The following is a 57671-nucleotide window of genomic DNA, read 5'->3' on the forward strand; positions in this document are numbered from 1 at the left end:
ACGAGGTCGCCGGCGACCGCCTTGGCGCTGCGCAGCGCGTGCGCCTGGATGGTGAGCGTGGGGTTCAGGCCGCCCGGGTACGGCATGAAGCCGCCGTCGACGACGTACACGTTGGGCGCCGAGTGGACCCGGCCCCAGCCGTCGACCACCGACGTCGCCGGGTCGTCGCCGGCCCGGCACGTGCCGTGCAGGTGGCAGCTCCCCTGGGCGAAGCCGCTCTCCTCGTGCGCGATCCCGGTCGCGCCCGCCTTCCGCAGCAGCCGCTCGCACACGTCCGTCATGTACGCGAGGCGGCGCAGGTCGCGGGGGTCGGGCGTGTAGTCGATGACCACGGCCGGCACGCCGTCCTCGTCGGCGTGCGAGGAGAGCCGCACCCGGTTGTCGAGGTTCGGGTGGTCGGCCAGGATCGTCTCGATGCGCAGTTCCAGCACGTCGTCGCGGATGCGCGAGGGCATGTCGTTCTTCGACTCGTAGATCATCCCGCCGACCCCGGTGGGGCAGTCGGCGTCCAGGTAGTGGTCGAGGAACGCGATCGTGGAGAACGGGCCCGCGTGCGCGCGCCAGTCGGCGAGCGTCGCGGCGGACGGCGCGTCGACCACACCGCTCACGTACTCGCTCAGCTTCATCGTCAGGCCGCGCCCGACCAGGCCGGAGTGGTTCCCCACGCCGTCCGGGGCGCGCCCGCCGCGGGAGCGCAGCAGCAGCGCGGCGCTCTGGATCGCGTTGCACGCGACGACGAACGACCGGGCGCGGACGCGGTGCGTGGTGCGGCCGAGCCGGTCCAGGCAGGTCACCGAACCGACGGCGTCCGGCCGGTCCTGGTTCAGGCGCAGGGCCCGTACACCGGTGCGCAGGGTGAAGTTGGGGTGCGCGGCGAGCGGTGCGAGGAAGACCGCGACCGCGTCGCCCTTGGCGCCCGTCGAGCACTGGTGGCTCACGCACAGCGAGTTGCGCTCGCACGCCGAACGCCCGCCGTGGGCGTGCCGGTTGATGGCCAGCGGGGTGGGGAAGGGCTCGTAGCCGAGTGCGGTGCCCGCCTCGTAGAGCACCTCGGCCGCGGCCGTCGGGGGGTGCGCGGGGCCGCGGCTGCCCTCGCCCTCCTCGCCGCCGCACACCCCCAGCCGGCGTTCCAGCACGTCGTAGTACGGCGCGAGTTCGGCCAGCCCGTACGGCCAGCGGACGTCGAGCCCGCCGGCGTCCACCAGCTCGCTCGGGTCGAAGTCGAACGGCCGGTAGCGCCAGGAGGCGCCGCCGTAGAAGACCGTGCCGCCGCCGAGGTTGGACGTCGTCCACGGCCAGCCCTCGTCGGTCCAGCCGCCCTGGCCGTCACGGGCCAGCGCCGTGCGGCACATGTCGTCCAGCTCGGGGTTGCCGAGGTCGGGGGAGAGCCGGAAGCCCTCCTCGATCATCAGGACGTCCAGGCCCTGCCGGACGAGCCGGTCCGCGGCGACGGAGCCGCTGGCGCCGCTGCCGATCACGACGACGTCCCAGACCCGGTCGTCGTCACGGGTGTCCCAGCCGTCGCGGTGCGCGGGACCCAGCGGCTCCGGGTGCCACGCGTGCCGTGCGTCCGAGGGCAGGGTGCCTCGAAGGCGCTTCATCCTGTGCCTTTCGTCGTCGTGGTCGTCGTGGTCGTCGTGGTCGTTGGGGTCGTAGGTGTCGTAGGTGTCGTAGGGGTCGTAGGGGGAGTGCCCGTGCGGGGCGACGGAGCGCGGGCCCCCGGCGTGCGCCCGGTCCGGAGCGCGGGCCCGGCGCGCCTCGCGGCGTGCGGGGCGCGGGCGTGTCCCGCCCGGCGCGCGGCGGCCCGCGTCACGCCGTCGTGGCGGCCAGCCAGCCCCGGTGCATGCCGGCGAAGCGCCCACCGCCCTCCAGCAGCCGCGTCGGGGGCCCGTCCTCCACCACCGCCCCGTCCTCGATCACCAGGACGCGGTCGGCGACGGCCACCGTGGACAGGCGGTGCGCGATGATCACCGCGGTGCGCCCGGCCAGGACCCGGGTCAGCGCCTCGTGCACGGCCCGCTCCGAGGAGGTGTCCATGCTGGACGTCGCCTCGTCGAGGATCAGCACGCGGGGCGAGGTCAGCATCACCCGTGCCATGGCGATCAGCTGCCGCTGGCCGGCCGACAGGCCCGTGCCGCGCTTGTGCACGTCGGTGTCGTAGCCGTCCGGCAGCGCGCTGACGAACCCGTGCGCGCCCACCGCCTCCGCGGCGGCCCGGATCTCCGCCCGCGACGCGTCCGGCCGGCCCAGGGCGATGTTGTCGGCCACCGACCCGGAGAACAGGAACGCCTCCTGCGTGATCATCGAGACGGCGCCGCGCAGCTCCGCGTCGGCCAGCTCCCGCAGGTCGACCCCGTCCAGCGTGACCCGCCCCGCCGTGGGGTCGTAGAGCCGGGCCACCAGCTTGGCGATGGTGGACTTCCCGGCGCCGGTCGTACCCACGAGGGCGACCGTGCGGCCCGGTTCGAGCGCCAGGTCGACGCCCGAGAGGACCGGCCGGGCCGCCTGGCCGTAGCCGAAGTGGACGCCCTCGAACCGCACGGCGCCCCGGCCGCCCGGCGGGTCGGCCGGCAGCGCCGCCGGGCGCTCCGGCTCGGCCACCGCCGGATGGCGCACGAACAGCGCGCCGATCTTCTCCAGCCCGGCCGAGGCCGCCGAGAACGCGTTGGCGAAGCTCGCCAGCTCGTCGATCGGGTCGTACAGCCGGTGCACGTACAGCAGGAACGCCGTGAGCGTGCCCAGCGCCAGGTGCCCCTGGTCGATGCGGAGCACCCCCAGCGTCAGCAGCCCCACCAGCGACAGGTTGCCGATGAGCTTCACACCGCCGCTGAACACGGCGCTCACCAGCCCGGCGTCGGCCCGCGCCACCGCGTACCGGGCGTCCAGCCCGTCCAGCCGCCGCGCGTTCGCCTCCTCGCGGCGGAAGGCCTGCACGGCCCGGACGCCGTTGTACGCCTCGACGGTGTGCTGCACGACGCCCTCGACGGCCGTCCGGGTGCCCCGGTAGGCCCGGCGCGACCGGTGCCGGAACCACCGCGTCAGCGCGTACAGCGGGACGAACAGCGCGATCACCACCGCCGCCATCGGCTGGTCGAGCCAGAGCATCACGGCGAGGATGCCGACCATCGAGAACAGCGCGGAGAACAGGCCGTCCAGGCCCATCTCCAGCATCTCCTCGACCGACTCCACGTCGCTCGACAGCCGGGCCACGACCCGGCCCGAGGGGTACGCCTCGTGGAAGGCCAGCGGCTGCCCCATCACCTGGGCGAACGCCCGGTGCCGCAGCTCGAACAGCAGGTCCTGCGCGATCCGCCCGGAGTAGCGCAGGAAGCAGTACTTGACGCTCGCCGTGGCCAGCCCGGTGGCCAGCGCCGCGGCGGTGTAGCCGATCAGCGGCGCCCACCGCCCGTCCACCGCCGCGGGCACCCCGCGGTCGATGGCCGCGGCGATCAGCAGCGGCGGCACCAGCCCGCACACGTTCTCCAGCAGCGCCAGCGCCGTGGCCGCCGCCAGCCGCCGCCGCTTCGGCCACAGCAGCATCCGCAGCAGGGCGTCCCGCCGGGCGCGGGACCGCGCGTCCTCCGAGCCGCTCATCCCGGCCGCCCCCTTCCCGCCATGCCGTCCTCCGCCACCGCCCTCTCCGCGGGCACCTGCGCCTCCGCCGGCGCCTCCGCCGGGCCGGGCAACGGCGCCTCCCCGGGGCCGGGCGCCCGCGTCTCCCGCGCCGCGACCGGGAGCGGGGGCCGGACCAGCAGCCGGTACGCCGGCTCGCGCGCCATCAGCTCCTCGTGCGTGCCCGTGGCGGCGACCCGGCCGCCGGAGAGGAACACCACCTGGTCGGCCAGGCGCAGCGTGCCGGGCCGGTGCGCGGCCACGACCGTGGTGACCCGGCCGAGCACCCCGCGCAGGGCGGCCTCCACCTCCCGTTCGGTCCGTACGTCCAGCGCCGACAGCGCGTCGTCCAGCACCAGCACCGACGGTCCGGGCAGGATGGCCCGCGCCAGCGCCAGCCGCTGCCGCTGGCCGCCCGAGAGCCCGAGGCCCTCCTCGCCGATCACGGTGGACAGCCCCTCGGGCAGCGCCGCGACGAACTCGTCCGCCCGCACCGTCCGCAGCGCCTCCCAGACGGCGCCGTCGGGCACCCCGCCGCCCGGCGCCCGCCCGGCCCCCGTCCCGGCCCCGGCGTCCGCCCCCGGCGCCCCGCCGGAGCCCCCGGCCCCGCCGCCGTCCGCCGGCCGGGCCCCCGCGTCCCGCGCGCCGGGCGCCTCCGCGTCCCGCACGCCCAGCGTCACGTTGTCCCGGACCGTGCCCGAGAAGAGCACCGGATCGTCGAACGCGTTGCACACCGCCGACCGCAGGTCGGCCAGGGCCGTCTCGCGCAGGTCCACCCCGTCCAGGGTGATCCGCCCGGACGTCGGGTCGTCCAGCCGCGACAGCAGCGACAGCAGCGTGCTCTTGCCGGACCCGGTCGCCCCGGCCACGGCCACCGTGCTGCCCGCCCGGATCGTCAGGTCGACGCCCCGCAGCGCCGCCGCGCGGCCACCGGGGTAGGCGTAGTGCACGCCCTCCAGGCGGATCTCGCCGCGCACCGGCGACGGCAGGGGGCGCGGCCGGGCCGGGTCCGCCACCGTCACCGGCTCGTCCCGCACCTGCCAGTACCGGTCGGCCGCGGCGGCGGCCGTCGAGGCGTCCGCCGTCAGCCAGCCCAGCGTGTCCGCCGGCCAGCGCAGATGGGTGGCCACCGTCACCGCCGCCATCAGCGTGCCCAGCGACAGCGCCCCGGTGGCGACGCCGTACCCGCCGTACCCGATCATCGCCACGATCGCCAGGTCCGGCAGCGCCGTGATGACCCACCACAGGGCCGCCGTGTACGAGAGCTTGCGCAGCTCCAGGACGCGCAGCCGGCGCGCCTGCCCGGTGAAGCGGCGCACCGTCTCCGGCGCCCGCCCGAACACCTTCAGCACCCGTACGCCGAGCACCGACTCCTCCACCGTGGTGGACAGGTCGCCCCCCACCTCCTGCGCCGCCCGCGCCACCACCCGGAACCGCTGCTCGAAGACGGTGGTCGCGACCACCATCGGCGTGTACGCGAGGAACACGACCAGCGCGAGCGCCGGCGCCAGCCACGCCAGGACGACCAGGCCGACGGCGAGCGCCGCCACGTTCACCACCAGATAGATGGCGGAGAACGCGACGAACCGGCCGATCTCCGTGATGTCGGACACCGTCCTGGACAGCAGCTGGCCGGACTGCCAGCGGGCGTGGAACGACAGCGGGAGGCGCTGGATGTGCGCGGCCACGTCCGCCCGCATCGCCGTCTCCAGGCGGGTCGCCGGACGGATGACGAGCAGCCGCCGGGCCCCCAGCAGCACGGCCTCGGCGACGCCGAGCAGGGCGAAGGCGCCGATGAACCACGGCAGGGCGGAGAAGTCCCGCTCCGCGACCGGCCCGTCGACCAGCCGCTGGAGCACCAGCGGCATGGCCAGGCCCGCGAGCATCGACCCGAAGGCCGCCCCGCACGCCCCCGCCATCAGCGCCCGGTGCGGGCGCAGATACGGCGCACAGCGCCGCAGCGACGTCACGGCGCCCACCCGGCACCCCCTCCGGACGCCCGGCCGACGGCCAGCCGGTAGTGCTCCAGCGCCCGCTCGACGGTGTCCGCGCCGTACCGGCCCAGCAGGTCGGGAACGGCCGCCGCGACCGTCTTGCGGTGCCGTTCGGCGTCCGTGACCGCGTCGCCGGCGGCGCGGGTCAGCGCCGCCACGTCGCCCCGCGGGACGAGCAGGGAGGGCGTGACCGAGCCGACCGTGTCGCGCAGCCCGCCGACCGCGTAGCCCGCGACGGGCGTGCCGCACACCATGGCCTCCAGCGCGCTGCCGCCCAGCTCCTCGTGGGCGGACGGCATGACGAGGACGTCCAGCGCCGTCATCACGGACGGCACGGCGTCATGGGGCAGGAAACCGGTGAACACGAACCGGTCCGCGAGCCCCGCCGCCTCGACCGCCTCCCGCATCCGCTCCCGCTGCGGCCCGTCGCCCACCACGGCGAACACCGCCCCCGGGGCGCCCGACCCGGCGTCCCACCGCTCCGCCATCGCGACGAAGTCCCGCCACCCCTTCTCGTGCGCGACCCGGCCGACCCAGCCCACCACCGGCCGCCCGGCGGGCACGCCGAGCGACCGCACGTACTCCTCGGCCTCCGGCCGCGCCACCGGCCGCACGTCGCCGACCGAGTCGGGCAGCACGTCCACCAGGGCCCGGTCGAGCGGCAGCAGCCGCGCCACCGTGTCCGCGGTGCGCGAGGTCAGCGTCGACACCCGGCGCGCCCGCCGCAGCGCGTACCGCTCGGCCGCCGCCACCAGCCGGTGCTGGAGCCGGTCGAAGCGGGACATCGGCTCGTACGAGGCCAGCCGCGAGCAGTGCAGGGTGAGGCAGTACGGCGCGCCGACCAGACGCGAGACGAGCGGCCCGGCGAGCAGCGCCCAGAGCTGGCCGTCCGCGTGGACGTGCACCAGGTCGGGCCTCCAGGTGCGGCGCAGCGGCGCACAGGCCGTCAGCACCGCGGCGAGCCACGCCTGGTTGAGCCCCACGAGGCCGGTCAGTTCGGAGCGCAGCCGGGGCAGCGGCGCCCGGGTGACCCGGACCCGGAGGCCGGGCCGGTCGACGCGCTCCCTGGGCAGGCCGGGGAACCCGACGGTCATGACGAGCTGCTCCACGCCGCGGTCGGCCAGTTCCCGCGAGAGGCGGAGGATCTGCACCTGCATGCCCCCGACGGCGTCGAACTCCGCGGGCCAGGCGGTGACGCAGTCGTGGTGGAAGAAGGGGGTGAGCCGCAGCACACGCACGGGGGACTCCACGGGGAGAGGACGGCGATGGGCGGGGTGCGGGGCGGTTGCCGGCACGGCCCGGCGCGGGGCCGTGCGGCCGGCGCGCGGGGGCGGGCCGAGGGGCCGTGCGGCCGGCGCGGGGCCGGTGGCGCGGGGCGGGGCGGTTACGGCACGGGTCCGGCCGCCGCGGGCGCGGTCGGGGCGGGTCCGCTCGGCAGGGGGGCCGCCGCCGCGGGTCCGGCCGGCACGGGCCCCGGCGTCGCCGGTACCGCCGCCTCCGGTCCGTCCGGTACGGGGCCCGTGCGCGCCGCCGCCGGCTCGGCGGCCCCGCCCCCGGCCCCGCCGCGGGCGGCCGACTCGTCGACGACCTCCTCCAGCAGCGCCAGGGGCACGGGTACGAGCGGCATGGTGCCGGTGTGCAGCACCTCGCCCGGCGCGGAGAGCAGCACCATCGGGGTGTGGCCGGGCGGGCTGTCGAGGTAGCCGCGCTTGTTGTCGTACGCCAGCCAGTTCTTGACGAGCGCGGTGTCGACGTGGTCCGGCACCGCGGGCTCCACCCCGGCGGCGGCGACCAGTTCGCGGTGGAGGGCGACGAGCCCCGCGTCGGCGTGGCCGAGGCGTCGGGACACCTCCGCTGCGAGGGTCATGCCCACGGCGACTCCCGCGCCGTGGGCGACCGCGCCGCGGGACGCGTGCTCGATGGCGTGTCCCGCGGTGTGCCCGTACTCCAGGACGAGGCCGGAGCGCCGCTCGTGCTTGTCGCCGCTGGTGACGTCGGCCTTGGCGGCCAGGCTCTCGGCGATGATCCAGCGCATGGTCTCGTCGTCGTAGCGGGTGTCGGGCCGCAGCGCGCCGGCCAGCCGGTCGAGCATGGCGGGCCGGATGGCCAGGGCGTTCTTGACGACCTCGCCCATTCCGGACCGTATCTCGCGGGGCGGCAGCGTGCGCAGCGCCGCCGTGTCCGCGAGGACCTCGACGGGCTGGTAGAAGGTCCCGGCCAGGTTCTTGCCGAAGGTGGTGTTGACGGCCTGCTTGAGCGAGAGGACCGAGTCCAGCATGGCGACCACGGTGGTGGGCACGTGGACGAGGCGGATGCCGCGGAAGAGCAGCGAGGCCATCAGTCCGGCGATGTTCCCGGTGACCCCGCCGCCGAGGGCGACGACGACGGAGCGGCGGTCCGCGCCCCGTCCGAGCGCCTGCTCGGCGAGGGCGGAGACGGTGGCGAGGGTCTTGTGGACCTCTCCCACCTCGTGGGTGAGGAGGTGGGACGGCCCGGCCTCCTTGTCGATGTGGGCGGTGAGCGCGGCTCCGTAGAGCTCGGCGACGGTGGTGTCGGCCACCACCAGGTAGCTGCTGGCTTCGAGGGCGGCGAGGCGCGCGACGACGTCCTCGGCGCAGTCGGTGCCCAGTCGGTAGGGGAATGACGCGTCTTCCATCGCGATGCGGGTGGTCTGCATGATGCTTCCCGGTCCTCCGGGGGTTCGCTGGGCTGGGGTCGGGGTGGCGGCCGGGGCACGGCCGGGGCCCGGTGCCGTGCCTGATGACGGTGCGGGTGCGGCTGCGGGTGGGGCTGCGGGCGCGGGGGCCGAGGGCGGGGCCGGGGCGGGGGCGCGGTGCTCCGGGGCGGTCAAGTGGCCAGGTCGGCGCCGTGCCGCAGGACCTTCGCGAAGGCCGCGGCGATGTCGGCCATGTCCTCGGCGTCGCCGAGCAGGGCGGCGTGGTGCAGGGTGACGGTCCGCCGCGCGGTGTCCTCGCACACCGGGAGGGCGAAGCGCTTGGGGTCGATGCGCGCCTCGTGGTCCGGGCCGAGCGTGTAGCGCCTGCGGGTCTGCGGGGCGTACAGCCGGTTCGCCGGGATCGGGGCGTAGCAGGGCTGGACGGGGAAGCCGAGCTCGGCGGTGAGGGCGCCGGTGACGTCGGTGAGCGGGACGTCCTCCAGCGCGCCCTCGGGGAGCCGCGCCGCGTAGGTGTAGTACGTACGGGAGGTGGTGCCCTCGGAGGTCGCCTGGGGGCGCAGGCCCAGCTCGCCGAGGAGGCCGTCGAGGCGGGCGGCGTTGGCGCGGCGGGTGCGGTTCTGCTCGTCGAGCAGGGTGAGCTGCTCGGTGAGGATGGCGGCCTGGAACTCGGACAGGCAGCGGTTGCTGCCCATCAGCTCGCCGGTCTCGACCAGCTCCATGGCGCCCGGCGCGGGCGGGCCGTCGGACAGGCAGCGGCCGTCGGCCCGCAGGTGCTCGACCCGGCGGGCGAGGTCCGCGTCGCGGGTGATGACCGCGCCGCCCTCGCCGCTGGTGAGCACCTTGCTGTGCTGCATGCTGAAGGTGCCGGCGGTGGCCAGCGCACCGACCTTGACGCCCCGGTAGGAGGCCCCGTGGGCCTGGGCGCAGTCCTCGACGAGGGGCAGGCCGTGGCGCTCGGCGACGCGGGTGAGGCCGTCCATGTCCGCGACGGCCGAGTAGAGGTGGACCACCACGACGGCCCTGGTCCGCTCGGTGATCAGCGCTTCGACGGCCTCGGGGGAGACGCACAGCGTGTCCGGGTCGACGTCGCAGAAGACCGGGACGGCGTTGACGCCCAGGACGGTGGAGCCGGAGGCGACCCAGGACAGGCCGGGGACGATCACCTCGTCGCCGGCGCCGACCCCGCACGCCTCCAGGGCCAGCATCAGGCCGGCGGTGCCGCTCGCGGCGGGGACGCAGTACGGCACGCCGTGGTAGTCGGCGAACGCCCGCGCGAAGCGCCGCTCGTGGGAGTCCGTGCCGCGGTACGGGCCGCTGATGGACCACCGGCCCGAGCCGAGCACCTCCGCCACCGCGGCGGGGACTCCGGGGGCGGGCTGCGGCCAGGCGGGCCAGGGGCGGGTGCGTAACGCCTCGCCGCCCTTCACTGCCAACGGGGAGACCATGGGCCTTCCTTTCCTGAGGGCGTGCCGTGGGTGTGCGGATGGGGAACGGAGGTGCCGGACGGGCCGGGTGCGGGCCGCTCAGGCCCGGAGGTTGAAGTAGGAGCGGGTGTTGCCGTCGGCGCGGCGCAGCGCCACGTCCAGGGCCTTGGCGTAGTCGTCGAGCGCGAATTCGTGGCTGAGCAGGGCGTCCACGTCGACGGCGCCGGAGGCCAGGACGTCGACCGCCTCCTCGAAGCGGGTGCCGGGGCCCATGGACGCCCGGACGGTGAGCACCTTGAGCACGATGTGGTGCGGGGCCATCACCGCGGCCTCCTCGATGCGGTAGCCGACCAGGCCGACGCGTCCGCCGGGGCGGACGGCCTCCACCGCCTCCTGCACCGCCGTGGGGTAGCCGGACGCCTCCAGGACGACGTCCGGCACCGCCGCGGGGTCGGAGCGGGTCAGCTCGACCAGCGCGCCCGGATCGCCGCCGACCGCGGCGGGCACGCCCAGGGCGAGGGCGGCGGCGCGGCGCTCGGGCACCGGCTCGGCCACCGCCGTGACGGTGCCGCCCCGCAGCCGCACCGCCTGCACGAGGAGCAGCCCGATGCCGCCGGCGCCCATGACGGCCACCTTCTCGCCGGGGGTGACGCCGAGCCGGTCCACCGCGTTGAGCGCGACCGCCAGCGGCTCGACCTGGCAGGCGGTACGCAGCGGCAGCGTGTCGGGCAGCGGACGCAGGTTGGCGACGGGGACGGTCATGTACTCGGCGCAGGCGCCGTCGCGGGTGAAGCCCAGCTCCCCGAGGTCCTCGCAGAGCGTCGGGGTGCCGGCCGCGCAGTGCGCGCAGGTGCCGCAGGAGCAGGTCAGGTCGCCGACCACGTTGCGGCCGACCAGGTCGGCGCCGCGCGGGCCGTTGACGTCCACCACGGAGCCGCTCCACTCGTGGCCGGGGACGACGGGGTAGGTGAAGCCGTGCCAGACGCCCTTGTAGAAGGAGAGGTCGCTGCCGCAGACGGAGTTGTAGGCGACGCGGACGAGCGCCTCGCCGGGCGCCGGGGCGGGTATGTCGCGGTGGGTGAGGACGGCCCGCTCGGGGGCCTCGAACACCAGAGCCTTCATCGTGCCGAACCTCCGTGGTCAGGGGAGCGCCCGGCGGGGGTCCCCGGGCAGGTTCTGTTCGCTAAAGCGGATGAAGCTGCGCATGATCGTACGCTCACATGCAGTCAACTTGTCAACACTGGTTGATGGTTGTTGGATGTTCGGGTGCGAGTTGTCCGCTCAAGCGGGCGGACGGCGTCCGGAGTGACCGGCAGGGAGGGGAGAGGTGCGCATGGCGGGCAGTGGATCGGCCCCCGAGCCGTCGGAGCGTCCGCTCCTGCGGAGGTTCGACCAGCGGCTCAACGAGCTGATCGCCGCCCTGTATCCGGACGAGCGCAGACGACCGGGGTACGCCCGGCTGGCCAAGGAGATCCGCGAGACCACGGGCGGTGCCATCTCCGGCACCTATCTCTGGGAGCTGGCCACGGGCAAGAAGCGCAACGTCACGCTGGAGCAGCTGGACGTGCTGGCCGAGTTCTTCGGGGTGCCCCCCGAGTACTTCCTCAACGAGGAGACGGCCGCACGCGTCAACTCCCAGCTCAAGCTGGCGACCGCGCTGCGCGACTCGCGCGTGCGCAACCTCGCCCTGCGGGCCGAGGGGCTGTCCCCGGAGAGCCTGGACGCCCTGCTCATCATGGTGCAGGAGGCGCGCAGGGTGCAGAACCTCGCATCGGTCGACGACCAAGACCACACGGACCGCACGGACCACACGGCCGCACCGGACGGCGGCCCGGCCGGAACGTCCGGGAGCACGGCGTAGCCGGGGGGCTGCGGGCGTGAACGGGGGCTCGAACAGCGGGGGTTGTCCATAACGAAGCCGCTGGCGTCGTCGGGGGACGCCACGCATGGGGAGGCTGTCATCTTTCCTTCAACCGTCCACCGACCGGCAGGCGGCCCCACGGGGCCCGCGCACATCTCCTCCCGCACCGTGGGCGCCCCCACGGACCCCTCGCTCCCCGCTCCCGTCCTCCCGGCCTCTTCGGAGACCCCCGGCGCGGGACGCCCGGCGGGGCACCGGCCCGGTGGCTCCGTGCCCGGGTTCGCGAGGTCGGCGGGGCCCGCACGCCCCGGCCGGGCCGCGGGGCCCGCACGCCCCGACCGGCCCGCCGGCAGGTGGGTGCGCGGCCCCGCGGCCCGTCCCGCACGCGGCCCCGCCGGCGCCACCCGTACGCCGTTCCACGGGCCCTCCCGCGGGGGCGGCTCCCACGTCCGTCCCCCGCGCGGGCCGGTGGTGACCCGGCGCCGGCCCCCTCGCGGGTTCTGACTGAGGCCGCCGCCGGCCCCACCGCCCGCACCCCGCCGTCGACCGCGTGACCCCCGCCGAGGGGCCCGCCCCGACCGGCCGTCGCCGCGCCCCGCACGGACGCCGCCCGGAGGGCACCCGCGTACCGGGACCGCCCGTGCGGCCGTCCCGTCGCAGCCCGCCCCGGCCGGCACCGGGGCCGTGCCGCACGGCCGCACCGGCCGTGCCCGCCCACGGGCGGGCCGCCGTGCGGCGCGGTGTCGCGCGAGCCGTCGCGGCACGCCGCCCCGGCGTGCCGGTGCGGCGGAGGACGCCGGCGCGTCCGGCCCTGCCGCGCCCCGCCCACGCCGTACCAGGAAGGCCGAACGGTACAACCGCATGTCGTACAGGATCGCCAGGCTGCGGCGACGCTGCCGCCCCCTGCTGGACCAGCTCGTCCTGCCCCGCCCCTTCTCCCTCGAACCGCTCTGCGCCCAGCTCTCCGCCCGGCGCGGACGCCCCCTCCACCTGCACCCGCTGCCGATCCAGGCCGCCGCGGCGGGGACGTGCGGCCTCTGGCTCGCCACCGACACCGACGACCACATCTTCTACGAGCAGCGCACCGCCCGCCCCCACCAGGAGCACATCGTGCTCCACGAGATCGGCCACATGCTGTTCGACCACCACACCGTCGACGCGGGCCCCGCCGGGCTGCCCGGCCGTCTCTTCGGCGACCTGAGCCCGCGCCTCGTACGCCGCGTCCTGGGCCGCACCGACTACTCCACCCGCCAGGAGCAGGAGGCCGAGATGCTGGCCACCCTGATCCGCACCGGCGACACCGCGCACGGCCGGTGCCTCCCGCCGGACCCCTACGGCAAGCTGCACGAGGCCCTCGGAATGGCCGGCGACCATGACCTCTGACTTACCGGGGAACCTGGGCCGCGTACTCCAGACCGCCGGCGTGCTCCTGCTGTGGGCCGCCGTGCTGCTGCGGGCCCGCCCCGCCGCCCGCCACCCGGGCCAGCGCGGACTGTGGCTCGCCGTGGCCTGCGCGGCCGCCGCGCTCACCCTGCACCTGGAGGCCGTGAGCGCGTACGCCGCCGCCCTCACCGGCTCCCCGCGCGCCGTCGGCCTCGTCAAGAACCAGGCGGGCATCGTGAGCGCCGGCGCCATCCTGCACTTCGCCGTGCACACCACCGGGAGCCGGCGCCGCACCGGCGCGGTCCTCGCCACCACGGCCGCCGTGATGGCCGCCCTCCTGGCGCTCGCCGGCCTCGGATCCCCGCACGCGCCGGGCCACGGCCCGTACCCCACGCTCGCCTGCCCCCGCTGCGCCGCCTACTGGCTCCTCCTCGTCACCGTGCACGTCGCGGCCTGCGCCCTGTGCGCCCGGGTCTGCTGGAGGTACGGCCGCAGCGGCCCCCACCGGAGCGTCAACCTCGGCCTGACGCTGCTGGGCTGGGGCTCGGCCTCGGCCGGGCTGTACTGGCTGGCCCACTACTACCTGATGGCCGTCGAAGGCCGTCCCGGCGGGGTGCTCCGCCTCGTCCTGAGCGCGCACGCCGTGCTGTGTGCCGCCGTGCTCATGGTGCCCACCGCCCTGCAGCTGCGCCGCGCCGCCGGCCACGCCCGCACCGTCTGGCGGATCTGGCCGCTCTGGCGGGACCTGGTGGAGGCGGTGCCGCACGTCGCCCTGGCCGGCACCCGCTGCCGCCCCCTGACCCTGCTGCGGCCCCAGCTCCCCTGGCGGCAGCTCGCCTACCGGAAGGTCATCGAGGTCCGCGACGCCCTCCTCGTCCTGAGCCACTACACCGATCCGGCCGTTTCCCGCGCCGCCCGCGCCCACGTGGCGCGGTGGGGGATTCCGGCCGAACGCGCCGACGCCCATGTGACCGCCTGCGTGCTGCGCGGCGCCCGCGCCGCCAGGCTCGCCGGGGCGGACCCGGACCCGGCCGCCGAGGTCCTCGCCGCCGACCGGGAGGCGTGCGGCCTCGCCGCCGAGACCGCCGTCCTGCTGCGGCTCACGGAGGCGTACCTCTCGCCCTGCGCGCGGGCCTTCGACCCCGCCGGGACCTCCGGCACCGGGCCCGCGGGCGACGCCGGGCGCACCGGGTCCGCCGGCGCCCCCCCACCCCGCACAAGAATGTCCGAAACCCCTACGGGCCCCGACGAAAGGCGCGGAACGGCGTCTCCGCCTCTGCCATGATGCCGCCCATGGACGACAGCACGTTGCGCCGGAAGTACCCGCACCACGAGTGGCACGCAGTGAACGAAGGAGACTCGGGCGCCTTCGTCTACCAGCTCACCGGCGGCCCCGAGCCCCAGCCCGAGCTCTACGCGAAGATCGCCCCCCGCGCCCCCGAGAACTCCGCCTTCGACCTGTCCGGCGAGGCCGACCGGCTGGAGTGGCTCCACCGCCACGGGATCCCCGTCCCCCGCGTCGTCGAGCGCGGTGCCGACGACACCGCCGCGTGGCTCGTCACGGAGGCCGTCCCCGGCGTCGCGGCGGCCGAGGAGTGGCCCGAGCACCAGCGGTTCGCCGTGGTCGAGGCGATGGCGGAGCTGGCCCGCGCCCTCCACGAGCTGCCCGTGGAGGACTGCCCCTTCGACCGGCGCCTCGACGCGGCGGTCGCCGAGGCCCGGCGGAACGTCGCCGAGGGCCTGGTGGACCTCGACGACCTGCAGGAGGAGCGGGCCGGGTGGACCGGCGACCAGCTCCTGGCGGAGCTCGACCGCACCCGTCCCGAGAAGGAGGACCTGGTCGTCTGCCATGGCGACCTGTGCCCCAACAACGTCCTGCTCGACCCCGGGACCTGCCGGGTCACCGGCGTGATCGACGTCGGCCGCCTCGGGGTCGCCGACCGCCACGCCGACATCGCCCTGGCCGCCCGCGAGCTGGAGATCGACGAGGACCCCTGGTTCGGCCCCGCCTACGCCGAGCGGTTCCTGGAGCGGTACGGCGCCCACCGCGTCGACAAGGAGAAGCTGGCCTTCTACCAGCTTCTCGACGAGTTCTTCTGACGAGTTCTTCTAGAGCCGCCCCGCAGGGCGCTCCGCAGGCCGCTTCCGGACCACTCCGGAAGCGGCCTCCGTGCGGTCGGAGGGACCCGGCCGCCCTGGAGACCGGCGCCCGGCCCCCGCTTTCCGCGGCCTGGCCGGGAGCCGTCAGAGGCCGTGGTACGGGTTGGCGGCGAGGTACCGGGTCTCGCACTGGCCGGGGGCTCCGGCCGTTGCGCGGCACAGGGCCATCGTGATGCCGCGGACTCCGCTCGCGTCGGTGGCCGCGATGTCCCTGTGGACCGTGCGGGTGCCGCAGCCGCCGGTGTGGTGCCGCTCGCCCAGCGAGCGGACGGCGCCGGAGCCGGTGTGGAGGGTGAGCGTGGCGTAGAAGGACCGGCCGTCGCAGGTCCGGTCGGTGACGGCGAGGCTCCCGCCCTCGAAGGAGGTGCGGTCCACCCAGGTCACCCGGAGGCGGGCCCGGTCACCCCATCCGGCGGCGACGTCGCCGGTCGACGTGGTCGCCCAGCTCTGGCCGGCGGCTCCGAGGGTGAGCGCGGTGGCGACGGCGACGAGACCTGCGCGGCGCATGGGCATCTCTCCTGTCCGGGGTCCGGTGCCCGGTTGCGGTGCCTGGTTCCGGGGTGCAGCAGTACCCGCGCCGCGGCCGGCCGTACACGCGGTGCGCGCCCGTTCACCCGGCCGCCCCATCCGCGAGGCCGTCGCCTACGTGGGTGCGTCGCCGAGCGGCCCCCTGGTGGGCCTCCCGTCCCGCACCGCGCCGGAGGTCACGCTGCGGGACGCCCTCCGGCGCGGCGGTGGCGGGCTGACGGCCGCCACCGCCCGTGCGGGGGAGGGGCCGGTCAGGACGCGGTGGGCCGCCAGCCGCCCAGCCGGTCGCCGGCCTCCTGCCCGGCGGCCCGTTCGGGGTCCGGGTGCGGGCGGTTCGCACCCGCCGGGCCCGCTCCCGGGCCGCTGTCGCGGTACTCGGCGAAGCGGGCGCCCTTCCAGGGGACGTCGCCCACGTCGGTCCACGGCGCCGCCTTGACCGCCTCGCCGAGCGTCGTGTCCCGGACGGTGACCCGCGGGTTCGGCGACGCGTCGCCGCCCACGGTCCAGGGCCGGCCCCGGTGCGGGGCGAGCGCCTGACGGCCCTTGACGGGCCTTGGCCGGGTGGCCGGGCGCCTGACGGTCGCCGCCGCGCACGGAGAGGGTGCCGTGGACGCCCGGGGCGGAGCCGGGACCGGACTCAGCGCGGCCGCCGCGGGTTCGGCAGGTCGCCGGGCAGCGGCTCCAGCGGGTCGTCCGGGCCCGCCGCGACCCAGGCCACGCCCCCCGCCACGATCGACGGCGCCGCGTGGTGCGGGCGGCGGCGGGTCAGCCGCACGCTCACGTACGCGTCGGCGTCCGGCACGGGCAGGCGCAGCGCCCCGGCCAGCTCCCTGCCCCGCCGGTTGCCGCCCACGACCAGCACGCCCTCCTCCCGGAGCACGGCCGCCGCCTCCCGTACCGTGCGGGCGTTGTCGCGACGCCTGGTCACGGCCCGCAGCGCCGCCTCGGGCACCGGCCGCTCCCGCACCCGCCGGAACAGCTCCGCCGTGCGGTCGGCCCCGGACGCGGGGGCCAGGATCGCCACGCGGTCCCGCTCGGGCAGGCGCAGCAGCAGGTTCTCCCGCAGCGGCGCGGAGCGGTGCAGCCACAGCACCGCCTCGCGGGCCTCCGTGGTCAGCGGCGACGGCGCGTCCCGGTTCACGGGCGCCACCGTCATGCCGGGCCGGGTCCGCAGCAGCCCCACCGACCAGCGGGCGTGCTCCTCGTCGGCCCGGACGAGCAGACAGATGCCGCTGTCCCAGATCTGGGGGAACGCCCAGTCGTGCCCCGACAGGAACAGCCGCAGCCGGAAACCCGGCAGCCCGGGGAACGACGCGCGCAGCTCCTGCTCCAGGAGAGCGCTGATCAGCGACTTCTCCCGCTCGTCCAGGTCGTTCGGGTCGTAGCGGCCGGTGCGCTCGGGGTCGAGCACCGAGTCGATCGACTTCCGCAGCGCGGCGGCCATGAGCCGCCCGTCCGGGTCGGCGTCTGCGAAGAGCCGCGCCGCCATCAGCAGTTCGGCGTCGTACGCCGACAGGTCGAGGCGCGGGGTGAGGACGAAGCACACGGCCCGGCCGCCCTCGGACACCTCGTGCACCCTGAACCCGGCGACCGGCCCGGCCCCGCCCGTTCTCCCGGCCTCATCGCGCTCCGCGCCCCCGTCGCGGCGCCGGGCCCGGTCGCCGCCCGGACCGCCGTCCCGCCTCCCGCCTCCCGCGCCGTCCCCGCCGAGCAGGGCGAACGCCTCGGGGGAGAGGCACACGGTCGAGTGGAACGGATAGTTCTCGGACAGCGACCGGAACTCCGCCGACCGCGTCATGGCCACCGCGAGCCGGACGTTCAGCCCGGACGCGTCGATCCGCCCGCCGCGTTCCTCGACGGTCCCCGTGTGCACCGCGAGGCGCGCGGCGGGGCTGGCCCCGGCCGCCTCCAGCTCGTCGGGCAGCCACCGCGCCAGCCCCGTGACCAGCTCCCCGACCGGCGCTCCGGACGGCAGCACCGCCAGGCAGTGGGCCTCCTCGACCACCATCCGGTGGTCGGCCGGACCGATGGCACCCTCCCCCCGCGACATGGCGAGCGCGAGCGACAGGGCCCGCCCCGCCGCGATGTGGTCGCCGCCCGTGTCCAGGGCGACGATGGTGCGGGCCCCGTGCGTCCCCGCGTCCCCGCCGCCCGCCTCGGCCAGCAGCCGCCGGGCCTCCTCCCGGTCACCCTCCAGATCCGCGGCGCCTGCCAGGTGACCGAGCGCCGTCCGCGCCGCCTCGCGGGCCTCGCCCAGGCGGCCCAGCCTGATCAGCGTCCGCGCCGTCCGGGTGAGGAGCAGCCCCTCGGCCCGCCGGTCGCCGCCCTCCGTCGCGTACTGGGCGCGCAGCGCCTCCTGCGCGGACAGCAGCTCCCCGTACCGCCCGGCCGTGGCCAGTGCCTCCTCCAGGGCCAGGAGGCCCCCGCGCATCAGCGGGTGGGGGACCGAGTCCGGGTAGCCGCCGAACGCCTCCAGCACCGCCCGCAACACCTCGCCGGTCCGGCCGAGCCGGGTGAGCGCGGCGGCCAGGTCGAGGGAGGCCGCCGCCACGCCGGCCCGGTCACCGTCCGTCCGGTACGCGTCGAGCGCCCTCCCCAGCAGGCCCTCGGCCTCCTCCAGAGCCCCCCGCGCCAGCGCCAGCCGACCGGCCAGCCGGTTGACGGGCCCGCGCAGCACGGCGTCCCGGTCCCACGAGCCCGCGGGCACCTCGCCGAGCGTCGAGGCCGCCTCGCCGTGCGCCCCGGCGGCGTACTGCGCCAGGGCCAGCGCGGCGGCGGCGCGGACCGCCGACCGCTCCGCCCCGGTGGGGCCCGCCTCGATCAGCGCCCGCGCGGCCTGCTCGAACCGGGAGCGGTACGGGGTCGACGCGCCGCGCGGGTGGAGGAGCAGCAGCAGGTCGGCGAGGTCCTCGGCCGGCGGTGTCCCGTCCCGGCCGGCGGTCGCCGCCACCGCCAGCGCGTTGCCGAGCCACACCGGCAGGGTGTGGTCGACGGCCGTCCCGGCGGCACGCACCCGCAGCTGGTCCGCCAGAGCGGAGTCCGGCCGGTCCTCCTCGTACAGCGCGGCGGCGGCGCTCAGGTGGTGGCGCGCGAGCCGGGTGGCGGCGCCGGAGGTCCGCGCCCCGGACGGGCCCCCGCCGGTGACGGCGCGGCGCACCCCCTCCGGCATCCGGTACACCCCGGCGCCCCGGGGCTCGAGCAGGCCGGCCGCCTCCAGCCGGGCGGGCATCTCGCGCCCCGCCTCGCCGTCGCCGAGCAGCGCCCAGCCTTCCGTGCGGGTCAGCTCGCCGGTGGGGACGAGCGCGAAGAGGCGCAGCGCCTCCCGTTCGGCGGCCGGCAGGTGGCGCACCCGCAGCAGGAGCGTGTCGGCCTCGTCGTCCGCGGGGGCGGGCAGGTCGCGGACCATGCGGACCAGCTGGGGCAGCGGCGGCGCGGAGCCCGACGCGATCCAGGAGCCGAGGACCCGCAGCGTACGGGCCGACCACACGCGACCGGCCGTCATCTCCCGCAGGGCGGCGCGGTCCTCGCCGCCGCCGAGGCCGGCCCACGCGGCGATCACGTCCACCGCCTCCCCGGCCGTCAGATGCCCGAGCCGGTACCGGGGGGCCACGTCCGGTTCGCGGGTCGTGGCGAGCACGGACAGCCCCGGCACCGCCGGCAGCAGGGCGGTCAGCCCGTCGGGGTCGGCCACGTCGTCCAGCACCAGCAGGACCCTTCGGTCGCCGACCGCTTCCCACAGCCCGGCGGCCAGCTCCCGAGCCGTGTGCGGTCCGGCGCCCGGCGGCGCCCCCAGCTCCGTCAGCAGCCGGTGCAGCGCCGCCTCGACCGGTACGGGATGGGCGCCGTAGCCGCGCAGGTCCGCGAAGTACCGCTCACCGGGGAAGCGGTGGGCCACGTGCAGCGCCAGCGCCGAGCGGCCCACGGCCGCCGTCGCGCCGGCGGCGGTCAGCCACACGACGCGGCCCGCCGGGTGGATGAGCCGGGAACGCACCGAATCGACGATGTCCGCCCGTCCGGCGAAGACCTCGGGAGGCGGCGGGAAGCCGCCCTCGACGCCGTCCGTCCCGGCCCGTGCCCCGTCCGGCGACCCGGCCTCGCCGCCGCCCTCGGACGCGGTGCTCCCCGCCTCCACCGGCCCACGGCTCGCGCCGTCCGCCGCCGGGTCCCGCGCGCCTCGCGCCGCGTCCGGCGCGTCCACGCCCGGCGCGTCCACGCGTGGCGCGGCGTCCATGCTCGACGCGTTCACGCGCAGCGCACCCGAGTCCCGGGCGCCCACGTCCCGCGCCTCCGCGCCGCCGTCACCGGGCGCGCCCCGGCCGGCTCCGACGGGAGCCCCGCCGCCCGGTTCCGCGAGGCCCAGCAGCTCCAGCGTCTGCCGGGACGCGCGGGCGAACGCCGCCCGCTCGGCGGCCAGTTCCCGCGGGCCGGCGGTGTCGTACGCGACCGAGCGCAGCCCCGGCCGGCCGCCGCTCCGGGACGCGACATGGCGGTCGAGGGCCTGGTGCACCCGCCACGCCTCGTGCGCGGGCAGCCGTTCCCGCAGCACCGCCCTCACCTCCTCGGACAGCACCAGCTCCAGCGAGCCGTCGGCCCCGGCGGGCGGCACCAGCTCGAACAGGCCGCTCGTCACGGCCTCCGCCACGTCCGCGGTGGTCGCGTCGGGCACCAGCTCACGGCGGATCACGTGCAGCAGCCGCAGACTCAGCCGGTCGAACGGCGCGCACAGCACCCCGAGCCGCACCGCGCGGGGGGAGGCCGTGCGGAGGAAGCCCCGCGCCGCCGCGGCGGACGACGGCGCCGCCGTACGCGGCCGGGGGCGGCCGGACAGCCGGCCGCCGGGCGGGACCAGCACGGCCGTGCACCCCTCGGGGGCGCCGCGCATCGCCGCCCGCGACCACCGGTCCAGCGAGTGCGGCGACAGCGACAGCACCGGAACGGGCAGCCACCCGTCGCCGTCCCCGGCCCCGTCCCTCACCCCGGACCCCGGCCCCGTCCCGGCCCCGGCTCCCGTACCGGCCGGCCCGACGGCGGCGCCCCCGCGCGCTCCGTCGGACGGGGAGCCGGGGCCGCCGGGGGCCGCGAGACCGAGGGCGGGCGGCGCCTCGTGCGGGACGCGGCTGCGGTGGGCACCGGGCGCCGCCGGGGTGAACCGGACCGTGGGGAGGTCCAGCCCGCCCCGCCGCCACAGCTTCGTCGGGAGCGGGTTCAGCAGCGCCGTCGGCGTGGTCGCCGCCCATTCCCGCAGCAGCATCCACACGGCGGCGCCCCGCCACGGCCCGGCCGCGCAGTCGGACACGACGACGACCAGCCGCCGGCCGTCCGCCTGCCGCAGCTGGCCCAGCGGCCGCGGGGCCCCGGCGTCGTCGAACAGCAGGTCCCGCACCTGAAGCGTGCGGAAGGCGCCCAGCCGGTCGAGGACGCCGGTGAAGTCGTCCAGGGTCTCCTCCCACACCCGCATGCCGGGGGAGCGGTCGACGACCAGCGTCAGGTCGAACCACCGCTCGGGGGCCGCCGAGAACACGGGGAGCAGCTCACCGCTGCGCGCGTAGCCGTCCACGGTCGCGTCGATGTCCAGCGTGCCGCGCCGGCCCTCCGGCCACGGACGCTTCCACGGCCGCAGTGCCCGCGTCACCTCCAGCGCGCGCGGCAACCCCGTCGCGCGCGGCGCGGCGACCGCGTGGCCGCGCACCCGCGTGCCCGCCCCCGCCAGCCGCTCGTGCAGCTCCCGCGCCCCGGCACGGGGCGCGGCGGTCGCACCCGGCACCACCGGAGCCGGCGTCCGGGTCCCCGGCCCGCCACGGGGCGCCGTGTCCCCCGCGGCGGGCGGCGGGGCCGCGTCCCCCGGCTCCTCGGGCGGCACCGGCCCGGCCGCCGGCGCGGGGCCGGACGGCCGGTCCCCCGCCATGGCGGCGGCCAGCCACAGGGCCTCCGCCAGCCCCGTCCCGTCCAGCGCGCCGCCCGCGCCCGGCCCGCCCGCCGGGTCCGCACCCGGAACGGCCGCGCGGAGCGCGGACAGCACCCGGCCCAGGGCGTCAGACACGGGACAGCTCCCGCAGCAGCAGGTCGACGACGGCCTGCCGCCGCTCACCCTCGGGCGCCCCGTCACCGGTCAGCAGGTGCACGGCGTTGAGAAGCTGGTCCACGGCGAGGCTCTCCCCGCCGGCCAGCCGCTCCACGAACGCGCCCACCAGCTCCCCGGCCGCCTCCGAACCCGCCGCGTCGGCGCCCAGATGCGCGGCGACGACCCGCAGCAGCGTCTCCGGCGTCGGCATCGGCATCGTGAAGCGGATGCAGCGGCGCAGGAACGCCGCCGGGAAGTCCCGCTCGCCGTTGCTGGTCATCACGATGAACGGGAACTCGGTGCACTGCACCCGGCCCCGTGTCACCTCGTGGCGCGCGTCGCCGCCCCACTCCCGCACGGCCACCACGTCCCTGCCGTACCGGGCCAGCTCCGGGATCTCGAACTCGCCCCGCTCCAGCACGTCCAGCAGATCGCTCGGCAGGTCCAGATCGCTCTTGTCGATCTCGTCGACGAGCAGCGCACGCGGCCGGGGCGACGGCAGCAGCGCCGTCCCCAGGGGGCCCATCCGCAGGAACGGCGCGATGTCGTCGCCGCCTCCCGCCCCCTCCAGCCGCTGCGCGTGGATCCGGCCCAGGGCGTCGTACCGGTACAGGGCCTCCGACAGACCGCTGCGGGACGTGATGTGCCAGCGCAGCACCGGCCCCAGCTCCAGCTCCGCCGCGACCTGCTCGATCACCGTCGACTTGCCGGACCCGGCCGGACCGGTCAGCAGCAGCGGTCTGCGCAGCAGCAGCGCCGCGTTCACCGCCTCCACCAGACCGGGAGGCGGCACGAACCGCTCGTGCAGGGACGGGCGCGGGAACACCCGCCACGGCGGCGGCGGGGCCAGCTCCACCCGCTCGCGCGGCGCGCCGCCGGTACCCGAGTAGAACGGCTGCCAGGTCATGCGGGACTCTCCCCATCCGTCGCGTACTGTTCGAACCACCTGCAGAACTCCAGCCACTCCGCGTCGTCCCACACGGTGCGCAGCCGGGCCAGGTGCCCCCGTCCCGGCCTCCCGGCGGACCGGTCCGCCGGACCGCCCCACCCGTCCCGGTAGGCCCGGCAGAACTCGCCCGGCAGCAGGTGCCAGTGGGCGTCCAGATAGCGGCGTGCCTCGTCCGGGACGCGGTGCGCCTCGTCGTCCGGCCACAGCACGATCGGCGAGGACGCCAGCAGCGTCTCCAGCATGTCGCGCAGGTGCGCCGGCCGGTGCTCCAGTGCCACCGCGCGCGTGCGCGGGCCGCCGAGCAGCCGCTCGCGGAGCTCGCGCACCTGCCGGGTGTCGGACTCGCCGAGCCATTCCAGCCGGGTGCCCCCGGGGCCGGACTCCAGGGCGCTCAGCGTCCTGCGCGCGTGGTCGTTGATCCACCACAGGTGCTCGGGGGGCCGGATGCGGTCGCTCCACCGCAGCACGACATCGTGCTCGGCACCCAGCCGCATCCCGAAGTCGGTCTCCTCGGGCCGCCACTGCACCAGCAGGGGCGCCGGGGCCGCGACCTCCACCCGGCGCAGCGGCACGTCCATCCGGGCCGCGAGCCGCGAAGCCCACCGCAGCGCCGCGCCCAGCTGCCGCTCCACACCGGCCCGGTCCGGGCTGCACGCGAACTCCTCGCGGTCCCGCACCTCCCCGTCGTCCAGCAGCCACGCCTCAAGCGACTCGGGCCATTCGTCGCCGACCGCCGCGTGCAGGCTCACCACGAGCCGCAGCCGCATGTCCCGCCTCCGGTCGGCCAGCCGGTCGAACGCGTCGTTCAGGTCGATCAGCGCGCCTATCCCGGCCGCCCAGCCGCGCAGCTCGGGCGTCTGCGGGCCCACGCCCGTCTCGTGCGCCAGCAGCGCCACGAAGTCGACCAGCGGCGCGACCCGCCGCCGGCCCGCCAGCGGCGCCCGCAGCAGCAGGTACTCGACGGCGTCGCGCAGCAGGTCGGTGCCGGACGACGCCGGCGGGGACTCCACGGGCCCCGGGCAGGCCGCGGTGAACGTCCGCCGCAGCACGCTCGACGTGAGCGGCGTCCCCGGCCAGGAGCCGAGCAGCCCGACCGTCCGCGCCCCGGTGTCCAGCGCGTCCACCACGTCCAGCGCCCACTGCCGCGCCGGCGACCACGGGGCCGCCGCGAGGCCGTCCCGCACCTTCGCGACGTCCGGCGCCGACGTCACCGAGGCGGGGAGCAGCGACTCGTCCACCGCCCGCACGGCCCGTGCCAGCTCCTGCGCCCCCACCGGTCCGAGCAGCGAGCCGGCGGCGGCCGGGTGCCGCGCGTTGCGGGCCAGCCACAGAGGGCCGGGGGCGAACCGCGAACCGTCGAACTCGGCCCGCAGGATCGTCTGCCCCACCGTGCCGCCGTCGCCGCGCACCGCCTCCACCACGGCCTCCGGCGCCAGGGTCCCGCCCGCCGACGGCAGCCCCTCCCGGAGGACCTTCACCAGCGTCCGGCTGAAGCGCAGTCCGTACGCCTCCTCCGCCGCGCCCGAACCCATCAGCAGGGACAGGCGCGTGTCGCCCTGGCGGATGCCGTTGGCGACGGACTTCAGATCCGGCACCGCGTTCCCCGCGTGGCAGGTGTCCACGATGGCGATGACCCCGGCCAGGCCCTGCGTGTCCAGCGCCTGTGCCAGCAGGGCCCCCACGTCGACCGCCGTCAGCGGGGACTCCGCCCGTGAGTCGCCCGCCATGAAGTGCAGCCCCGTCCCCGAGGCCATGCCGTGCCCGAGCAGCGCCACCACCAGCACCGCGCCCGCGTCGCCGGCGGCGAGCGCCGCCGCCCGGACCGCCGCCTCCACGTCCGCCCGGGTCACCCTCCCGCCGCACAGCAGCGACGCCCTGCCCGGCGGGTCCTTCTCGCAGCCGCCCGCCCACGGCGCGGTCAGCGTGTCGTGCAGCGCACCGGCCGCCTCCTCCAGTCCGTCCAGCAGCCCCAGGTCGGGACACTGCGCCCCGATCACCAGGGCGTGCCGGGGGCCGGTCATGATCCGGGGGCGGCGGTCAGGGCCTCGACGAGCGGACCCGCCACGGCGGCCTGCGCCAGGTACTTGGCGGCCGGGTGCACCCACGCGCCGTCCGAGTCGACCCGGCTGCTCACCGGCCGGACCGATGACGCGTTGGGCCGTACGAACTCCTCCAGCCGGGGCCGGGCGGCCACCAGGTCGTCGCGGTCCCAGAAGTTGAGCCACCGGCCCACGCACGCCGGGGCGCTCACCGGCTGCGGACGCACCCGCGGCAGCACCGCCGTGCGCGTGCCCAGCGGAGACCCGAGCGTGATCAGCAGGGGCACCTCGCCCCGGTGGGCGTGGAGGGTCTCCAGCGCGACGACCGTGCCCAGCGAGTGCGCCACCACCACCGTCGGCCCGTCGCCGTCGAGGCAGCCGGCGACCCTGCCGCGGATCCGCGCGTCGAGGGGCACCCCGTCGCCGCAGGGCTCCGCCCGGTTGAGGTAGCGGGCGACCTGGCCGAGCATGCCCGCCGTGACCCGGGCGCTCAGCCAGCCGCCGACCGACCGCAGTCCGGGCAGCGACAGCAGGGTCGTCAGCGCGTTCGCCACGTGCCGTCCCGGCGCTCCCACACCCTGCGCGCCGCCGGGCGGGACGAGCTGCGCGCGGGCGTGCCGCAGCACCCTGGCCTCGCCCTCGTCGAGAGCCGGGTCGGCCAGCCTCTCGTCGATCGCTTCCACGAGCAGTCCCGCGACCAGTTCCTCGTCGTCCCGGACCCCAGCCACCGGCGCCGCGGCGCCCGTGCCCTGTGCGCCGGCCGTGTGGAACAGGTCGCCGTAGTAGGCGAACCGCGCGTCGGCGGCCCAGCCGCCGGTCAGGCCCGACAGGCTGCGCGAGTGGCCGGCCGCGCGGGCGCCGTGCGCCACCGCCTCTAACCACTCCCGCAGTTCGGCCTCGGCGTCCCGGGGACCGCCGATGCCGTGGACGAACACCAGACGCGGCTTCATCGTTCCCCCCTTTCCTCGTCGTCGAGTTCGGAGAACGATCTTTTCGTGTCCGCACGGAGCCCGGCAACCCCTGTGGACAACGCCCTGTGGACAACCCGCCCACCGCGTGCGGCCGTTCCGGACGGAGGACCGCGACGGCACCGCCAGGAGACCGCGGAGAAGACGCACGCACGGCGCCGCACCGAGCGGGCGACCGTACGGCGCCCGCGCGGCAGACCGTATGGCGCACCGCGCGGACGACCGTATGGCGCACCGCGCGGCGGACCGCGAGGACCGCTCGATGGGCCGCCCGGCGGCTCGCGCGGGGCCGGGCCGCGCGCCCTACCTCCCCGCCGCGCCGCGCAGTTCCGCGTACAGCTCGGCCCCCGGCCACCGGCGGGCCCGCCCCGCACCGGCCGCCTCCGCCTCCCGTACGAGCTCCACCAGACGCGCGTTCACCGGCGCCGCGAGCCCGTGCCGGGCGGCGAGCGCCACGACCTCCCCCTGCAGCGAGCCGACCTCCGTCGGCCGGCCGCGCTCCAGGTCCTCCCACATGGACGACCGGGCCCGCCCGTCCACCCGCAGCGACGCCGCCGCCACCCGCCGGAACACCGCGTCCGGCAGCCGCAGCAGCCGGGGCGTCAGCGACACGGGCACGGGACCCAGCCGAGCCGGAACCACCCCCGCCGCCCGGAAGGCCGCCAGCGCCTCCTCCTGGCACAGGGCCAGGCAGCGCCGGTACGCCCGCGCCCCCAACTGGTCGCGCAGCGGCAGCCCCGACAGGGCGTTGACCGCGTTGTTCAGGTTCATCAGCAGCTTCGCGTACTGCACGGGCCCCATGTCAGCGCGCGGCTGCGCCTCCAGCCCGGCCCGCCGCAGCGCCGCCACCAGGGCGCCCGCGTCCGGCGTGTCGTCCACCATCAGCGCGCCCGCCGTGCCCTGGTGGAAGGCGGCGGACCCGGTCCGCACCACGTTGTACGGGACCATGCCCGTCAGGACCACCGCGCCCGGCGGCAGAGCGGCCCGCAGCACCTCCGGGTTGCGCAGCCCGTTCTGGAAGCTCACCACCACGGCGTCCGTGCCCAGGTGCGGGCCGATCGCCGCCGCGGCCTCGCGCGTCGCGCCCGACTTGACCGTGACCAGCACGTAGTCGGCGCCCGCCACGGCCGACGGCTCGCTCGACGCGCGCAGCAGCGCCGGGGCGATGCGCGTGTCGGCCCGGCCGCCGCCCGTCAGCCGCAGCCCCCGCTCCCGTACGGCCTCCATCGCCTGCGGGCGGCCTATGAGCGTCACCTCGCACACGGCGGCGAGCAGGCCGCCCAGGTGGCAGCCGACGCTCCCCGCGCCGAACACGGCGATCCTCAGTGGCATGGGGCCAGTGTGGCGGCCCCGCGCGCGGCCGTCGAGATGCCCCCTCCGGGCCCGTCACACCCCGTCCGCCTCCGGGGCGGGCCTGCGGTGGACCGGCGTCGCGCTCCGCGTGTGGATGAACAGCTCCTGCCGTCCCGGAGGGGCCGCCCGGTGCTCGGGCACCGGCAGCTCGTACCGCACCGGCCGCCGGTGGTCGGCGAGCTGCCGGTCCGCGTTGTACACCCGGCCGAACTTCCACAGCATGCGCGCGAAGTTGGTCTGCCCCCGCAGCAGGTTCCGGCCCAGCACCCCCATGGCGCCCACCGCGTTGCGCAGCCCCAGGTGCTTGCGGTTCAGGACGGCCTGGGTGCGCACCAGCTCCCGGTAGAAGACCTCCAGCGGCAGCTTCGTCGGGACGACCGCGTGCTGGATGTCGAACAGCCGGTAGTCCCGCGTCGTCAGCTGCCGCGCCTCCGTGTGCCAGATCTCCGTGCCCGGATACGGCGTCATCACCGTCAGGTGCACGATCTCGGGCACGGACAGCGCGAACTCCCGCACGACGCGGAACCGCTCCTCGTCCCACGCCGGGTCCACGATCAGGTTGATCGCCACCATGATGCCCATCCGCCGGGCCGCCTCCAGCGCCCGGAAGTTGTCGTCCGGGCTGACCCGCTTCCGGTACAGGTCCAGGCCCTCCGCGTCGATCGCCTCCATGCCGAGGAACATGTACCGCAGCCCCAGGCGCGTCCAGCGCTCGAACACCTCCGGATTGCGCAGCAGCACGTCGCTGCGGGTCTCCAGGTAGTACTGCTTGCGGATCCGGCGCCGCTCCAGGGCGGCCGCGATGCCGTCGCCGTGCTCCGGCCGGATGAACGCCACGTCGTCCACGATGAAGACGTTCGGCTCCCGGATCGACGCCATCTCCTCCGCCGCCGCCTCCGCGGACACCTTGCGGTAGCTGCGCCCGTAGAACGTCCAAGCGGAGCAGAAGGAGCAGTCCCACGGACAGCCGCGGGTGAACTCGATGGACGCGCACGGGTCCAGCTCCCCGATGAAGTAGCGGTTGCGCCGGCGCATCAGGTCCCGTGCCGGCCGGGGGCTGTCCAGACTGTCCAGCAGGCGCGGCGCCGGCCCCCGCCCCTCCGCCGTCACCACGCCCGGCACGGTGTCCAGCCCGCCGTCCCTGGCCGCCTCCAGCAGCGGCGCCACGGCGGGCTCGCCCTCGCCGCGCACGACGGCGTCCACCGCACCCTCGGCCTGCCGCAGCACGTGCTCCGCGATGAACGACACGCTGTGCCCGCCGAAGAAGACGAAGCAGCCGGGGGACGCCTCCTTCGCCTGCCGGGCGATCTCGATGGCCTCCGGGATGTTCGCCAGGTAGTTGAGGGAGACGCACAGCGCCTCGGGGGCGAACGACCGCAGCTCCGCGTCCAGCACGGAGCGCGGCAGCACCTGGAGGTCCACCACGCGCACCTGGTGCCCGGCGTCGCGCGCGGCGGCGGCCACCCGCTCCAGGCCCAGCGGTTCGAGGCGCAGGAAGATCTCGGAGTACATCAGGGCACTGGGGTGGACGAGCAGCAGGCGCATGGGAATCTCCAGCCGGAAGGCGACGACGGTAGACGACGGTCGATGGGGGTCGGTTGTCTGCGGCACCGCGGCGCGCGCCCGGCAGCGGCGGCGTCGCGCGGGCCGTCGGCGCGGCTCAGCCGCGCCTCCACACCAGGTGCACCGCGAAGTTCACCTCCGTCGTGCCCCTCGCGACGACGATGCCGCCCTCGCCGCCCACCTTCAGGCCGAAGTCGACCGCCGCCTCCTCCGGCCCCAGACGGCGCAGCGTGTCGAAGACCTTGCCGAGGGCCGGGCCCAGCTCGTCGAGCGCGTCCTGCAGCGACACGCGCGCGCGGGCGGCGACGGACCCGCCGGGGAAGCCCTCCAGCTCCGCCGCCAGGGCGTCGTCCACCTCGAAGACGGCTGTGCCCTCCCCGCCGTCACCCACCTCGACCGTGATCAGTTGCGCCACGCTGCCAGCCTCGCGCAGCCGCGCCGCACCCGCACGCCGGGCGGTCCGGAGGGACCACCCGCACCGCCCCCGCCCCTCGCCCGGCCGCCCCTTCGGGCCTCCTCGCCCGGTCCTCCGCACCGTCCCTCGCCGGCCCCTCCGCCGCGCCCTCCGCGCGACCGGCGGGCGGACCCGCCCTCCACGCGACCGTCGGGCAGACCGGCGCGCCGCCGCCCCGGCCCTCCGCCGCGGGCGTACGCCACCCGCGTGAGCGGCCGTCCCCGGCGCCGCGGACCGCAGCCGACCGGGCGTCCGGTGAGCGTTCCCGGGAAACTTCCGCGGAAAGTGTTGTCGCCGCAGCCGCGCCCGATCTCCTGTTCGCCGGACCACAGCCGGCGTCCGTGCAGGAGAGCAGAGAGCGGAGTTCCCGTGCAGCACCACCCCCACGACCCCCAGGACCACCCCGGCCGCCCGCGCAGGGACGGCAGCGGACAGACCGAGACCGCCCGCCACGGCAGGCGCCGCAGGGCCAAGGGCCGCGGCGCCGCCACCGCGTCGCAGCGCCGTCACGCGCGGCGGCGCTGGACCTACCAGGGCATAGGCACCGTCGTCGCCGGCACGGTGGCCGTCGCCGCCGTGGCGGCCGGTACGTACCTCCTCGGCGGCCCCGAGGACGAGAACGGCTCCCTCGCCACCCGCACGGTCGCCCCCGTGCCCGTCCCCCTCCCCGGTGACGCCGCCACGAACCCCACCACCACGGCCCCCACTCCGACGGGCACGCCCACCCCCCGGCCCTCCGCGTCCCCGTCGCCCTCGGCGAGCACCGGCGCGGCGCCCTCCGGCTCCCCGGCCCCCGCGCCCTCCAGGCCCGCCACCGCGTCGCCCGCGAGGAGCGCCACGGCGCCCGGCAAGCGGCCGACGGCCGGCCAGGACGCCCCCGCCACGCGCGAGGGCTCCACGGAGTCGTACCGCGGCGGCACCTCCGGGACCGGGGGCACCGGCGGCGGCGCCTCCGGTGACGTCCAGCGCGTCGTCGAACTCGCCAACGCGGAGCGCGCCAAGGCGGGCTGTCCCGCCCTGCGGATCGACGGCCTCCTGCAGAAGGCCGCTCAGGGCCACGCCGACGACATGGCCGCCCGCGACTACTACGACCACACCACCCCCGAGGGGCGCAGCCCCGGTGACCGCATCGACGCGGTCGGCTACCGCTGGAGCACGTGGGCCGAGAACATCCACCGCGGCCCCGCCGACCCGGCGACGGCCGTGCGCGACTGGATGAAGTCCCCCGGCCACCGGGCCAACATCCTCAACTGCGCGTTCCGCGACATCGGCGTCGGGGTGAACACGCGCTCCAACGGCCCCTGGTGGGTGCAGAAGTTCGGCGCCTCCGCCTGACGCGCGTACGGCGGCTCACGCCGGGCCGGCCAGGGTCTGCACCCACACGGTGCCCTCCGGTCCCGGCACCGCCGCCACGCCCGTGTCCCGGTAGTGGCAGCCGAGCATGTTCTCCTGGTGGATCGAGCCGTCCATCCAGTCGCCCACCACCACCGCCGGGTCGCGGGGCCCCCGGTGCAGGTTCTCCGCCCACGCGCCCGCCCGGTACCCGGCCTCGGCCATCCGCGCGTCCGCGTTGCGGCCCTCCGGGTCGGCGTGGTCGAAGTAGCCCCGCGCCGCCATGTCGCGCGCGTGGGCACGGGCCGCCGCGGTCAGCCGGGCGTCGAGGCGCAGCGGGGCGCAGCCCGCCTCCGCTCGCCGGGCGTTCACCAGCTCCGTCAGCCGCTGCGCCGTGCTCGGCGCGGCCGTCCGCGTCGCCGTCGGGGACGGCGCCGCGGGCATGGAGGGGGACGGGGACGGCGGCGGTGCGGTGGGCGACGGGGAGGGCGAGGGCGTACGGGACGGGGACGGCGGCGCCGCCGGCGACACGGGCGCCGCGTGTCCCCGGGCCGGCGGCCCGTCCGGTACGGGCGCGGGCGCCTCGGGCGCCGCCGGCCACAGGGCGGCCAGCAGCGCCCCGCCGACGACGGCGCCCCCGACCGCCGCGGGCACCCGCCACCGCGCCGCCCCTCCGGCGCCGTGCGCACCGGCCCCCGATGCCCCGGACGCGGCGGGCCCGGAGACCCCCGATGCCCCGGACGTGCCGGTACCTGCGGCCCCCGCGCCCGATGCCCCGGGCGTACCGGCTCCAGAGGCCCCGGGCCCCACGGCCCCGGGCATACCGGTCCCGGAGGACCCCGCCCCGGCCGGCACCGAGCCCGCCGCGGCCGGCACCGAGTCCGCCCCGGCCTGCACCGAGTCCGCCGCGTCCGCCACACCGGCGTCCGCCCCCGTACCGGCGGCCCCGGCACCGTCCGCCCCGGACGCCCCGTCCGGCACCCCCGCGGCCGTCGCGGCCACCGCCATCCCGCCGCCGGCCGCGCCGGCTCCGCCGGGCACCCGCGGGAAGCCCGCCAGCGGGACGACCAGCGCCAGACCGGCCAGCAGACCCTCGGCCGGTATCAGGTCCGCCCAGTGCCCGCCGCAGGCCCGGCAGCCCCGCGCGTGGCGCGCCACCCGCTTGCGCCACACCGGGGCCGGGCGCCCGTCCCAGTCCTCCGTCAGCCGGGCCAGCGCACCGCACCGGGGCGTCGCGGACAGGGCGCGCACCACCCCACGGCCCGTCTCCAGCTGGGCCTTCATCCGCTGCACCCGCACCGCCGCGTGCCGCGCGGGCACGCCCAGCGCCTCGGCCAGCTCCGCGCGCGTGAGCCGGCCCGACGCCTCCTGCCACCACAGCGACAGCAGTGCCCGGTCGTCCTCGTCCAGCCACCGGGTCGCCTCCGCCACCTCCCGCCGCTGCCCGGACAGTCCCAGCCGCAGGATCGTCAGGTCCACGAAGTCACCCGCCGGGTCGGGCCGCTCCACCACCCGCTCCAGCGGGGCGGTGGGCGCCTGCTGGCGGTCGTTCCAGCGGCGGCGTATCTGGTTCATCGCGATGGCGACCAGCCACGACCGGAACCTGGACGGCTCGCGTAGCCCGCCCAGCCCGTCCAGCGCGCGGAACATCGTGTCCTGCACCACGTCGTCGACGTCCGCGTGCCCGTCCAGCGCCCGCCCCACCACGTTGTAGACCAGCGGCAGGTAGTCCTCCACGAGCCGCTCGCGCGCCCGGCCGTCACCCGCCCGCGCCGCGGTCACCAGCTCCGGAGTGTGCTCGCTGTCCCTGTGCATGCCTGCCTCGCCCGTCGTTGCGTGGGTCCTGTCGTCAGGGAGATCCGGCGGCGCGGCCCCGACAACAGAAATCAGCGGGACAGTACGCACTCCGGCCCGTTCGCCGAAACTTTCGAACCGCGGCGGGCCGCACCGGCCCTTGCCGAGCCCGGAGGGCGGAACCTACGTTCCACGTGAAACCGTCCAGGTCCGGGCCAAGGCCCCCGGCTTCCGGAGCGCGCATGCCCCTGAACGTCCCCGCCGGTTCGCATCTGCTCTTCCAGGGCGACTCCCTCACCGACAGCGGCCGCGACCGGGGCCGGGACCCCGGCGGCGGCCCGGAGCGCGCCGACGCCAACGCGTCCCTCGGCCACGGCTACGTGTACCTGGTCGCCGCCCGCGCCGCCGCCAGGGCGCCCGGCCACCGCTGGCGGTTCACCAACCGGGGCGTGAGCGGCGACGGGATCGCCGACCTCGCCGCCCGCTGGCGGACGGACACCCTGGAGCAGACCCCCGACGTCCTGTCGGTCCTCGTCGGCGTCAACGACGCCCGCCGCGTGGTGGAGGGCGACTGCTGGGACATCGACGCCGACCGCTTCCGCGAGGCCTACGACGAGCTGCTCGCCCGCACGCGCCGGGCCCTGCCCGCCACGCGCCTCCTGCTCTGCGAGCCCTTCTGCCTCCCGGCCGGCCGGGACCCCGACTTCGACGCCGCCCTCGCCGCGCAGGTGCAGACGCGCCAGAAGGCGGTCGCCGACCTCGCCGCCGCCCACCGCGCGGAGCTCGTACGCCTCCAGCCGGTCTTCGACGAGGCGCTGCGGCGCGCCCCCGCCGCCCACTGGAGCCATGACGGCGTGCACCCCACCCCCGCCGGGCACCAGCTGCTCGCCGACGCGTGGGTCAGCGCCGTTGCAGCCGGGCCGCACGCGCGCTGATGTCGGGCAGCTTGGCGTACAGCGCCGCGCCGGGGCAGCGGGTGGGGTAGCCGTCCATGTGGCCGCTGACGACGGGCAGCACGGCCGTCGTGCCCTCCTCGAAGCGCGACTCGTCGCTGGTGGAGACGAGCGTCACCGTGCCGCGTGGATCGGCACCCTCGGGGTCCAGCTTCCAGGCGACCAGCCGGGCGATCGCGTCGAGCATCGGCTCGGGCACCTCGGCGCCCTCGGCGAACGTGCCGATCGCGGCGATCCCGACGGTGCCCTCGTTCAGCCCCTTGGTGTGGGCGCCGACGACCGCCCGGTCGACGCCGCCCGCCCGGCCCTCGTAGATGGTGCCGCAGGCGTCGACCAGGAAGTTGTAGCCGATGTCGTCCCAGTCCCGGCCGTGGGCGTGGCCCGCGTACACGTCGCGCAGCGTCGCGGGGACGCTCGCGCACGCGTAGCCGTTGGGGGTGCTCGTGTGGTGGATGACGGCGGCCCGCACGGCGGGGGCGTACCGGGCGGCGGGCGCGGTCGACACGGCTTCCGCGTGCCAGGCCGCACGGGGCACGATGGCCGGCCGCGGCCCCTGGTGGCGGGCCGAGCGGGGTGGCGGCGCGCCGCGCGGCGCGTCCTCCCGCGAGCCGGGCGGGCCGACGACGAGGCTCGTCGCGACGAGCGTGCCGAGCACGGACAGCGACGCGACGGCGCGGGCCCTGCGGGTCTGCGGCAGCCGCATGCTCCCCGCCTCCTCCGCGTCGAACCGCCGCGCGGCCGTGGTCCTTCACCTCGTCGCCCCATCGTCACCGCCCGCGCCGCCCGCCGCCCGCCGGAGTGCTCCGAACGGGGCGGCGGCCACCCCGGCGGCGCACGGCGCCCGAGCGGGCGCACGCGGTCGGTGCGGACGGGCGGGCGGCGGTCGTCAGCCCGGAGCGCGGTCGCGGCGCGGTCGCCGCCGGCGGCCCCGGGGCTCCTGCGGACACCCGGTCCGGGGCGCGATGTCAGTGCGGCGTCCTACGGTTTTCCCAGTGGGACCGGCGGGACAGGCCGCGGGTCCGCCCTGGGGAGGGGTCTGTCAGCCATGTCCGCAGCCGTGTCCACCGAGACGACGTACCTGGAGCTGTCGCAGGACGGAGGGGGCGCCCACAAGTTCTACGAGGTGACCGTCGACGGCCAGGTGGTGACGGTGCGGTACGGACGGATCGGCGCCGCCGGCCAGACCCAGACCTCGACGTTCGCGACGGTCGAGAAGGCCCGCGCCGCCGCCGCCCGGAAGGTGGGGGAGAAGGTGCGCAAGGGCTACGCCCCGGCCGTCCCCGGACAGCGCGCCCCCCGCGCGGTGACCCGCCGCCAGGTGGCGTCCGCCCCGTCGACGGCCCGCGCGGTCGCGCCGGTGCTGTGGCGGTTCCGCACCGGGTCGGCGGCGTTCGGCATCCACGTGGACGACGACCGCTGCTGGGTCGGCAACCAGGCGGGCGACGTCTACACCCTGGACCACGACGGCGCCGTCCTCGCCCGCTTCAACCTCCCGGACGGGGTGAAGTGCCTGGTCGCGGACGACTTCTGGATCTACGCGGGCTGTGACGACGGCCGGGTGTACGACCTGTCGTCGAAGCTGCCCTTCGCGGCGTACGACATCTCGGCGGACGTCGACATCTTCTGGCTCGACATCCACGAGGGCGTGCTGAACGTGTCGGACCGCGCCGGCCGGCTCACCGTCATCGACCACGAGGACGAGCACCAGTGGGCCCGCCGCAGCCAGGGCGAGCACGCCTGGATGGTCCGTGCCGACGACCGCGCCGTCTACCACGGCCACCATCGGGGCGTGACGGCGTACGCGCCCGAAGGCGGCGGCGAACTGTGGCACACGCAGACGCGGGGCGCCGTCCTCTTCGGCTGGCAGGAGGACACGGCCGTGTACGCGGGCACGGCCCACCGCGTCGTGCAGCGGCTCTCCAAGGACGACGGCCGGATCGAGGCGACGTACGCCTGCGACAGCCCGGTCTACTCGTGCGCCACGTCGCCCGGCGGGCGGTTCGTCTTCGCCGGCGACTCCGCGTCGTCCGTGTACTGCTTCGACCGGAACGGCACGCGGCTGTGGAAGCTCGGCACGGGCGGCGGCTCGGCCCTGTCGATGCAGTACCGCGACGAGCGGCTCTACCTGGTGACGACGGACGGCTCGCTGGTCTGCGTGGACGCGAGCGAGGCGGCGATCGAGGCCGCCCAGCGCGGCTCGGTCCCGGTGGCGCGGGACGTCAAGCTCGCCGCGGCCCTGCCCACGTACGCGCCGGCGACCGCAGCCGCCTCCGTCGCGACGGTCGTGGACGTCCCGGCCGGCTCCGTCGTCGTGGAATGCGTCCGGGAGTCCGGCCGGCTGCGGGTCCACGTCGTGTCGGAGGGGTACGAGCCGTCGTGGAACGTGCAGTTCCCGCGCGCGATACGGGAGCCCGGCGCGCGGTACGTGGTGGACGCGCTGCACGCCGCCGCGGGCGGCTTCTACCGGGTGCGCGGCGACATCAGGCGCCTGCGGTGAGCGGGGCGGGCGCCGTGTTCGAACCCGCGACGGGGGACGGGCCACCCGGCCCCGACCCCGTGGCGGACCCGGCGGCGGCCGAGCGGCGCGCGGCCGAGGTGCGGGTGGCGTACGAGGGGCTGCTCCAGATCCGGCGGCTCACCACCGCCGGGGGCGGCGACCCGGCGGCCGCGCCGGCCGCGTGGGAGCGCGGACAGCCCGTCAGGGCGGTCGCCCTGGCATTGGAGGCCGCCGGCGTCCCGCCGTCCGCGCTCGGCGCCGACGGAGGGCGGGCCGCCACCGGGTACCGCGTCAGTCCCGGTGAGCGCCCCGGTCAGGTGCGGGTCGAGTGGCTGGGCCCGCCCGGCGGCGGCGCCGCGCAGGACGAGGAGGCGGCCCTGTCCCGGTGCGCGCGGGTGCTGGAGCGCCTGGGCTGGGAGGCCCTGCTGTACCGGGGCCCGCGACGCCGCCGGTTCCTGGAGGTCGAGCCGATACCCGCCCCGACGACCTGACCCGCGACCCGCCGGGTGCCGGGTGGTGCCCGCCTGGTGTCCGGCTCCGAGTCCGCGGGCGCCGCCGCCGCGCCGTCGCCGTGCCGTTTCGGCGCACGGGACGCCCCTGCGGTTCCGCTCGGCCCGTGGGCCCCGGCGGCACCGGCGGCGGAGAGGGAGGACTCAGGCGATGGACGCCGACACGATCGCGGACACCGCGATGTTGCAGGAGGCGGTCACCCACACCGCAGGGTGCGGTTCCGGATGGACCAGCAGCGCTCCCAGGCGGCCCGGCGTGAGCCAGTCCACCACCACGAACGCCACCGCCATCATCACCAGCCCCAGCAGCCCGAAGACGGCGGTCGACACCAGGCCCTTGCCGAAGTCGTCGTACGTCGACCAGATGGAGGTGAAGACGATCCCGCCGATGCCCAGCAGCGCCGAGCTCAGCAGCAGGGCGCCGTTGCGGTTGCGCTCCTCCCATATGAGGCGCCGGAGGCTGCCGGGTGTCAGCACGTCCATCAGCACGATGCCGAGGATCAGCAGGACCAGTCCGAGGCCGCCGTAAGAGGCGGCACGGCCGAGTCCGTTGACAATGTCGATCATGGTGAGCCGGCTCTCCGTCGCAGAAGGGGGTGATGAGTGATCACGGTCAAGGCGACGCAAAATGTAGCGCACGGGCCCGAGCCCCCGGCCGGCCCCGCCCCCGCTCCCCGCCCCGATCCCCGGCCCGTTCCACGCCCCGTTCCCCGTCCCGTCCCCCGCCCCCGGCCACTTCGCGCCCCCGTCCGCCCGTCCCGCAGGGGGACCGTCCTTGCCCCGTATGGCCCTCCGGCCGGGCGCGCCACGACACCGGCCGCGCACAGTGGAACGGGCGCCGCCCCACCGCGCCCGTTCCCCCGCGCCCGGCCCCGGCGCCGCTGTACGCGGCGGCCGGTCCCGGACGGGCGCCGCACCACGGCGCCGGACCGCCGGCCCGCGGCCGGGAAGCGCGACCAGGAGGAGAGGCCCGCACGCCATGAGCAGCACGAACGACCGCCGGCCGACGTCGTTCCTCGTCATGACCGGCTCCCGGCGGGCCGACTCGTACAACACGAAGCTGGCCCGGCTGGCCGTGGAGGCGGTCGACGCCAACGGGGCGTCCTCCGCCCTCGCCTCCGTCCGGGACTTCGAGGTGCCGGACTACGACGGTGACACCGAGCGGACCGACGGCGTCCCGCCCGGCGCCCGGCGGTTCCGGGACCGGCTCCGCGCCGTGGACGCCCTCGTCATCGCCTCGCCCGAGTACAACGCCTCCGTGCCCGGGGTCCTGAAGAACCTGATCGACTGGACGTCCCGCCTGCGCCCGCAGCCCTTCAACGAGCTGCAGGCGCTGCTGCTGTCCGCGTCGCCGTCCATGGTCGGCGGCAACCGCGGCCTGTGGGCCCTGCGCGTCCCGCTGGAGCACCTGGGCGCCCGCGTCTACCCGGACATGTTCTCCCTGGCGGCCGCCCACTCCCAGCTCGACGCGGACGGCCGCATCGCGGACGAGACCCTCCGGAGGCGCTTCGAGACGAACATCGTCAACTTCATGAACCTCGTCGAGGCCACCACGCACTACCCGTGCGTCAAGAAGGCCTGGGTCGAGTACCTCGGGGAGCGCCCCGACCCCGCCTTCGACCGCACCCAGGCCGAGACGGGCTGACCCCTCAGCCGTCACCCGTGCCCGAGCCCCTTCCGGAGCCCCTTCCGGCGCCCGGTCCCGAGCCCGCTCCCAAGGGCCCGCCCCGGCCGGTGCCCGGGCCCTCGCCCGAGCCGCGGCCCCCGCCGTCCGGGCCGCCGTGCGGCGGCTCCTCCAGCAGCAGCCGTACGGCCCGGTGGGCATCCACCAGCAGCGAGCCGTACAGGCCCATCCACTCCGGGTCGGCGGTGCCGCGGTCCGCGAGCAGCCGGTGCAGGTCCCCGTGCGCGGCCTCGGCGTCCGCGACCGCCCGCCGCAGCCGGGACCGCGCGGGCCCGGAGTCCTCCTCGACGACCCGGCGGTACGCCTCCAGGGCCGCCGCGGCCCGCTCCAGCAGCGCGCCGTACCGCACCGCCACGTCGTCCTCCGGACGCGGCCTGACCGCGCCGTCGTCGGCGGCCTCCATCAGGGTGTGGGTCAGGTCGCGCGTGTAACGGGCCACCTCCTCCAGGACGTACAGGGCGTGGGCGTACGGGCCGCCGTGCCGCAGCAGATGCGCCCGGCCCGGCGCGGCCGGGTTGAGACGGGTGCTCTCCTCGGTCCTGGCGAGCGCGCTGCGCGCCCCACCCACCAGTTCGACGGCCCGCCTCGCCTGCTCGTCCCACTCGCGGGCGTCGCCGTGGTCCCAGGACCCGCCGCCCAGCCCGCGGGCGACGGAGGAGAGGCACGCGGAGACGGCGCCTGAGGCGGTACGCAGGGCGTTGCGGCTGTCCCGCAGGTAGACCGGGGGCCGGACCAGCAGGTTGACGGCGACACCGACGGCCGCGCCCAGCCCGGTCTCCAGCAGCCGCGCGACCCCCTGCTCGACGCCGGAGTCACCGGTGGTGAGGGTGAACAGGGCGGCGGTGGCCCCGTAGACGCCCTGATCGCCGAGTCGCCGCCAGTTGCCGAGGAGCAGGACGACCGGCAGCACCAGCGCCATCGCGAGTGTCGGGTCGCCGAGCGCCGTCCCCGCGGCGGTCGCCAGGGTGGTGCCCAGGGCGATGGCGGCGAGCTGCTCCAGGCTCTCCGTGAGCGACCGGTACACCGTGGACCGTACGAGGGCGACCGCCGCCCACGGGGCGATGAACGCCATCGGGGCGTGCAGCACCCGGCTCGCGACGATCCACGCGACCAGGGCGGCCAGCGCGGCCTTCAGCGACTGGGCGGCCAGGTCGCGCTCGCGGCCCGGTCCGGCGCAGGCACGCCGTACCGCGCCCGCCACCGACCGGGCCTCGGCGCGCAGCGCCTCGAGGGGATGCGGGGTCTTGGCCATCCCGTGCGCGTGCCACGAGGACCGCGCCCGCACACCTCCCGCTTCCCGCGCATCACGTCCGCAGCGCGACCCGGGGCCCGGACGCCGGGCGCGACTCGGACCCGGGCCGCCCCGGGGTTCGTGCCGGGCTGCGCTCCTCACCGCCGCCCGGCAGGCTGGAGGGATGGACGCCAGGCTGGTCACGTTCGGGCACGGCACCGCGCCGCGGGAGCGCATCGTGGAGCTGCTGCGGGGCGCGGACGTGCGCACGCTGGTCGACGTGCGCACCGCGCCGGGCAGCCGCCGCGACCCGGAGGTCGCCCGGGGCCGGCTCTCCGAGTGGCTGCCGCAGAGCGGGGTGGCCTACCGGTGGGAGCCGGACCTCGGCGGGTTCCGCAAGCCGCCCGCCGGCAGTCCGGACGTCGTCTGGCGCAACACCTCCTTCCGGGGCTACGCGGCCCACACGCGCACGCCCGCCTTCGTCGCGGCCATGGACCGGCTGCTCGGCGAGGCGGAGGCGGAGGCGGAGGACGGGGACGGGGACGGGGACGGGGATGGGGGCGCGGGCGGGGCCGGGGCCGGGCGTACGGCGGTGATGTGCGGCGAGACGGTGTGGTGGCGCTGCCACCGGCGGCTCATCGCCGACTTCGCGGTCCTGGCCAGGGGCGTGCCCACCGCGCACCTGATGCACGACGGGCGGCTGACGCCGCACACTCCGACGCCCGGCGTACGGCTGCGGGACGACGGGCTGCTCGTCTACGACGACATCGCCGCGGCCGACCGGAAAGCGGCCACGCGAACGGCGCCCACCCGGAAGGGGCCCACGCGGTAGGGCCGTGCCCGCGGTGGGCGCGCACGGAGGACGCCCACCCGGAAGGCACCCACCCGGCCCCGGGAGGAGCGAGTCCACCCGGGAACGCCCGGCCCGGCCGCCCGGCCCCCCGCCCGGCCCGGCCGCCCGGCCCCCGCCCGGCCCGGCCGCCTGGCCCCCCGCTCAGCCCGGCCGCCCGGCCCCGCACCCCCGGCCCCGACCGGGGCGGCCTCTCCGCGACGCGCCGTCAGCCGGCGCCGTCCAGGGTGATGACGACCTTCACGTCGTCCTCCCGCGCGTCTAAGGCCTCCCGGTACCCCTCCAGCGGCACCCGCCGGGTGATCAGGCGCTCCAGCCACGCCCCGTCGGCCCGCGCCAGCACGGCGGCGGCCTGCCGGTAGTGGTCGACGTTGGCGTTCACGGAGCCGACGACCACGTCGTTCTCCAGGACCAGACCCCGGTTGGCGGCGCCCGCGTCCACGGTGATGTGCCGCCCCGCCGGCGACACACCGGTCAGGCAGACCACCCCGTACGGCCGGGTCCCCGAGACGGCGGCGAACACCACCCGCGCCGCCCCGGTCGCCTCGATCACCACGTCGGGCCGCACGGCGTCCAGCACGTCCTCGGCGTCGCCGCTGTGGTACTCCGCGCCGAGCGCCCGGACGAGCGCCGGCTTCGGGCCCCGCTCGACACGGTCCAGCACGTGGGTCTCCAAGCCCCGCTCCACGCCGATCAGCGCGGCGAGCAGCCCGATCGGCCCGGCTCCGGTCACGACGACGCGGCGCGGCTCGAACCAGGAACGCGCCCCCACCAGGTCCACCTGCTGCCACGCCTTGGCGACCACGGAGGCCGGCTCCAGCAGCGTGCCCACCGGTTCGAGGCGCGGGTCGAGCGCCACGGCGTAGTCGTGCTCCACGGTCCAGTACCCGGCGCCGTAGCCGTCCAGTTCCTTGATGCCCCGCTCGCGGTAGCGGCCGTTGCGGCACATGTCGAAAAGGCCGCGCGCGCACGCCCCGCACGGCTCGGGGTCCGGCCGGCGGACCACGCCGACGACGAGGTCGCCGGGGGAGAAGCCGCTGCCGGGCGGCGCCTCCTCCACCCGCCCCAGCGACTCGTGCCCGGCGACCATCCAGTCGCGCCCCGCGGGCGGGGTGCCGTAGTGGCCCCCGGCGATCTCCCGGTCGGTACCGCACACCCCGAGCGCCACCCCTCTGACCAGCAGCTCCGCATCGGCGGGTACGGGTGTGCCGAGCTCCCGCACCTCCGTCGAGGGCTCCGGGCCGGGCCGGACCGTCAGCGCGCGCATGGGCCATCACTCCGTTCTCCTCCGCGCGGGGCACCCCGTCCGGTGCCACCGCTCCAGCCGAACCGCGTACGGGCCGCGGACCACGGGCCGAACCCGCGACCCCGCGCACCGCCCCGCCCGCACCGCACACCACCCCGCAGCCCGCCCCCCACAGGAGGCCGACCGCGTCCCGGACCGGCGCGGCCCGGAACCCCCCGAACCGACGCGACCCGCACCGAACCGCGCCGCGCCCGGTCCTCCCACCGCGCCCCGGAGCGCCGCCCCGCCCCCGTCCGACGCGACCGCCCCGCCCTCGTCCGACGCGACCGCCCCGGCCCGGGCCCCGCACCACGGTCCGGAACCCCGGTAGCGGGAACCGCACGGATCGCGCCCCGGCCACGGCCCTCGACACACCCGCCTACCGCACCCGCCTACCGCACCCACGGCCGCGCCCCGGGGGCGGACCCGGACCGCGACGGCGTCAGCCCGAAAGTGATCAGGTGCCGTAGCGCGATCACGGCGGCGGCCGTGAGGACGCCGTTCCACGAGAGGTCCCCGGAGAGCCGGACCAGCCCGGCGGCCGTCAGGAAGTCGAGCAGCACCGCCAGGGCGCGGCGGGCGTCGCCCACCATCCGGTACGCGGCCGGCGCGGCGACCAGCCCGGCGGCGGTGACCAGCAGCGCGGCGCCCTGCGCCCAGGGGATCACGTCGGCATCCCCTCCGCGGGGCGCCGCCCCTCCGGTGCCTCGCCGCGCGCGAGCTCGGCCCGCTCCTGCGCGATCTCCCGGCCCAGGAAGTAGTTGAGCGCGGTACGGATGGCGGCGATGGCCGCGAGTTGCCCGATCTCGGTGAAGCTGGGCGCGACCGCCGTGCGCAGCACGTCCCCCGCGAGCTGGAACTCCAGGCCGAGCACGAGGAAGCGCCCGAGGCTGAGCCGGATCCGGTTGAAGCCGGCCACCCGGCCGCGACCCTTCAGCCCGGCCTTGGCGAACTGGACGAACGCCCAGGCCGCGCCCAGGAAGATGACCAGCGCCCCGGCGAACTCGACGAGCCGGACCATCAGCCCGATGACGTCGCTCAGGGTCGACTCGGGCAGCAGCTCCACCGACATGATCATGGCACCCGGGTACCCCCCGACGTCCGGGCCGATGCCCGGATGCGGCCACCCGGCCCACGCCCCCCGACCCGGCACGCCGTACCCCCTCCGGACGCCGCCCGCGGCCCGGATACCCGCCCGCGGCCCGGCCGCCGCCCCCACCCGGACGGCTCGCTCCGAGCTCCGGACGCCTCACTCCGGAGCCTCGGGCCCCGGCCCGCGCCCCTCTCCCGCCGCTCCCGGCGAGTGGCGCTGGCGCACCGCGCGGAGCGCCAGCGCCACCGTCTCCTCGGGCGTGCCCTCGACGGAGACGGCGGCGCCGTGCTCGTCAGGCGCCAGTGGCTCCAGGGCGGCGACCTGCGAGCGCAACAGGGCGGGCGGCATGAAGTGGCCCCGCCGGGCGGCCATGCGGCCGGCGATCAGCTCGACCGGGCCGTGCAGGTGGACGAAGAAGACGCGGGGCGACACGGCGGCGAGCCGGTCCCGGTACCGCCGCTTCAGCCCCGAGCAGGCGACCACGCCGCCACCGCCGTCCTGGAGCCGCCCGCCGAGCCAGGCGGCGACCCGGTCCAGCCAGGGCTCCCGGTCCCGGTCCGTCAGAGGCGCCCCGGCTTCCATCTTCGCGATGTTCTCCGGAGGATGGAGGTCGTCGCCCTCCTCGTACGGCACACCCAGCCGGCCCGCCAGGGCCCGGCCGACCGTGGACTTGCCCGATCCGGAGACCCCCGTGACGACCACCAGCGGCCTTGCGCGGTCCGGCATGCTCCCCTCCCGTTCGATGTCGGCGCCCGGCCCGTGCCGGGTACCCGTCCGGAGCGGCCGCCACCCCTGGCACCGGTACGGTCGCCGAAGCCGTGGCCGGTGCGACCGGCTCGGCCGGTCCGGAACGGCGCCCCGCCGTGGCCGCACGCCCCCGGCACACCCGGCACGGTGACGCCCCGCCTCCGCCGCCCTGATTCACGCACGTGTGCCCGGGCAGGGTTCCCCTGTGGTCATTCCCGTTCATGATGTGAACCCCTCGCGGCGGACCCCCTGGGTGACGTACGTGCTGATCGCGGTCAACGTCGCCGTCTTCCTGCGCACTCCGGGCATGGCCGGGTCCCTCGCGGGCGAGGGCGGGCTGGCGCAGTGGTGCCGGCTGGAGTCGTTCCTGGACCAGTGGGCGGCCGTGCCGCGCGAGCTGATCCAAGGCCGCCTCCCCGAGCTGGTGCCGACCGGCCAGACCGGGGTGGGACCCGCCGGGCCGGGCTGTGTGGTGGCACCGCCCGACTACGAGAAGTCGCCGCCGCTGTCCGCCCTCACGGCGATGTTCCTGCACGGCGGCTGGCTCCACCTGCTCGGCAACATGCTCTTCCTCTGGGTGTTCGGCGACAACGTCGAGGACCGTCTCGGCAAGGTGCGCTACCTGCTGTTCTACGTCCTGTGCGGCTACGCGGCCACGTACGGCTTCGCCCTGGTGGACCCCGACTCGGCCACGCCCCTCATCGGCGCGTCGGGCGCCGTGGCCGGGGTGCTCGGGGCGTATCTGGTGCTCTACCCCAAGGTGCGGGTGTGGGTGCTGGTGCCGTTCCTGATCATGCTGCCGCTGCGCCTGCCCGCCTGGTCGGTGCTGGGGCTGTGGTTCGTGCTCCAGGCCGTGTACTCGTACGGGGCGGGCGTCTCGCAGGCGGGCAGCGTGGCGTACCTGGCCCATGTCGTCGGCTTCGCGGTCGGCATGCTCTGCGCCTGGCCGCTGCGCCGGGGCACCCCGCCGCCCCCGGAGCCGGGCGGAGCGCTGTGGGGCCGCGACGCGCGGCCCGGACCGGTCTGGCCGGGATACCCACCGGACCGCCGCCCCGGCCCAGGGCGGTGACCCCCGTCCCGCCGGTGCGGCGCCCCGCCCCCGCCCGGCGGGCCCCGGCAACGGAACGGCGGGGCGGCAGCGCGCCCCGGGTCCCCCGGTGCAGAGCAGTGCCCGCGGCGCCGGACACCACGGTGCGCCCCGCCGTACGGGGCCGGCCGTGCGGCGGCCCGCGCCCGCCCGGTCGGCGGTGCCCCGGTAGCGGCGGCTAACGTGGCGCCGACGCCCCGACCCGGCGGGGCCGGCCCGGCGGCACCGGGCCGTACCCCCGTATCCCCGTACCCCTGCACCACCGCACCACCGCCGGCGCCGCGCCCCGCACACGGCCTGGCACCGATCCCGCACGGGTCCCGGTGCCGTACCCCGCCCCGACCGCCCCGACCGCCCCGTCCGACAGCCCCCTAGACCGCCCCACCGCCCCGTCCGACCGCCCCGCCCGGTCACCGTCCAGCAGCACAGAGAGAACCGCCGTGACCCGCACGACCACCGCCGCCGCGGGGATATCGCCCCGTCCCGAGGTGCAGCGCCGCATCCTCACCGTCCTGGTCGCCGGCCAGATCCTCAGCGGCGCGGGTCTCGCCGCCGGCGTCACCGTCGGCGCCCTGCTCGCGCAGGACATGCTCGGCTCCACCAGCCTCGCCGGACTGCCGAGCGCCCTGTTCACCGCCGGCTCGGCGCTCGCCGCCGTGGCCGTCGGCCGCGTCTCCCAGGCCCGCGGGCGCCGTCCCGGCCTCGCCGCCGGATACCTCACCGGCGCCGTAGGCTCGGCCGGCGTCCTCGCCGCCGCCGTCCTCGGCCGGCCGGTCCTGCTGTTCGTCGCCCTCTTCGTCTACGGGGCGGGCACCGCCACCAACCTCCAGGCGCGCTACGCCGGAGCCGACCTCGCCGCCCCCGCCCACCGCGGCCGAGCCGTCTCCACCGTCCTGGTCGCCACCACTGTCGGCGGTGTCGCGGGACCCAACCTCGCCGCCCCCACCGGCCACCTCGCCGAGGCCCTCGGCATCCCGCATCTCGCCGGGCCGTTCATCCTGGCCGGCCTCGCCTACGCGCTGGCCGCGCTCGTCCTCGCGGTGTGGCTGCGGCCCGACCCGCTGCTCCTGGCCCGCACCCTCGCCGAGGAGGAGGAGGCCGCCGCTGCCGCCGGCGCGGCCGCCGCCGACCCCGCGGACCTCCCGGAAGGCCGCGGCGGGGTGGCCCTGGGCGGTCTCGTCATGGTGCTCAGCCAGCTCGTCATGGTCGCGATCATGACGATGACCCCCGTGCACATGCACGGCCACGGCCATGGCACCGCCGCCTCCGGTCTGGTCATCGCCGTCCACATCGGCGCCATGTACCTGCCCTCGCCGCTGACCGGCCGGCTCGTCGACCGCCACGGCCGGTTGAAGGTCGCCGCGGCCTCCGGCCTGACGCTCCTCGCCTCGGGGACCGTCGCCGCCCTGGCGCCGGGCGACTCCGTCCCCCTCCTCGCCCTCGCCCTGGCCCTGCTGGGACTGGGCTGGAACTTCGGCCTGGTGGCCGGCACCGCGATCATCACCGACAACGTCCCGCTCGCCACCCGCGCCAGGACGCAGGGGCTCGTCGACGTCGCGGTCGCCGTCGCCGGTGCCACCGGCGGTATGGCCTCCGGGATCGTGGTCGCCGCCACCGGCTACCCCGTCCTGGCCCTCGCGGGCGGCGTCCTCTCCCTCGCCCTCCTGCCCGTGGTCGCCGCCGCCCGCCGCCGGCCGTGAAGCCGGCCGCGGAGCGGGGGAACCCCCCGGCGGGTCAGGGGGTGTCCTCGTCGCGCGGGGCGGGTCGGGGCGCGGTGGCGGGCGGGGTGGTGCCCGACGTGCCGCCCTGCCCGGCGGGCTCGGCCGGCCGGCCGTCGCCGCCGGGGGGAGCGCCGCGGGTGGCGAGGAGGGACCAGACGATGGAGACGGTGATGGTGACGGCGATGAAGCCCAGCGTGAGGGGGATGGGGAGCTTGCCGACGGGGGTCTCCGACAGGATGAGCTTGACGCCGGCGAAGGCGAGGAGGACCGCCAGGCCGTAGTGGAGGTAGGCGAAGCGGCGCAGGAGCCCGGCCAGGCAGAAGTACAGGCTGCGCAGGCCGAGGACGGCGAAGGCGTTGGCGGTCCACACCAGGAAGGTGTTGGTGGTGATCGCCAGGACGGCGGCGACGGAGTCGACGGCGAACACCAGGTCGGTGGCCTCGATCGCGACCAGCGCCACGAACAGCAGGGTCGCCACCCGCCGGCCGTCGACGCGGATGAAGAACCGGTCGCCGTGGTAGGCCGAGTCGGTCGGGATGATCCTCCTGACGACGCGGACGACCGGATTGCGGTCGGGGTGGACCTCCGCGTCCTTGGAGACGGCCATCTTCCATCCCGTGTAGATCAGGAACGCGCCGAACACGTAGGCGGTCCAGAAGAAGACCTCCAGCAGTTCGACGCCGACGAAGATGAACACCAGCCGTGCGCCGAGCGCTCCGATGACGCCCCAGAAGAGGACCTTGTGCTGGTAGGCGTCGGGGACGGCGAAGAAGGAGAAGACCAGCGCGAAGACGAAGACGTTGTCGATCGACAGGGCCTTCTCGATCAGATAGCCGGCGTAGTAGGTGGAGGCGGTCTCGCCGCCCTGCCACACCAGCAGGATCAGGCCGAAGCCGAGGCCGATGGCGATCCACAGGGCGCTCCACCAGGCGGCCTCCCGGAAGCCGATGACATGGCTGTCGCGGTGGGCGATCAGATCGACGGCGAGCATCACGGCGATGCCCGCGGTCACCGCGCCCCACACCCAGAGCGGGACGGCGAACGACACGGAATCCATGGTGGACCGGCTTTCTCGTGGAGGGGGAGGAGAAGGGGGAGGGGGTGAGCGGGTGCGGGGAGGGGCCGGGCGCGCCGGTGGCGGGCCAGGCCCGGCGGGTCACCCGGCCTTCACCCCACCGGCCGTACTTCCGTCCGGTCACCCGGCGGGCGCGAGCCGCAGCGGCGGCGGAACCCATCCGGCGGGCGTGACGGCGTGGACGAACGGCGCGCCGCGCAGGGCCGCGGCCTCCGCCAGGGTCCGGGCGTCCAGCCGGGGCGGGCCGCCGGTGGCGGCCACGACCACCGGGGACCGGTGGCGGGCGACCACGTCCAGCACCCCGCCCGCCGCCCGCAGCCGGGTGCCGCCGCCCGTGCCGCGGTGGGTGACGGGGAGGTACGCCAGGCCGGAGCGCCGGACCCGTGGCAGCACCCGGGCCATCACCAGGCGGGCGGCGTACTCGTCCGCCTCGGGCGTGGGCGGCGGGTGGGGGTGCTGGGGCAGGGCGACCACGATCAGCAGGGGCGCCCGGCGCGGCCCGGCCAGCCGCACCGCGGTGTCGATCACGGCGACGTCCCGCACGGAGTCCGCCAGCAGGGCGGTGACCGGCGGTGCCACGACCGGGGCGGGCGCCGCCGCGGCGATGGCGGCGGGGTCGGGGAGGGCGGCCGTCAGGGGCATCGGGGGCGACGGCGGTACCGGGGACGACATGACGGTGCTCCTCTCGGAGAGGCCGGACCTTGATGCCCGGTTATCGGAGGAATGTCTTCAGCGTCCGCGATGGCGCGAAACCCGTCAAGGGATACGCGAAAAGTTATTCGTCCGTCCCGTTTCGGGTAAGGATGGGGGAGCGGTAAGAATGGACGTGCCCATCGCCGACGAACGACGGGAGCGTGACGAGCGTGCCTCCCACCCGTGGTGACCAGTGGACGTTCCTGACCAACCACGCCCGCGTCCTGCTGCACATCGCCCGCGACCCGGACGTGCGCCTCCGGGACGTCGCCGCGTCCGTCGGCATCACCGAGCGGGCCGTGCAGCTCATCGTCGGCGACCTGGAAGCGGCCGGGTACCTGACCCGCACCCGCGTCGGCCGCCGCAACCGGTACACCATCGACCCGACCGTGGCCCTGCGCCACCCCGCCGAGGCCGACCACCCCGTCGGGGACCTCCTCGGCGCCTTCCTGCACCGCGAGGACGCCCCGGCCCCGTAGCCCGCCGGCCCCGGCGCCCCGCGCGCACGGGCACCCCCGCGTCCTCGCGGTGCCGGGCCCCGAAGCCGCGTGCACGGCCGCGTACGCGGTACCACCGGGCGGGGCGCCGAGCCGGCCGAGGCGCGGGGCCGGCGTGCCGAGGCGCGGAGCCGCGTGCCGGGTGGCCGGAGCCGCTTCACGGCGCGGACACGCGGACCGCGGTCACCTTGTACTCGGGGCACGAGGTGACCGTGTCCGCGTGGTGCGAGGTGAGGCGGTTGACGCCGCTCGCCGGGAAGTGGAAGGCGCAGAAGACCTGGCCGGGCGCCGTCTCCTCGCCGATCCGGGCGACGAGCCGCGCCCTTCCGTGCCGGCTCTCCACGACCACCGGCGCGCCGTCCCGCAGACCGTACCGGTCGGCGTCCTCGGGGTGGACGTCGAGGAAGTCGGCCGGGCCGAGCGCGAGGCCGTCGCCGCGCCGCGTCATGCTGCCCGAGTTGTAGTGGGCCCAGCGCCGGCCGGTGACCAGGACCAGCGGGTAGCCGTCGTCGGGGGCCTCCCCGGGCGGCAGGTAGGGCGCCGCGGCCAGGTGGGCCCGCCCGTCCGGCGTGGCGAACCCCCTCCCGTACAGCTTCGCCTCGCCCGGAGCGCCGGGGTCCGGGCACGGCCAGGGGACGGCGCCCTCGCGGTCGATGCGCGCGTGGGAGAGCCCCCCGAAGAGGGGCGCGGCGAGGCGCGCGCACTCGGCGAGGGCGTCCGCGGGGGTGGCGCACCCCAGGTCGGCCCCCATCACCCGGGCGAGGGACCGCACGATGTCGAAGTCGCTGCGCGCCTCTCCCGGCGGGGGCACCGCCCGCCGCACCCGCTGGAACCTGCGGTCGAAGTTGACGAAGGTCCCCTCCTTCTCCAGCCAGGCCGCCGCCGGCAGGACGACGTCGGCGTGCCGGGCGGTCTCGGACGGGAACAGCTCGCTGCAGACGACGAACGGGCAGGCGTCCAGGGCCCGCGCCACCCGGTTCGCGTCGGGGTCGGTGGCGCGGACGTCCTCCCCGATGACCCACAGGGCCTTCAGCGTCCCGGCCCGCGCCGCCGCGAACATGCCGGGCAGCCGCAGGCCGGGCCGGGGCGGCACCGGCGCGCCCCACACCGCCTCGGCCACGGCCCGCGCCGACGGGTCGGACACCTTCGCGTAGCCGGGCAGGACGTCGGGGAGGGCTCCCATGTCGGAGGCGCCCTGGACGTTGTTCTGGCCGCGCAGCGGGTTCACCCCGTAGCCCCGGTCCGTGCCCACGGCGCCCCGCAGGATCGCCAGGTTGGCGAGGGTGCGGACCCCGTCCGTCCCGTGCCGGTGCTCGGTGACGCCGAGGCCGTAGACGATCGCGGGCCGCTCGGCCCGTCCGTACAGCCGGGCGGCGGCGACGACGTCCCCGGCCGGGACGCCGGTGATGTCCTGGACGCGCTCCGGCGGATACCCGGCCAGCAGCTCGGTGAGCTCCGGCAGCCCCGTGGCGCGTGCGCGCAGGAACGCGGTGTCGGCCAGGCCCTCGGTGAGCAGGACGTGCGCGATGCCGTGGAACAGCGCCACGTTGGTGCCCGGCCGCGGCCGCAGGTGAAGGTCGGCGTGGACGGCGAGGCCGACGGCGCGCGGGTCGGCGACGACCAGCGCGGCCCCCTCCAGGGCCCGCCGCAGCAGGCGCGCCCCCACCACCGGATGGGCCTCGACCGGGTTCGCGCCCACCACGAACAGGCAGTCCGCCCGCTCCACCCCGTCGAAGGAGTCGGTGCCCCCCGGCAGCCCGAAGGAGGCGGTGAGTCCCGCGGCCGAGGGGGAGTGGCACAGGCGGGAGCAGTTGTCCACGTTGTTGGTGCCGACGACCACCCGCATGAACTTCTGGACGAGGTAGTTCTCCTCGTTGGTGGCGCGGGCCGACGACACGGCCGCCACGGCGTCCGGGCCGCCCGCCGCGACGGCCGCGCGCAGCCCGCGGGCGACGCGCTCCAGCGCCTCGTCCCACCCGGCGGGCTCCAGCCGGCCGCCGCGCCGGACGAGCGGCCGGGTGAGCCGCTCGGGGGAGGTGAGGAAGCCGTGGGCGAAGCGCCCCTTCACGCAGGCGTGCCCGTCGTTGACGGGGCCGTCCCGTGCCGGCAGCACCGCGGTGACCCGCCCGCCGTCGGCGACGACGTCCAGGGCGCAGCCGACCCCGCAGTACCCGCACGTCGTACGCGTCGCGGTGGGGGGCGCGTACGCGGAGGTGAGCCCGGCCGCCGGCCCCGGCTGGGTGATCGCGCCGGTGGGGCAGGTGTCGACGCAGCCGCCGCACGCCACGCAGTCCGACTCGGCCCAGGGGCCGCCGGTGCCGGGGGCGACCTGCGTGTCGGCGCCCCGGCCGACGAGGGTGAGCGCGAAGGTGCCCTGCACCTCGGCGCACATCCGGACGCAGCGGCCGCAGGCGATGCACAGGTCCCGGTCGAGGTGGACGTACGGGTGGGAGTCGTCGCGGCCCCGGCCCCCGGTGCCCCGCGCGGCGTCGGGGCCTACCCCGAGCGACCGGCAGACGCGCGCCAGTTCGCTGGGGTTGTCCCCGGCCAGCGCGCGGGGCGGCAGGACCGAGGCGATGACCTCCACCGCCTCGCGGCGCAGCCGCACGAGGTCCGCGGCGGCGGTGTCCACCCGCGCGCCGGACACGGCGGGGGTCACGCAGGCGGCGGCGATCCGTCCGCCGGCGCGCACCAGGCACGTACGGCAGGAGCCGGCGGGGCCGAACCGGTCGTCCGAGCAGAGCGCCGGCAGTTCGGCCCCGGCGGCCCGCACGGCCGCGAGCAGCGAGGCGCCCGCCGGCACGGCGACGGCCGCTCCGTCGACCTCGACGTGGAGGCGGCCGCCGGGGGCGTCGGGGGCGTCGGCCGGAGTTCCCGCCGGGGGACCCGCGCTGTCGCCGTCCGGCGAGTCTCCGGGTGCGTCTGCCGGGGTGCCGTCCGGGGTGCCGGGTGCGTCTGCCGGGGTGCCGTCCGGGGCGCCGCCCGCGTCGCCGGTCATCGCGACCACCCCGCCAGCGGCTCCCCGTAAGCGCGGGCCAGGCTCCGCACGGCGGCCGGCACGCGCCGCCCGAAGGCGCACAGGCTCGCCTCGGCCAGCACGCGCGACAGCCGCTCCCACGCCCCGTCCGGCGGGGCGCCCGCCAGGGCCCACTCCAGGCCCGTGCGGGAGCCCACCCGGCACGGCGAGCAGGCGCCGCAGCTCTCCGCCGCGGCGAACTCCCACACGTGCCGCATGGCGTCGGCGGGCGCGACGGACCGGTCGAAGGCGACCAGCCCGCCGTGCCCGAGGGCGGCACCGTGCGCGTCGAGGGCGGCGGCCGTCAGCGGCACGTCGAGGTCGTCCGGGCCGAGGAAGCCGCCCAGCGGCCCGCCGACCTGGACGACGGCCGCCTCGGCACCGCCCTTGAGCCCGCCGCCCAGCTCCTCCACGATCCGGCGCACCGGCGTGCCGAGCTCGACCTCGTACGCCCCCGGCCGGGCGAACCGCTCCGACAGGCACACCAGCTTCGTACCGGTCTCACCGGGCACCCCGCGCGCCGCGTAGGCCGCGCCGCCGCGGGAGACGATCCACGGGACGGCCGCCAGGGTCTCGACGTTGTTCACCACCGTCGGCGCGTCCCACAGCCCGCGCCGGGCCGGATACGGCGGCCGGGGCCGTGCGCACCCCCGGCCGCCCTCCAGACGGGCGATCAGCGCGGTCTCCTCACCGGCCACGTAGGACCCGGCGCCCTCCACCACCCGCACCTCCAGGTCCGTGCCCGTGCCGTGCACGGACCGGCCGAAGTGCCCGTCTGCGTAGGCGCGTTCCACCGCGTCGCGCATCCGGGCCAGGGCCCGCGGGTACTCGGAGCGCACCAGCACCACGCCCCGGCGCGCCCCGCAGGCGAAGCAGGCGAGCGCGAGACCCTCCAGCACCCGCCCGGCGGCCGACTCCATGAGCAGCCGGTCGGCGTACGAACCGGGGTCCCCCTCGTCGCCGTTGGCCACCACCACCGTTCCGGGCGCCCCGCCGGCCGCCTCCCACTTCGCCGCGACCGGGTAGCCGGCGCCGCCCCGCCCCCGCAGCCCGGACACCGCCACCTCGCGCCGCACGTCCTCGGGGGCGCCCGCCGCCACCGCCGCGGGCCAGACCCGCCAGGCGGGTTCGCCGGCCACCGGGCCGCTCAGCAGGACGGGATCACCGGTTCCGTCGGCCGCGGGCACGTCCGGCGCGCGCGGCGGCTCCCGCCCGGACAGCTGGGCGGCCAGGGTCGGGCCGGTGCGGGCGGCGTCGCCGTCGAGCGCCGCCGGGCCCGCGTAGCAGTACCCGAGGCACCGCACCCCCTGCGCCGACGTCCCGCCGTCCGCCGACACGGAGTCCACCACGACGCCCAGCGCCTCCTCGACATCGGACGGCGGCCGTCCGCCGCGGGCGCAGAAGCAGGCCGCCGCCGTGCACACCCGGACGTGGCGCCGGCCGCGCGGGGCGGCGAGGTCCGCGTAGTACCCGGCGGGCCCGAGCCCGGAGGCGGCGGGCAGGCCCAGGCCCCGCGCCACCTCGGGGGCCCAGGCCCCGGGCCGGTCGGGGGTGTGCGACCGGGCCCCGGCGAGCGCCTCGATCAGCCGGTCCCCGGGACGTCCGCGCCGGCCCGCGAGGGCGCGGAAGGCGTCGCGGGGGCCCGGGTGGTCCACGGGAGCCCTGCGTCCATGGTGGCGGCGGCGCGACGGACCCGCATCCCGGCCGCGGCAGGAGCGCCGGCCGCACCGCCCACGAGGCCGCACCGGCCGCATCGCCCCCGGGCCGTACCGGCCGCCTGACGCCCGGGCCGTACCGGCCGCAAAGCGTGTCCCCGGCGTGCCCGGCAGGGTCGTACCGGCCGCATCGCCCCCGGGCCGTACCGGCCGCCTGACGCCCGGGCCGTACCGGCCGCACGGCGTGTCCCCGGCGTGCCCAGCAGGCCGTACCGGCCGCATCGCCCGCGAGGCCCCCGGCAGCGGGGGGGGCGTGCCCCCACGGGGCCGTACCGGCCGGGGCGCGCGGCCCACCGGACCGGACCGCCGCCGGGTGCCTCTCGTACGGGCCGGTGCGGCGCCCGGCGGGGACCGGGCGGCCCGCTCCGGGGGCCGACCGGCCCAGGCGGCCTCCGCCCGGTGGAGCGACGCTGGTAAGGAGACAGCGAGCCATGCGAAAGGACGTCGTCATGAAGGCTCTGGTCTTCGAAGGCCCCGGACGGACCTCCTGGCAGGACGTCCCCGATCCGGGCATCAAGGACGCCGCGGACGCGGTGGTGCGCGTGGACGCCGTGACGATCTGCGGCACCGACCTGCACATCGTCAAGGGCGACGTGCCCGAGGTGGCCCCCGGCACGGTCCTCGGTCACGAGGCGGTGGGGGAGGTCGTGGAGGTCGGCGGCGACGTGCGGACGGTGCGGCCCGGCGACCGCGTGCTGGTCTCCTGCATCGCGGCGTGCGGCCGCTGCCGCTTCTGCCGGGAGAACCGGTACGGCCAGTGCCGCGGCGGGGGCGGCTGGACGCTCGGTCACCTGATCGACGGAACGCAGGCCGAGTATGTGCGCGTGCCCTTCGCGGACCTGTCGGTGCACCCGCTGCCCGCGGGCGTGACCAGCGAGGACGCCGTGCTCCTGGCGGACATCTTCCCGACCGCGTACGAGGTGGGCGTCCTCAACGGGCGGGTCGGCCCCGGGGACACCGTGGTCGTCGTGGGCGCCGGGCCCATCGGCCTGGCGGTCGTCGCGACCGCCAAGCTGTACTCCCCGGGCCGGATCATCGCCGTCGACCTGGCGGAGTCCCGGCTGGAGGCGGCGCGGAACGTGGGCGCCGACGCCACCGTCAGCGCCGCCGAGGACCCGGAGGCCCTGGTGGCGGACCTCACCGACGGGATCGGCGCCGACGTCGTCGTCGAGGCGGTCGGCGTCCCGGAGGCGTTCGAGCAGTGCACGCGCATGGTCCGTCCGGGCGGCCGCGTCGCGAACGTCGGCGTCCACGGCAGACCGGCCACCCTCCACCTCGAGGACCTGTGGAGCAAGGACGTCACGATCACCACCGGTCTCGTCGACACCCACTCGACCCCCCTGCTGCTGCGGATGATGGCGGCCGGGCGCCTGCCGGCCGCGTCGGCGATGGTCACCCACCGCTTCGAGCTGGGCCAGATGGAGGAGGCGTACGACGTCTTCTCGCGCGCCGCGGTGACCGGAGCGCTCAAGGTGGTGCTGGGCGGCCCCCGGCACGACGAGATCACCACGGCGGGATAGCCCCGCACCGCGCGGCGCGGCCCCCGAACCGACCCGCGCCGGGCCGTACCGGGCCGAGCCCCGCTGAGTGGTACCGGGCCCCGCCGACTCGTGCCGTGCCGTGCCGTGCCGGCGGCACCGCGCCGTGCCGGCCGTGCCGAGCCGGGCGAGGCGGGGGGCGCGGCGGCGCGGACGCACCCTCGGCTCCGGGACGGACCTGCCCCGGCGCACCGGCCGCGGCGCACCGGCCGCGGCGCACCGGCCGGGGGTACGCGGACGTGCGGACCGCCCCGCGGGCCGCTGCTCGGACCGTCCGCGGCAGCGCCCCCGGGACCGCCCCGCGGACCGCACCCCCGGGTCGGCCCTCCGGCCGGGGGCACCCGCCCGAAGGCGTGGGAAGGGGCCCGCCGGACCGCCTCCGCGGGCGGCCTCCCCGGTAGGTCGCCCCCCGGCCCGGCGCGACCTACGGTGGAGACGACGAGCGGTAGCGTCGCAGCCGTCCGGAGGCGCCATGAACCCCGGTGAGTCGCCGGCCATCCAGCAGCTGTCCCAGCTGCGCCTGGACGAGCTGCTGGACGAGCTGAGGGCGCGCATCGACGCCGTCCAGGGCACCCGGGACCGTCTCCACGGCCTGCTGGAGGCCGTGCTGTCCGTCGGCACCGAGCTCGACCTGCCCTCCGTGCTGCGCCGGATCGTGGAGGCGGCCACCGGCCTGGTGGACGCCGAGTACGGCGCGCTCGGCGTGATCGGGGAGGACCACATGCTCTCCGAGTTCATCCCGGTCGGCGTCGGCGAGGAGCAGTGGGCCGCCATCGGCGCGCTCCCCAGCGGGCACGGCCTCCTGGGGGAGCTGATCCGGCACCCCGAGCCCCTGCGCCTCGCCGACCTGGGCGAACACCCCGCGTCCTCCGGCTTCCCACCGCACCACCCGGCGATGCGCTCGTTCCTGGGCGTGCCGATCAGGGTGCGGGAGAAGGTCTTCGGCAATCTGTACCTCACCGAGAAGCGGGGCGGGGCGGAGTTCGACGCCGACGACGAGGTCGTGCTCTCCACGCTGGCGGTCGCCGCCGGGGTCGCCATCGAGAACGCCCGGCTGTACGAGCAGGCCCGCCGGCGGGAGCGGTGGCTGGCGGCCAGCGCCGAGGTGACCCGGCGCCTGCTGTCCGGCCGCCCCCGCGCGGAGGTGCTGGAGCTGATCCTGCGCCGGGCCCGCGGGAACGTCCAGGCGGACCTCGGCTTCGTGGCGGTGCCCGTCACGGGCACGCGGCGCCTGCGCGTCGCCCTGGCCGCCGGGGAGGAGGCCGACCGCCACCACGGCACCCTCCTGCCCGAGCACGACGTCTACGTGCGGTCCGCCCTCGCCGCCTCCCACCCCGTCACCAGCACCGACATCGAGAGCGACGAGCGCACGCGCGAGGACGTGGCGCGCTGGTCGGGGCTGGGCCCCGCGGTGGCGGTGCCGCTCGGCTCGGGCGACACCCACCGCGGCGCGCTGGTCCTCGTGCGCGCCAAGGGGAGGCCGCCCTTCGGCGACGAGGAGACGGGCCCTCTCATGGGCTTCGCGGGCCAGGCGGCGCTCGCCATGGAGCTGGCGGAGCGTCGCCGCGACGCGGAGCAGATCGCCCTGCTGGAGGACCGCGACCGGATCGCCCGGGACCTGCACGACCTGGCCATCCAGCGGTTGTTCGCCACGGGCATGACGCTGCAGAGCGCCCAGCGCTTCGTCGACCACCCGCTGGCGGCGGACCGGCTGCGGCGGGCCGTCGACGACCTGGACGCCACCATCGCGATCATCCGCTCCTCGATCTTCGGGCTGAGCCACCACCCGTCCGGCCCCGACGGCCCTCAGACGCTCCGGGGACGCGTCACCGAGACCGTGCGGGCCTCGGCGTCGTCGCTGGGCTTCGCGCCCGCCCTCCGCCTGGAGGGGCTCCTGGACACCCATGTCGACGGGATGCCGGGCGACCACCTGATCGCGGTGCTCGTCGAAGCGCTGAGCAACGTGGCGCGGCACGCCCGGGCGCACGCGGTCGACGTGCACGTCGCCGTGACCTCCGACCGGCTCTCCCTGGCGGTGACCGACGACGGCGTCGGCATCCCGCCCGGCGCGGTGCGCAGCGGGCTGCGGAACATCGACGAGCGGGCCCGCGCTCTGGGCGGCACGGCGGAGGCGCGGCGGCGCGGCGAGGGCGGTACACGGCTCGTGTGGACCGTGCCGCTCACGGCCGGCGCCGACGCCCCCTCCGGCGCCGACGCCCCCTCCGGCCCCGAAGCGCCCCCCGGCCCCGACGCCCCCTCCGGCGCCGTAGCGCCCCGCGGCTCCGGCGTCGACGGAGAGGCCGGCGAGGACGGCGGCGGTTAGGCCCGAAGGGGCGGCGGCGGGGCGGCGGGGCGGGGGGCCCGAGGGACGGCGTAGGGGACGGCGGCGGTGAGGGCCGGCGCCCGGCGTCCCCGGCCCTCACCGCAGCCGGCGGAGGTACGGGTCGACCGCGCGTCCCGGTTCGACGCGGACCCGCACGTCCAGGACCGTGGCCCCGCCGGGGCGGGCCAGCACCGGGTTGAGATCGGCCTCCGCCAGCTCCGGCAGGTCCACGGCCATCCGGGACAGGCGCAGGAGCACCTGCTCGACGGCCGGCACGTCGGCCGGCTCCGTCCGGTGGCCGAAGAGGAGCGGCGCGCAGCGGGCCGCTCCGACCAGCTCCGTCACGTCCACGTCGGTCAGCGGGGCGAGCCGGGCCGTGTGGTCGCCCAGCACGTCGGTGGCGGTCCCGCCCGTACCGAACAGGACGAGCGGCCCGAAGACGGCGTCCTGCACCACCCCGGCCAGCAGCTCCGTGCCCCGCCCGGCCAGAGGCTGGACGACGACGCCGGTGAGGCGCCCCCCTGAGCGGCGGGCCATGGAGGCGTACGCCGCCCGCACCTCCTCGGGTCCGCGCAGGCCCAGCGCGACCGCCCCGGCCTCGCTCTTGTGCACGAGCCCCGGCCAGTGCGCCTTCAGCACCACGCGCCCGTCCTCCCCGGCGAGCCGTTCCGCGGCGGTGGCCGCGTCCGTGTCCCGCTCGGCCCACGCCCACGGGCTCAGGGGAAGCGCGTACGACTCCATCAGCCGCATGGCCGCCGGGGGGTCGAGCCAGCCGCCCCGCGGATGCGCCGCCAGGAAGCGGCCGACCAGCGCCCGCGCGCCCGGTGCGTCGATGCCGGCCGGCTCCGGCACCGTGCCGGCGGGCCTGGCGAGCCACCGCGCGCGGGCGGCGGCGTGCGCCAGGGCGCGCGCGGCGTCCTGGGCGTCGCCGTAGGCCGGCAGGTGTCCCCCTCCCCGGACCGGCAGCAGCACCGTCCGCGCGCCCTGCGAGGGAACCACCGCGAC

44 protein-coding genes (2 of these 44 only partly in view) are annotated in these 57671 nt (G+C 77.2%); 15 read left to right on the forward strand and 29 right to left on the reverse strand.

All coding sequences use genetic code 11. From position 1 onward, the window contains the following. The 7 genes from CP974_RS27250 to neoA form a co-directional block, all read right to left on the reverse strand. Nucleotides 1-1601, reverse strand: the 5' portion of a protein-coding gene (locus CP974_RS27250; protein WP_140160867.1) for a GMC oxidoreductase. The gene continues 25 nt to the left of window position 1, outside the view; the window shows 1601 of its 1626 coding nt (coding positions 1-1601); it begins with the start codon at nt 1599-1601; the stop codon falls past the left edge of the window. A gap of 208 nt (nt 1602-1809) precedes the next feature. Next, nucleotides 1810-3594 (reverse strand): ABC transporter ATP-binding protein, encoded by a 1785-nt coding sequence (locus CP974_RS27255; protein WP_031132494.1) that lies wholly within the window; start codon nt 3592-3594, stop codon nt 1810-1812. Then, nucleotides 3591-5591, reverse strand: a complete 2001-nt coding sequence (locus CP974_RS27260; protein WP_085921508.1) for an ABC transporter ATP-binding protein — start codon at nt 5589-5591, stop codon at nt 3591-3593. The genes CP974_RS27255 and CP974_RS27260 overlap by 4 nt, the downstream gene beginning before the upstream one ends. Then, nucleotides 5579-6844, reverse strand: coding sequence for a glycosyltransferase family 4 protein (locus CP974_RS27265; RefSeq protein ID WP_031136924.1), 1266 nt, complete (start codon nt 6842-6844; stop codon nt 5579-5581). The genes CP974_RS27260 and CP974_RS27265 overlap by 13 nt, the downstream gene beginning before the upstream one ends. Nucleotides 6845-6990: 146 nt before the next feature. After that, nucleotides 6991-8283 (reverse strand): 2-deoxy-scyllo-inosose synthase, encoded by a 1293-nt coding sequence (locus tag CP974_RS27270; RefSeq protein WP_085921507.1) that lies wholly within the window; start codon nt 8281-8283, stop codon nt 6991-6993. Nucleotides 8284-8453: 170 nt separating this feature from the next. Beyond that, nucleotides 8454-9728 carry a DegT/DnrJ/EryC1/StrS aminotransferase family protein gene (locus CP974_RS27275; RefSeq protein WP_031129624.1) on the reverse strand — a complete coding sequence of 425 codons (1275 nt, stop codon included), beginning with the start codon at nt 9726-9728 and terminating at the stop codon, nt 8454-8456. A gap of 78 nt (nt 9729-9806) precedes the next feature. Beyond that, nucleotides 9807-10829: a 2-deoxy-scyllo-inosamine dehydrogenase gene (neoA, locus tag CP974_RS27280; RefSeq protein WP_031129625.1), complete on the reverse strand. Its 1023-nt coding sequence runs from the start codon at nt 10827-10829 to the stop codon at nt 9807-9809. A 211-nt stretch (nt 10830-11040) separates the two neighbouring features. On the opposite strand from neoA, the gene CP974_RS27285 reads away from it, so the two are divergent. From CP974_RS27285 to CP974_RS27300, 4 genes are all read left to right on the forward strand, one after another. Next, complete coding sequence (locus CP974_RS27285; protein ID WP_223844594.1) at nt 11041-11568, forward strand: hypothetical protein; 528 nt, start codon at nt 11041-11043, stop codon at nt 11566-11568. 861 nt (nt 11569-12429) lie between these two features. After that, nucleotides 12430-12951, forward strand: coding sequence for a hypothetical protein (locus tag CP974_RS27290; protein WP_031129627.1), 522 nt, complete (start codon nt 12430-12432; stop codon nt 12949-12951). Then, entirely contained in the window at nt 12941-14236 is a 1296-nt protein-coding gene (locus tag CP974_RS27295) for an MAB_1171c family putative transporter (RefSeq protein ID WP_051839132.1), read from the forward strand. Before CP974_RS27290 ends, CP974_RS27295 begins: the two co-directional genes overlap by 11 nt. Before the next feature lie 8 nt (nt 14237-14244). Next, the gene (locus CP974_RS27300) at nt 14245-15051 is read left to right on the forward strand and encodes an aminoglycoside O-phosphotransferase APH(3')-Va (RefSeq protein WP_031129630.1); all 807 of its coding nucleotides are present in this window, start codon (nt 14245-14247) and stop codon (nt 15049-15051) included. Nucleotides 15052-15195: 144 nt separating this feature from the next. Here CP974_RS27300 and CP974_RS27305 read toward each other — a convergent pair whose 3' ends face one another. From CP974_RS27305 to CP974_RS27345, 9 genes are all read right to left on the reverse strand, one after another. Continuing rightward, complete coding sequence (locus tag CP974_RS27305) at nt 15196-15618, reverse strand: hypothetical protein (RefSeq protein ID WP_031129631.1); 423 nt, start codon at nt 15616-15618, stop codon at nt 15196-15198. Nucleotides 15619-15890: 272 nt separating this feature from the next. Then, entirely contained in the window at nt 15891-16139 is a 249-nt protein-coding gene (locus CP974_RS27310; protein WP_031129632.1) for a pectinesterase, read from the reverse strand. A 137-nt stretch (nt 16140-16276) separates the two neighbouring features. Further along, nucleotides 16277-21679, reverse strand: a complete 5403-nt coding sequence (locus CP974_RS27315) for a NaeI family type II restriction endonuclease (RefSeq protein WP_051839133.1) — start codon at nt 21677-21679, stop codon at nt 16277-16279. Beyond that, nucleotides 21672-22607 carry an AAA family ATPase gene (locus CP974_RS27320; protein ID WP_031129633.1) on the reverse strand — a complete coding sequence of 312 codons (936 nt, stop codon included), beginning with the start codon at nt 22605-22607 and terminating at the stop codon, nt 21672-21674. The genes CP974_RS27315 and CP974_RS27320 overlap by 8 nt, the downstream gene beginning before the upstream one ends. Then, the gene (locus tag CP974_RS30775; protein ID WP_031129635.1) at nt 22604-24670 is read right to left on the reverse strand and encodes a vWA-MoxR associated conflict system protein; all 2067 of its coding nucleotides are present in this window, start codon (nt 24668-24670) and stop codon (nt 22604-22606) included. Before CP974_RS30775 ends, CP974_RS27320 begins: the two co-directional genes overlap by 4 nt. Then, nucleotides 24667-25638 carry a hypothetical protein gene (locus tag CP974_RS27330; protein ID WP_031129636.1) on the reverse strand — a complete coding sequence of 324 codons (972 nt, stop codon included), beginning with the start codon at nt 25636-25638 and terminating at the stop codon, nt 24667-24669. The genes CP974_RS30775 and CP974_RS27330 overlap by 4 nt, the downstream gene beginning before the upstream one ends. A 321-nt stretch (nt 25639-25959) precedes the next feature. After that, complete coding sequence (locus tag CP974_RS27335; RefSeq protein ID WP_031129637.1) at nt 25960-26988, reverse strand: 2-dehydropantoate 2-reductase; 1029 nt, start codon at nt 26986-26988, stop codon at nt 25960-25962. A 54-nt stretch (nt 26989-27042) separates the two neighbouring features. Next, nucleotides 27043-28554 carry a hopanoid C-3 methylase HpnR gene (gene hpnR / locus CP974_RS27340; protein WP_031129638.1) on the reverse strand — a complete coding sequence of 504 codons (1512 nt, stop codon included), beginning with the start codon at nt 28552-28554 and terminating at the stop codon, nt 27043-27045. Nucleotides 28555-28669: 115 nt separating this feature from the next. Further along, the gene (locus CP974_RS27345) at nt 28670-28987 is read right to left on the reverse strand and encodes a CU044_2847 family protein (protein WP_031129646.1); all 318 of its coding nucleotides are present in this window, start codon (nt 28985-28987) and stop codon (nt 28670-28672) included. Between the two features lie 408 nt (nt 28988-29395). On the opposite strand from CP974_RS27345, the gene CP974_RS27350 reads away from it, so the two are divergent. Beyond that, nucleotides 29396-30361, forward strand: a complete 966-nt coding sequence (locus CP974_RS27350; protein ID WP_051839135.1) for a CAP domain-containing protein — start codon at nt 29396-29398, stop codon at nt 30359-30361. Between the two features lie 15 nt (nt 30362-30376). On the opposite strand, the gene CP974_RS27355 is transcribed toward CP974_RS27350, so the two are convergent. Beyond that, entirely contained in the window at nt 30377-32173 is a 1797-nt protein-coding gene (locus tag CP974_RS27355) for a sigma-70 family RNA polymerase sigma factor (RefSeq protein ID WP_031129640.1), read from the reverse strand. 221 nt (nt 32174-32394) lie between these two features. Between CP974_RS27355 and CP974_RS27360 the strand changes: the two genes are divergently transcribed. Next, on the forward strand, nt 32395-33087 hold the full coding sequence (locus CP974_RS27360; protein ID WP_031129641.1) for an SGNH/GDSL hydrolase family protein: 693 nt from the start codon (nt 32395-32397) through the stop codon (nt 33085-33087). On the opposite strand, the gene CP974_RS27365 is transcribed toward CP974_RS27360, so the two are convergent. Continuing rightward, nucleotides 33053-33808, reverse strand: a complete 756-nt coding sequence (locus CP974_RS27365; RefSeq protein WP_031129642.1) for a peptidoglycan recognition protein family protein — start codon at nt 33806-33808, stop codon at nt 33053-33055. The genes CP974_RS27360 and CP974_RS27365 overlap by 35 nt on opposite strands. Before the next feature lie 342 nt (nt 33809-34150). On the opposite strand from CP974_RS27365, the gene CP974_RS27370 reads away from it, so the two are divergent. Both CP974_RS27370 and CP974_RS27375 read left to right on the forward strand, forming a co-directional pair. Beyond that, on the forward strand, nt 34151-35602 hold the full coding sequence (locus CP974_RS27370; protein ID WP_031129643.1) for a WGR domain-containing protein: 1452 nt from the start codon (nt 34151-34153) through the stop codon (nt 35600-35602). A gap of 14 nt (nt 35603-35616) precedes the next feature. Continuing rightward, entirely contained in the window at nt 35617-36093 is a 477-nt protein-coding gene (locus CP974_RS27375) for a hypothetical protein (protein ID WP_223844593.1), read from the forward strand. A gap of 162 nt (nt 36094-36255) precedes the next feature. On the opposite strand, the gene CP974_RS27380 is transcribed toward CP974_RS27375, so the two are convergent. Then, nucleotides 36256-36678, reverse strand: a complete 423-nt coding sequence (locus CP974_RS27380; RefSeq protein ID WP_031129645.1) for a DUF350 domain-containing protein — start codon at nt 36676-36678, stop codon at nt 36256-36258. Between the two features lie 412 nt (nt 36679-37090). Here CP974_RS27380 and CP974_RS27385 point away from each other — a divergent pair, with 412 nt between their 5' ends. Further along, entirely contained in the window at nt 37091-37756 is a 666-nt protein-coding gene (locus CP974_RS27385) for an NADPH-dependent FMN reductase (protein ID WP_037939958.1), read from the forward strand. A gap of 4 nt (nt 37757-37760) precedes the next feature. On the opposite strand, the gene CP974_RS27390 is transcribed toward CP974_RS27385, so the two are convergent. Beyond that, complete coding sequence (locus CP974_RS27390) at nt 37761-39047, reverse strand: aromatic acid exporter family protein (protein WP_051840105.1); 1287 nt, start codon at nt 39045-39047, stop codon at nt 37761-37763. 163 nt (nt 39048-39210) lie between these two features. Here CP974_RS27390 and CP974_RS27395 point away from each other — a divergent pair, with 163 nt between their 5' ends. Next, a complete protein-coding gene (locus CP974_RS27395; protein ID WP_051840100.1) occupies nt 39211-39858 on the forward strand; it encodes a DUF488 domain-containing protein in 648 nt (215 codons plus the stop codon). Nucleotides 39859-40084: 226 nt separating this feature from the next. On the opposite strand, the gene CP974_RS27400 is transcribed toward CP974_RS27395, so the two are convergent. From CP974_RS27400 to CP974_RS27415, 4 genes are all read right to left on the reverse strand, one after another. Beyond that, complete coding sequence (locus tag CP974_RS27400; protein ID WP_031129591.1) at nt 40085-41143, reverse strand: glucose 1-dehydrogenase; 1059 nt, start codon at nt 41141-41143, stop codon at nt 40085-40087. 410 nt (nt 41144-41553) lie between these two features. Then, nucleotides 41554-41829, reverse strand: coding sequence for a hypothetical protein (locus tag CP974_RS27405; RefSeq protein WP_051839120.1), 276 nt, complete (start codon nt 41827-41829; stop codon nt 41554-41556). Then, nucleotides 41826-42239 (reverse strand): DUF1622 domain-containing protein, encoded by a 414-nt coding sequence (locus CP974_RS27410; protein ID WP_373276768.1) that lies wholly within the window; start codon nt 42237-42239, stop codon nt 41826-41828. The genes CP974_RS27405 and CP974_RS27410 overlap by 4 nt, the downstream gene beginning before the upstream one ends. A gap of 171 nt (nt 42240-42410) precedes the next feature. After that, on the reverse strand, nt 42411-42980 hold the full coding sequence (locus CP974_RS27415; protein WP_051839121.1) for a gluconokinase: 570 nt from the start codon (nt 42978-42980) through the stop codon (nt 42411-42413). 226 nt (nt 42981-43206) lie between these two features. Between CP974_RS27415 and CP974_RS27420 the strand changes: the two genes are divergently transcribed. Both CP974_RS27420 and CP974_RS27425 read left to right on the forward strand, forming a co-directional pair. Next, nucleotides 43207-44070 carry a rhomboid family intramembrane serine protease gene (locus CP974_RS27420; protein ID WP_051839122.1) on the forward strand — a complete coding sequence of 288 codons (864 nt, stop codon included), beginning with the start codon at nt 43207-43209 and terminating at the stop codon, nt 44068-44070. 458 nt (nt 44071-44528) lie between these two features. Then, on the forward strand, nt 44529-45788 hold the full coding sequence (locus CP974_RS27425; protein WP_085921626.1) for an MFS transporter: 1260 nt from the start codon (nt 44529-44531) through the stop codon (nt 45786-45788). A gap of 34 nt (nt 45789-45822) precedes the next feature. Here CP974_RS27425 and CP974_RS27430 read toward each other — a convergent pair whose 3' ends face one another. Both CP974_RS27430 and CP974_RS27435 read right to left on the reverse strand, forming a co-directional pair. Further along, a complete protein-coding gene (locus tag CP974_RS27430; protein WP_031129600.1) occupies nt 45823-46866 on the reverse strand; it encodes a TerC family protein in 1044 nt (347 codons plus the stop codon). Between the two features lie 138 nt (nt 46867-47004). Further along, entirely contained in the window at nt 47005-47556 is a 552-nt protein-coding gene (locus CP974_RS27435) for a universal stress protein (RefSeq protein WP_223844592.1), read from the reverse strand. 182 nt (nt 47557-47738) lie between these two features. On the opposite strand from CP974_RS27435, the gene CP974_RS27440 reads away from it, so the two are divergent. Then, on the forward strand, nt 47739-48056 hold the full coding sequence (locus CP974_RS27440; protein ID WP_031129603.1) for a helix-turn-helix transcriptional regulator: 318 nt from the start codon (nt 47739-47741) through the stop codon (nt 48054-48056). A 175-nt stretch (nt 48057-48231) separates the two neighbouring features. Here CP974_RS27440 and fdhF read toward each other — a convergent pair whose 3' ends face one another. Both fdhF and CP974_RS27450 read right to left on the reverse strand, forming a co-directional pair. Next, nucleotides 48232-51072, reverse strand: a complete 2841-nt coding sequence (gene fdhF / locus CP974_RS27445) for a formate dehydrogenase subunit alpha (RefSeq protein ID WP_078915424.1) — start codon at nt 51070-51072, stop codon at nt 48232-48234. After that, a complete protein-coding gene (locus CP974_RS27450; RefSeq protein ID WP_031129605.1) occupies nt 51069-52745 on the reverse strand; it encodes an NAD(P)H-dependent oxidoreductase subunit E in 1677 nt (558 codons plus the stop codon). The genes fdhF and CP974_RS27450 overlap by 4 nt, the downstream gene beginning before the upstream one ends. Nucleotides 52746-53254: 509 nt before the next feature. On the opposite strand from CP974_RS27450, the gene CP974_RS27455 reads away from it, so the two are divergent. After that, nucleotides 53255-54325, forward strand: coding sequence for a zinc-dependent alcohol dehydrogenase family protein (locus tag CP974_RS27455; protein WP_031129606.1), 1071 nt, complete (start codon nt 53255-53257; stop codon nt 54323-54325). 490 nt (nt 54326-54815) lie between these two features. After that, a complete protein-coding gene (locus tag CP974_RS27460; protein ID WP_158935946.1) occupies nt 54816-56666 on the forward strand; it encodes a sensor histidine kinase in 1851 nt (616 codons plus the stop codon). A 96-nt stretch (nt 56667-56762) separates the two neighbouring features. Here CP974_RS27460 and CP974_RS27465 read toward each other — a convergent pair whose 3' ends face one another. Further along, on the reverse strand, nt 56763-57671 hold the 3' portion of the coding sequence (locus CP974_RS27465; protein ID WP_031129608.1) for a bifunctional acetate--CoA ligase family protein/GNAT family N-acetyltransferase. The gene runs 1770 nt beyond the window's last position; only the last 909 of its 2679 coding nucleotides appear in the window; its start codon lies beyond the right edge, outside the window; it ends in the stop codon at nt 56763-56765.

The organism is Streptomyces fradiae ATCC 10745 = DSM 40063, from assembly GCF_008704425.1.
Classification (GTDB): domain Bacteria; phylum Actinomycetota; class Actinomycetes; order Streptomycetales; family Streptomycetaceae; genus Streptomyces; species Streptomyces fradiae.

Coding starts and splice junctions, on each gene's coding strand:
- CP974_RS27255 (WP_031132494.1), bottom strand. CDS start 3,594: ATGAGCGGCTCGGAGGACGCGCGGTCCCGCGCCCGGCGGGACGCCCTG.
- CP974_RS27270 (WP_085921507.1), bottom strand. CDS start 8,283: ATGCAGACCACCCGCATCGCGATGGAAGACGCGTCATTCCCCTACCGA.
- CP974_RS27275 (WP_031129624.1), bottom strand. CDS start 9,728: ATGGTCTCCCCGTTGGCAGTGAAGGGCGGCGAGGCGTTACGCACCCGC.
- neoA (WP_031129625.1), bottom strand. CDS start 10,829: ATGAAGGCTCTGGTGTTCGAGGCCCCCGAGCGGGCCGTCCTCACCCAC.
- CP974_RS27285 (WP_223844594.1), top strand. CDS start 11,041: ATGGCGGGCAGTGGATCGGCCCCCGAGCCGTCGGAGCGTCCGCTCCTG.
- CP974_RS27290 (WP_031129627.1), top strand. CDS start 12,430: ATGTCGTACAGGATCGCCAGGCTGCGGCGACGCTGCCGCCCCCTGCTG.
- CP974_RS27295 (WP_051839132.1), top strand. CDS start 12,941: ATGACCTCTGACTTACCGGGGAACCTGGGCCGCGTACTCCAGACCGCC.
- CP974_RS27300 (WP_031129630.1), top strand. CDS start 14,245: ATGGACGACAGCACGTTGCGCCGGAAGTACCCGCACCACGAGTGGCAC.
- CP974_RS27305 (WP_031129631.1), bottom strand. CDS start 15,618: ATGCGCCGCGCAGGTCTCGTCGCCGTCGCCACCGCGCTCACCCTCGGA.
- CP974_RS27320 (WP_031129633.1), bottom strand. CDS start 22,607: ATGACCTGGCAGCCGTTCTACTCGGGTACCGGCGGCGCGCCGCGCGAG.
- CP974_RS30775 (WP_031129635.1), bottom strand. CDS start 24,670: ATGACCGGCCCCCGGCACGCCCTGGTGATCGGGGCGCAGTGTCCCGAC.
- CP974_RS27330 (WP_031129636.1), bottom strand. CDS start 25,638: ATGAAGCCGCGTCTGGTGTTCGTCCACGGCATCGGCGGTCCCCGGGAC.
- CP974_RS27335 (WP_031129637.1), bottom strand. CDS start 26,988: ATGCCACTGAGGATCGCCGTGTTCGGCGCGGGGAGCGTCGGCTGCCAC.
- hpnR (WP_031129638.1), bottom strand. CDS start 28,554: ATGCGCCTGCTGCTCGTCCACCCCAGTGCCCTGATGTACTCCGAGATC.
- CP974_RS27355 (WP_031129640.1), bottom strand. CDS start 32,173: ATGCACAGGGACAGCGAGCACACTCCGGAGCTGGTGACCGCGGCGCGG.
- CP974_RS27360 (WP_031129641.1), top strand. CDS start 32,395: ATGCCCCTGAACGTCCCCGCCGGTTCGCATCTGCTCTTCCAGGGCGAC.
- CP974_RS27365 (WP_031129642.1), bottom strand. CDS start 33,808: ATGCGGCTGCCGCAGACCCGCAGGGCCCGCGCCGTCGCGTCGCTGTCC.
- CP974_RS27370 (WP_031129643.1), top strand. CDS start 34,151: ATGTCCGCAGCCGTGTCCACCGAGACGACGTACCTGGAGCTGTCGCAG.
- CP974_RS27380 (WP_031129645.1), bottom strand. CDS start 36,678: ATGATCGACATTGTCAACGGACTCGGCCGTGCCGCCTCTTACGGCGGC.
- CP974_RS27385 (WP_037939958.1), top strand. CDS start 37,091: ATGAGCAGCACGAACGACCGCCGGCCGACGTCGTTCCTCGTCATGACC.
- CP974_RS27390 (WP_051840105.1), bottom strand. CDS start 39,047: ATGGCCAAGACCCCGCATCCCCTCGAGGCGCTGCGCGCCGAGGCCCGG.
- CP974_RS27395 (WP_051840100.1), top strand. CDS start 39,211: ATGGACGCCAGGCTGGTCACGTTCGGGCACGGCACCGCGCCGCGGGAG.
- CP974_RS27400 (WP_031129591.1), bottom strand. CDS start 41,143: ATGCGCGCGCTGACGGTCCGGCCCGGCCCGGAGCCCTCGACGGAGGTG.
- CP974_RS27410 (WP_373276768.1), bottom strand. CDS start 42,239: ATGATCATGTCGGTGGAGCTGCTGCCCGAGTCGACCCTGAGCGACGTC.
- CP974_RS27415 (WP_051839121.1), bottom strand. CDS start 42,980: ATGCCGGACCGCGCAAGGCCGCTGGTGGTCGTCACGGGGGTCTCCGGA.
- CP974_RS27430 (WP_031129600.1), bottom strand. CDS start 46,866: ATGGATTCCGTGTCGTTCGCCGTCCCGCTCTGGGTGTGGGGCGCGGTG.
- CP974_RS27435 (WP_223844592.1), bottom strand. CDS start 47,556: ATGTCGTCCCCGGTACCGCCGTCGCCCCCGATGCCCCTGACGGCCGCC.
- fdhF (WP_078915424.1), bottom strand. CDS start 51,072: ATGACCGGCGACGCGGGCGGCGCCCCGGACGGCACCCCGGCAGACGCA.
- CP974_RS27455 (WP_031129606.1), top strand. CDS start 53,255: ATGAAGGCTCTGGTCTTCGAAGGCCCCGGACGGACCTCCTGGCAGGAC.
- CP974_RS27460 (WP_158935946.1), top strand. CDS start 54,816: ATGAACCCCGGTGAGTCGCCGGCCATCCAGCAGCTGTCCCAGCTGCGC.